Annotated in this window: 52 protein-coding genes and 1 pseudogene (1 of these 53 running past the window's edge); 38 read left to right on the top strand and 15 right to left on the bottom strand. The window is 40.9% G+C overall.

The window, feature by feature from the left end; translation table 11 throughout:
• Positions 1–390 carry the start of an enoyl-CoA hydratase/isomerase family protein gene (locus CZ809_RS18095; RefSeq protein WP_080158941.1) on the bottom strand. The gene continues 423 nt to the left of window position 1, outside the view, so only the first 390 of its 813 coding nucleotides appear in the window; it begins with the start codon at positions 388–390; its stop codon lies off the left edge, out of view.
• A gap of 177 nt (positions 391–567) precedes the next feature.
• Here CZ809_RS18095 and CZ809_RS18090 point away from each other — a divergent pair, with 177 nt between their 5' ends.
• Positions 568–1512, top strand: a complete 945-nt coding sequence (locus CZ809_RS18090; protein WP_080158940.1) for a LysR family transcriptional regulator — start codon at positions 568–570, stop codon at positions 1510–1512.
• Between the two features lie 360 nt (positions 1513–1872).
• Here CZ809_RS18090 and CZ809_RS21190 read toward each other — a convergent pair whose 3' ends face one another.
• The 7 genes from CZ809_RS21190 to CZ809_RS18060 all read right to left on the bottom strand — a co-directional run bounded on the left by CZ809_RS21190 (position 1873) and on the right by CZ809_RS18060 (position 8792).
• On the bottom strand, positions 1873–2031 hold the full coding sequence (locus CZ809_RS21190) for a hypothetical protein (RefSeq protein WP_158258934.1): 159 nt from the start codon (positions 2029–2031) through the stop codon (positions 1873–1875).
• Positions 2032–2219: 188 nt separating this feature from the next.
• Positions 2220–2651, bottom strand: a complete 432-nt coding sequence (locus tag CZ809_RS18085; RefSeq protein WP_080158939.1) for a hypothetical protein — start codon at positions 2649–2651, stop codon at positions 2220–2222.
• A gap of 227 nt (positions 2652–2878) precedes the next feature.
• A complete protein-coding gene (locus tag CZ809_RS18080; protein WP_080158938.1) occupies positions 2879–3637 on the bottom strand; it encodes a BRO-N domain-containing protein in 759 nt (252 codons plus the stop codon).
• A 276-nt stretch (positions 3638–3913) separates the two neighbouring features.
• The gene (locus tag CZ809_RS18075; protein WP_080158937.1) at positions 3914–4225 is read right to left on the bottom strand and encodes a hypothetical protein; all 312 of its coding nucleotides are present in this window, start codon (positions 4223–4225) and stop codon (positions 3914–3916) included.
• A 356-nt stretch (positions 4226–4581) separates the two neighbouring features.
• Positions 4582–6105, bottom strand: a complete 1524-nt coding sequence (gene ppx / locus CZ809_RS18070; RefSeq protein ID WP_080158936.1) for an exopolyphosphatase — start codon at positions 6103–6105, stop codon at positions 4582–4584.
• Positions 6092–8182, bottom strand: a complete 2091-nt coding sequence (gene ppk1, locus CZ809_RS18065) for a polyphosphate kinase 1 (RefSeq protein ID WP_080158935.1) — start codon at positions 8180–8182, stop codon at positions 6092–6094. Before ppk1 ends, ppx begins: the two co-directional genes overlap by 14 nt.
• Positions 8183–8285: 103 nt before the next feature.
• The gene (locus CZ809_RS18060) at positions 8286–8792 is read right to left on the bottom strand and encodes a glycine cleavage system transcriptional repressor (RefSeq protein ID WP_080158934.1); all 507 of its coding nucleotides are present in this window, start codon (positions 8790–8792) and stop codon (positions 8286–8288) included.
• A gap of 175 nt (positions 8793–8967) precedes the next feature.
• Here CZ809_RS18060 and CZ809_RS18055 point away from each other — a divergent pair, with 175 nt between their 5' ends.
• Genes CZ809_RS18055 through phoU form a run of 4 tightly spaced genes read left to right on the top strand, consistent with a single transcriptional unit; the run spans position 8968 to position 14433 of the window.
• Entirely contained in the window at positions 8968–11196 is a 2229-nt protein-coding gene (locus CZ809_RS18055; RefSeq protein ID WP_080158933.1) for an ABC transporter permease subunit, read from the top strand.
• A gap of 14 nt (positions 11197–11210) precedes the next feature.
• Entirely contained in the window at positions 11211–12848 is a 1638-nt protein-coding gene (gene pstA, locus CZ809_RS18050; RefSeq protein WP_080158932.1) for a phosphate ABC transporter permease PstA, read from the top strand.
• 29 nt (positions 12849–12877) lie between these two features.
• Positions 12878–13714 (top strand): phosphate ABC transporter ATP-binding protein PstB, encoded by an 837-nt coding sequence (pstB, locus tag CZ809_RS18045; protein WP_080158931.1) that lies wholly within the window; start codon positions 12878–12880, stop codon positions 13712–13714.
• A gap of 11 nt (positions 13715–13725) precedes the next feature.
• Entirely contained in the window at positions 13726–14433 is a 708-nt protein-coding gene (gene phoU, locus CZ809_RS18040; protein WP_045037146.1) for a phosphate signaling complex protein PhoU, read from the top strand.
• Positions 14434–14554: 121 nt separating this feature from the next.
• Here phoU and CZ809_RS18035 read toward each other — a convergent pair whose 3' ends face one another.
• Together CZ809_RS18035 and CZ809_RS18030 are read right to left on the bottom strand one after the other, a co-directional pair.
• Positions 14555–15295, bottom strand: a complete 741-nt coding sequence (locus CZ809_RS18035) for a copper homeostasis protein CutC (RefSeq protein WP_080158930.1) — start codon at positions 15293–15295, stop codon at positions 14555–14557.
• A gap of 237 nt (positions 15296–15532) precedes the next feature.
• On the bottom strand, positions 15533–16141 hold the full coding sequence (locus CZ809_RS18030) for a peroxiredoxin C (RefSeq protein ID WP_080158929.1): 609 nt from the start codon (positions 16139–16141) through the stop codon (positions 15533–15535).
• A 131-nt stretch (positions 16142–16272) separates the two neighbouring features.
• Between CZ809_RS18030 and CZ809_RS18025 the strand changes: the two genes are divergently transcribed.
• From CZ809_RS18025 to aceA, 3 genes are all read left to right on the top strand, one after another.
• Positions 16273–17175 carry a hydrogen peroxide-inducible genes activator gene (locus CZ809_RS18025; RefSeq protein WP_080158928.1) on the top strand — a complete coding sequence of 301 codons (903 nt, stop codon included), beginning with the start codon at positions 16273–16275 and terminating at the stop codon, positions 17173–17175.
• A gap of 691 nt (positions 17176–17866) precedes the next feature.
• A complete protein-coding gene (gene aceB, locus CZ809_RS18020; RefSeq protein WP_080158927.1) occupies positions 17867–19480 on the top strand; it encodes a malate synthase A in 1614 nt (537 codons plus the stop codon).
• Between the two features lie 37 nt (positions 19481–19517).
• Positions 19518–20825, top strand: a complete 1308-nt coding sequence (gene aceA, locus CZ809_RS18015; protein WP_080158926.1) for an isocitrate lyase — start codon at positions 19518–19520, stop codon at positions 20823–20825.
• A gap of 69 nt (positions 20826–20894) precedes the next feature.
• Here the strand turns inward: aceA and CZ809_RS18010 are convergent, their stop codons facing one another.
• On the bottom strand, positions 20895–21377 hold the full coding sequence (locus CZ809_RS18010) for a CBS domain-containing protein (protein WP_080158925.1): 483 nt from the start codon (positions 21375–21377) through the stop codon (positions 20895–20897).
• Between the two features lie 273 nt (positions 21378–21650).
• Between CZ809_RS18010 and queA the strand changes: the two genes are divergently transcribed.
• The 5 genes from queA to secF all read left to right on the top strand — a co-directional run bounded on the left by queA (position 21651) and on the right by secF (position 27342).
• Complete coding sequence (gene queA / locus CZ809_RS18005) at positions 21651–22703, top strand: tRNA preQ1(34) S-adenosylmethionine ribosyltransferase-isomerase QueA (RefSeq protein ID WP_080158924.1); 1053 nt, start codon at positions 21651–21653, stop codon at positions 22701–22703.
• 296 nt (positions 22704–22999) lie between these two features.
• Entirely contained in the window at positions 23000–24127 is a 1128-nt protein-coding gene (tgt, locus tag CZ809_RS18000; protein ID WP_080158923.1) for a tRNA guanosine(34) transglycosylase Tgt, read from the top strand.
• A 26-nt stretch (positions 24128–24153) separates the two neighbouring features.
• The gene (yajC, locus tag CZ809_RS17995; RefSeq protein ID WP_080158922.1) at positions 24154–24492 is read left to right on the top strand and encodes a preprotein translocase subunit YajC; all 339 of its coding nucleotides are present in this window, start codon (positions 24154–24156) and stop codon (positions 24490–24492) included.
• 36 nt (positions 24493–24528) lie between these two features.
• Positions 24529–26382 carry a protein translocase subunit SecD gene (secD, locus tag CZ809_RS17990; RefSeq protein ID WP_080158921.1) on the top strand — a complete coding sequence of 618 codons (1854 nt, stop codon included), beginning with the start codon at positions 24529–24531 and terminating at the stop codon, positions 26380–26382.
• Between the two features lie 12 nt (positions 26383–26394).
• Positions 26395–27342, top strand: a complete 948-nt coding sequence (gene secF / locus CZ809_RS17985; RefSeq protein WP_080158920.1) for a protein translocase subunit SecF — start codon at positions 26395–26397, stop codon at positions 27340–27342.
• 385 nt (positions 27343–27727) lie between these two features.
• Here secF and suhB read toward each other — a convergent pair whose 3' ends face one another.
• Positions 27728–28528, bottom strand: a complete 801-nt coding sequence (gene suhB / locus CZ809_RS17980) for an inositol-1-monophosphatase (RefSeq protein WP_080158919.1) — start codon at positions 28526–28528, stop codon at positions 27728–27730.
• 245 nt (positions 28529–28773) lie between these two features.
• Here suhB and trmJ point away from each other — a divergent pair, with 245 nt between their 5' ends.
• From trmJ to CZ809_RS17870, 22 genes are all read left to right on the top strand, one after another.
• A complete protein-coding gene (gene trmJ, locus CZ809_RS17975; protein WP_080158918.1) occupies positions 28774–29514 on the top strand; it encodes a tRNA (cytosine(32)/uridine(32)-2'-O)-methyltransferase TrmJ in 741 nt (246 codons plus the stop codon).
• 110 nt (positions 29515–29624) lie between these two features.
• Entirely contained in the window at positions 29625–30140 is a 516-nt protein-coding gene (gene iscR, locus CZ809_RS17970) for a Fe-S cluster assembly transcriptional regulator IscR (protein ID WP_045037132.1), read from the top strand.
• 31 nt (positions 30141–30171) lie between these two features.
• The gene (locus CZ809_RS17965) at positions 30172–31386 is read left to right on the top strand and encodes an IscS subfamily cysteine desulfurase (protein WP_080158917.1); all 1215 of its coding nucleotides are present in this window, start codon (positions 30172–30174) and stop codon (positions 31384–31386) included.
• 33 nt (positions 31387–31419) lie between these two features.
• A complete protein-coding gene (iscU, locus tag CZ809_RS17960; protein WP_045030777.1) occupies positions 31420–31806 on the top strand; it encodes a Fe-S cluster assembly scaffold IscU in 387 nt (128 codons plus the stop codon).
• 17 nt (positions 31807–31823) lie between these two features.
• The gene (gene iscA / locus CZ809_RS17955; RefSeq protein WP_080158916.1) at positions 31824–32147 is read left to right on the top strand and encodes an iron-sulfur cluster assembly protein IscA; all 324 of its coding nucleotides are present in this window, start codon (positions 31824–31826) and stop codon (positions 32145–32147) included.
• An 88-nt stretch (positions 32148–32235) separates the two neighbouring features.
• Entirely contained in the window at positions 32236–32751 is a 516-nt protein-coding gene (gene hscB, locus CZ809_RS17950; RefSeq protein ID WP_080158961.1) for a co-chaperone HscB, read from the top strand.
• A gap of 32 nt (positions 32752–32783) precedes the next feature.
• Entirely contained in the window at positions 32784–34637 is a 1854-nt protein-coding gene (gene hscA / locus CZ809_RS17945) for a Fe-S protein assembly chaperone HscA (protein WP_080158915.1), read from the top strand.
• A gap of 2 nt (positions 34638–34639) precedes the next feature.
• Entirely contained in the window at positions 34640–34978 is a 339-nt protein-coding gene (fdx, locus tag CZ809_RS17940) for an ISC system 2Fe-2S type ferredoxin (protein WP_080158914.1), read from the top strand.
• 210 nt (positions 34979–35188) lie between these two features.
• Positions 35189–35386 carry a Fe-S cluster assembly protein IscX gene (iscX, locus tag CZ809_RS17935; protein WP_080158913.1) on the top strand — a complete coding sequence of 66 codons (198 nt, stop codon included), beginning with the start codon at positions 35189–35191 and terminating at the stop codon, positions 35384–35386.
• A 145-nt stretch (positions 35387–35531) separates the two neighbouring features.
• The gene (pepB, locus tag CZ809_RS17930) at positions 35532–36815 is read left to right on the top strand and encodes an aminopeptidase PepB (protein WP_080158912.1); all 1284 of its coding nucleotides are present in this window, start codon (positions 35532–35534) and stop codon (positions 36813–36815) included.
• 130 nt (positions 36816–36945) lie between these two features.
• Complete coding sequence (gene pepB / locus CZ809_RS17925; RefSeq protein WP_080158911.1) at positions 36946–38223, top strand: aminopeptidase PepB; 1278 nt, start codon at positions 36946–36948, stop codon at positions 38221–38223.
• A 78-nt stretch (positions 38224–38301) separates the two neighbouring features.
• Complete coding sequence (gene ndk, locus CZ809_RS17920) at positions 38302–38733, top strand: nucleoside-diphosphate kinase (RefSeq protein ID WP_080158910.1); 432 nt, start codon at positions 38302–38304, stop codon at positions 38731–38733.
• 245 nt (positions 38734–38978) lie between these two features.
• Positions 38979–40100 (top strand): dual-specificity RNA methyltransferase RlmN, encoded by a 1122-nt coding sequence (gene rlmN / locus CZ809_RS17915; protein ID WP_080158909.1) that lies wholly within the window; start codon positions 38979–38981, stop codon positions 40098–40100.
• A 58-nt stretch (positions 40101–40158) separates the two neighbouring features.
• Positions 40159–40917, top strand: a complete 759-nt coding sequence (gene pilW, locus CZ809_RS17910) for a type IV pilus biogenesis/stability protein PilW (protein ID WP_080158908.1) — start codon at positions 40159–40161, stop codon at positions 40915–40917.
• A complete protein-coding gene (gene rodZ, locus CZ809_RS17905) occupies positions 40907–41881 on the top strand; it encodes a cytoskeleton protein RodZ (protein ID WP_080158907.1) in 975 nt (324 codons plus the stop codon). The genes pilW and rodZ overlap by 11 nt, the downstream gene beginning before the upstream one ends.
• A gap of 16 nt (positions 41882–41897) precedes the next feature.
• Entirely contained in the window at positions 41898–43010 is a 1113-nt protein-coding gene (gene ispG, locus CZ809_RS17900; protein WP_080158906.1) for a flavodoxin-dependent (E)-4-hydroxy-3-methylbut-2-enyl-diphosphate synthase, read from the top strand.
• A 104-nt stretch (positions 43011–43114) separates the two neighbouring features.
• Complete coding sequence (hisS, locus tag CZ809_RS17895) at positions 43115–44383, top strand: histidine--tRNA ligase (protein ID WP_080158905.1); 1269 nt, start codon at positions 43115–43117, stop codon at positions 44381–44383.
• Between the two features lie 13 nt (positions 44384–44396).
• Positions 44397–45008, top strand: coding sequence for a YfgM family protein (locus CZ809_RS17890; protein WP_080158904.1), 612 nt, complete (start codon positions 44397–44399; stop codon positions 45006–45008).
• 10 nt (positions 45009–45018) lie between these two features.
• Positions 45019–46182, top strand: a complete 1164-nt coding sequence (gene bamB, locus CZ809_RS17885) for an outer membrane protein assembly factor BamB (RefSeq protein ID WP_080158903.1) — start codon at positions 45019–45021, stop codon at positions 46180–46182.
• A 176-nt stretch (positions 46183–46358) separates the two neighbouring features.
• The gene (der, locus tag CZ809_RS17880) at positions 46359–47864 is read left to right on the top strand and encodes a ribosome biogenesis GTPase Der (RefSeq protein WP_080158902.1); all 1506 of its coding nucleotides are present in this window, start codon (positions 46359–46361) and stop codon (positions 47862–47864) included.
• 76 nt (positions 47865–47940) lie between these two features.
• The gene (locus tag CZ809_RS17875; protein ID WP_162841610.1) at positions 47941–48849 is read left to right on the top strand and encodes an alanyl-tRNA editing protein; all 909 of its coding nucleotides are present in this window, start codon (positions 47941–47943) and stop codon (positions 48847–48849) included.
• 532 nt (positions 48850–49381) lie between these two features.
• A complete protein-coding gene (locus CZ809_RS17870) occupies positions 49382–49612 on the top strand; it encodes a zinc ribbon domain-containing protein (RefSeq protein ID WP_080158901.1) in 231 nt (76 codons plus the stop codon).
• A gap of 68 nt (positions 49613–49680) precedes the next feature.
• On the opposite strand, the gene xseA is transcribed toward CZ809_RS17870, so the two are convergent.
• Entirely contained in the window at positions 49681–51033 is a 1353-nt protein-coding gene (xseA, locus tag CZ809_RS17865) for an exodeoxyribonuclease VII large subunit (RefSeq protein WP_080158900.1), read from the bottom strand.
• A 272-nt stretch (positions 51034–51305) separates the two neighbouring features.
• On the opposite strand from xseA, the gene guaB reads away from it, so the two are divergent.
• The 3 genes from guaB to CZ809_RS17850 all read left to right on the top strand — a co-directional run bounded on the left by guaB (position 51306) and on the right by CZ809_RS17850 (position 56446).
• Positions 51306–52769 (top strand): IMP dehydrogenase, encoded by a 1464-nt coding sequence (gene guaB / locus CZ809_RS17860; RefSeq protein WP_080158899.1) that lies wholly within the window; start codon positions 51306–51308, stop codon positions 52767–52769.
• Between the two features lie 113 nt (positions 52770–52882).
• Positions 52883–54466 carry a glutamine-hydrolyzing GMP synthase gene (gene guaA / locus CZ809_RS17855; protein ID WP_080158898.1) on the top strand — a complete coding sequence of 528 codons (1584 nt, stop codon included), beginning with the start codon at positions 52883–52885 and terminating at the stop codon, positions 54464–54466.
• A gap of 420 nt (positions 54467–54886) precedes the next feature.
• Entirely contained in the window at positions 54887–56446 is a 1560-nt protein-coding gene (locus tag CZ809_RS17850) for an AbgT family transporter (protein ID WP_080158897.1), read from the top strand.
• Between the two features lie 158 nt (positions 56447–56604).
• Here the strand turns inward: CZ809_RS17850 and fghA are convergent, their stop codons facing one another.
• Together fghA and CZ809_RS21045 are read right to left on the bottom strand one after the other, a co-directional pair.
• Positions 56605–57453, bottom strand: coding sequence for an S-formylglutathione hydrolase (fghA, locus tag CZ809_RS17845; protein ID WP_080158896.1), 849 nt, complete (start codon positions 57451–57453; stop codon positions 56605–56607).
• A 91-nt stretch (positions 57454–57544) separates the two neighbouring features.
• Positions 57545–57671: pseudogene (locus CZ809_RS21045) on the bottom strand (S-(hydroxymethyl)glutathione dehydrogenase); the annotation flags it as partial.

The following is a 57671-nucleotide window of genomic DNA, read 5'->3' as shown; positions in this document are numbered from 1 at the left end:
AATTTCTGGTTGAGCAAATGCTGCATTTTCAGTGGCATAAGCAAGATCACATGCCATTACAAATTCGTCACCGCCGCCACGAGCTACGCCATCAACCACGGCAACAGAGACTTGTTTCATCGCTTTGATGTTCATTATCATGTGATTGAACTCAATAGAAGCTGCTTGTCCACCTTGAGTACCGTTAATCACATTAAGATCAAGGTGTGCTAAAAAGAACGTTTCGTGCAGTGATTTAAATACAACCACTTTTGTATCTCGGTCGTCTTTTAAGGAAAGTACAAACGCATTAATTTCGTTAATTAGATCAATAGTTAATACATTCACTGGTGGATTGTTGATGGTTACTGTTGCGATACCACCTTGGCTAGTAATTGATAGTGTTTTCATAATAATTTCCTCTAAATAGCCTACTAGGCTCGCTAAATACGGTAACGTTAAATGACTTCCTTTTCGTCATTGAGTTAACTATAAGCAATCCATTAGATGAGAAAAACACCGTTATGAGCACAAGATTGATGCTAATATTGCACCAATGGCTTGTTTCTTTATTCTCATAAGGCTTATATGGATTTTTCTGAACGTTTATTATTATTGCTTGAAGTGACAGAACAGGGCTCTTTTACTAATGTGGCAGAGCAGAAAAATATAGATCGCTCTGTAATATCAAAACAGATAAGCCGTTTAGAAAAGGAGCTGGGAGTTCGATTACTTAATCGTACTACGCGTTCGTTATCGTTAACCGCCGCTGGTAGTGAAATGGTAAATCAAGCGCGGCAATTGCGAGAACTATTAGAAAATACTCATCGCTTAACTCAAAATTATCGTTCAGAACCCAAAGGAACATTGAAGATCACCAGTTCTATGATGTTTGGTCGTCAATATGTACAAGATGCGATTTCTATTTTTCAGCATCAATATCCTGATGTGAAGTGTGAACTTAGATTAGAAGATAGAATGGTTGATATAGTGCAAGAAGGTTTTGATATTGGGTTTCGAATTGGTAAGGCTAAAAACTCCAGCTTGATATCAAGAAAGATTGCTCGAAGTCGTTTATTAATTGTCGCTTCTGCTGATTTTATTAAACAACATGGAAAAATAGAGACAATTAAAAGATTAGAAACGTTACCCGCAACCATTTATTCGGCACCGGGATTATTAATTGATAAATTTAGCTATCTTGATGAAAATAAAAACGAACATCAATTTAAGCTTAATGCTATTTATAAAGTTAATGATGTAGAAATGATGGTCAAAAGTGTATTAGCAGGAAATACATTGGCGGTTGTTTCTGCGCAAATGCTTAATGATGAGATCATTGAAGGCAAACTAGTTCCTATCATGACTCATTTAAATATTGATGATTATGGAACAGTTTATGCGGTGTACCCTCATCGAGATGCGCCTATTAAAACGAAGCTCTTTATCGAGATTCTAAAGTCAGTTGTTGGCGAAGATGTGCCTATTTGGGAGCAGAATATTCCTGATTTTGATGTCTTGTATGGCCATTAGAGCTTATGTTTATTCGCGCGGGTTGTATCTATACATAAATAGGCCCCAACAAAAAAGCCTTAGTACCGATGGAGCCAGAATTTTCACGGTTTATTTTATTCAGTGATAGGCAGAATATTGTCCAAATTCGATTACCTGTCCGATTGTGAATGAAAATCTGGTTAAGTTGGAGCTGAAAGATTGAGGTTGGTGTTAAGGCTACTGAGGTAGCCTTAACATCAAATCTATTTATGTGTACTCAACATGATCGCTATTCATTTAGAACGAACAGAATAGCTGGTGTTTTAATGTTTTTTTCTAAGTGAAAACAGAGATAAACCCACGTTGTGATGTTACCTAATTCACAAATCACTACTTCAACTATTTCTTTGCTGTGTTGTTATGGCTTTGTTTTTGTAATGCTATTTGATCACTAATCAATTTAAATTCTTCAGCTAGATCGTCATAATTTTTTTTGATTTCTGGGTCTTGTAATGCTTTTTTTTTATACTGTTCAAAACTAACAAATTGACGTTTCAATATAAAACCCTCATTAACTAAATAGTACCTTTCATTCATTTTTAAATGTCATCATGGAAAATTATAATGGTGACATGGAGCTAAATGTCACCATTTTGTCTATTCTTAATCATCAAAAATACCGCCTCAATTTGGGCGATATTTAACATTTAATCTATTTATGCGTACCGAGAGAGTCCGCGTAACGTTCATTTAGGTAAAAATGAAATCAAACCAATAATGGCTCCTATTAAACCTGTAATTGATGTTATATAGAATCCAATAGTTTCGCGTTTTAACTTTTTTTCTTCCCGAATCGACTTACGCAATGGATAAACACCTTTAGATGTTAAAAAGGTTACAGAACCAAGATCATCAAAATCAAAAGTAGTATACATCCCAGCACTAGATACACTTGGGAGTGGTATTAAATACTTATTTGCTTCATGTTTGTAATAATCAGATGTTATCTTTTTAACTCCCATGTCAAAACTGTAAATATCATAACCAAGAAATGTAAGCTCAGCCATATCCTCTTGTTTAGTTATTGTTTTTTCAACGGATTTATATTCCAAATTCATAGCTTTAGAAATTTTATCTAATTTATACAATTCATACCTGAAACTTAGATAATTAAGCATTTAAACTCTCCATTAAAATATTAAAGCTGATTATGCATTTATTGTTCCGAAGAGAAAGTTAATGACATAAAACGGATAACTTAAAACCCGATATTTTAACATATGGCATCTAAAGCGATCCGATTCGCGGTAACGTCCAGATACAACAAAGGCCACCTAAGTGACCTTCTGAGGAAGAAATTCATGTAACGAGTGTTATGATAAATCTAATGTAGACTTTCGATTGATTATTGATCGCTATACCTTTTTACTTCCTCATACGCTTGTTCAATTACAAATAACGGATATTTATATTTGAAAATATCATCATCTGATGGTTTTTGGCTATCAGCACCTGATAGTAGTTTGATTTTTTGGCACCAAGCCCATAATAACTTAGGCTCACTAACGATGGCTTGTTTATTTTCTATAAAATTTGAAATTGAAACTAGGTCATCATCTTTAATATTATTTTCAATTGCAGAGACTCTATCATCAATTGTTATTACTCTTTGTTCTAACAACTCTCGTTTATCAATTTCGTCAGCTAAAAGAATGACATTTTGCTTTAACAAAGCCACCATTGTGCTCATTTCTGACGCACCTTCTTTGGGTGGTGGATATATTCCATACTTCCGAATTGAAGGTAAAACATCTTCAAACACCCAATCTTGAAACCTTTCAGATGCTTCGCTCTCATCAAATGTAAGTAACTTGTACAATCCTGCTTCTGTAATATAAAAATCAAAGGCAGCACCAAATTCATTCACCGACGATAGAGGGACAATTACTCTATGCTTGTCTTTTAATACTGAAGACAATTTACTTAAAAGACCTGAGAAACCTTCACGCTTCCCTGTGATTTTTGTGAAGTAATTATTATCTTTTGCTAAAACTTGTACAACATCGGGGAAACAAAATAAAACTTTCCCATTTCGATCAATTGTCCGAATTTCAACCTCTCCACCTGTGCTTGGATATAGCAATTGATGCTTCTTCTCTTTCATTATCTTCCCATGAAGTTTTAAAATCCTATTTGTCACTATGCTACCAGATACTTACATATAATAAATGCAAAATTAAGCTATTAAAGTTAATAACTATTATCCTGTTACGTTAAAAAGACTTGGTCTTATAATAACTAAATTGTTATATGTTTCTTTATCTAAAACGACTCTATTTAACAGCATGCATCTTATGTGATCCGATACGCGGTAACGTCCAGATACAACAAAGGCCGTCAATGACGACCTTTTTAAACTCAGACAATGTTATATCTAAAATTAAATAATTTTATCTGGATTGCATTTTTGACAAAATTTATGTTTTTTCCCTTCTAACTTGAGGTTGTCGATTAATGAATCTAGTTGATCACAACAAATTTTTTTATAGCTTCGTTGGGTAAAACCACCAAATGGTACATTTTTAGCTTTTGATGATATGCATAAACACTGTGCTCTATGAATAACATTATAAGTGAGCGAGTCATTACTTATCGTATTAAGTACAAACCCATCCTTATGCTGCTTAATCCAGTCTAAATAGTTAGATTCATTTTCTTGGTTTTTATCTTTATTAAATACACGCTTATTCATTCCAATTGTTGCTCCATAACTATTAGAGTGACCTTAAAATACCATTAGGCTCAACACCAAGTATGACTTTTCTACGAAAACAAGCCTATTTAACAGTATCTATCTAATTCGCACCACGCGGTTACTCTTCGTATTAAACTGAGCCGATAAGCCTCGTTTTAATACGTTGAAACTGTCAATACAAGTAAAAGTACAACATGATTATTTTGTTAACTATGTTATTAAATTTAAAAATAGAGCAGTCACTCATATTTTATTTCAAACTCACGAAAATTATTATTTAGCTAGCACATCCGGCCTTAATTTGTCGCCACTCGCCACTCGCCACTCGCCACTCGCCACTCGCCACTCGCCACTTAATTTTCCTCAATACTCAATTTCCAGCCTGCCTTATGCCAATATTGTTGCTCGGTTGCCAGATCGGCGGCGAGGAGAGTATTGGTTGCGAGCCAATCTTTTGGCAACATTAATTGCCAATGTTCGTTATTGGCGGTAACGGTTATTGGTGGCAGTGGAACCGAACTGCGTTGACCATTTAGGGTGACAGCTAATCGTAAGGCACGAATTAACGGGTATAGCTGTTTACGCTTATAGATTGTTAATGGTGGCAGTTCATCAAGTTTAAGTCGTTTTCGTTGGCAGCGGGCTAAGGTGGCGAGCAAAGTTTGTTGATCGACATTAAATCCAGGCATGGTGCTAAAACGTAATAAATACGCGGAGTGACGATGAAAACCGGGGTAACTAATACTGAGACCTACTTCATGCAATAATGCCCCCCATGCTAACAACGTGGTTAAGGTTGGTTGTTGATCTGTCAGTGGTAACGTTAGTTGGTTATAAAGAGCAAGGGCGGTATTTTTTACGCGCTCAGCTTGAGGTTTATCGATATTATATTGTTCAGCCATTGCGGTTGCGGTTCGACTGCGTATGTCACTATGACGGAAACGTTGTTCCATTTCATACAATACGCCTTCGCGTAAAGCCCCTGCGGAAAAGTGCATTTTATCGATATTAAAGGCTGAAAAAATAGCACTTACAATCGCTACGCCAGCAGCAAAAACAGGTTTTCGGTCGTCATTTAAGCCGCTTAATACTAATTGGTGTTGGTGCTTACAGGCGATGATTGTTGTAATAAGTTGGTGTAAGCGCGGTTGGGTTATTATTCCGTCATGATGGCCTTGCGCTATCAATACCTCTTGAATCGCTTTAATCGTACCGGATGCTCCGATGACTTTTTGCCAGCCAATATGTTGATATTGATTAATTATTGTTTCTAATTTTTGGTGAACAGCTAATTGTGCCTGGGCAAAATTAACGCTATCGAGCTTACCATTTGCAAAAAAGGTTTGATTATAGCTTACACAACCTATGTGCTTACTATGCACAATATCGGTTTCAAATCCTGATCCAATGATGAATTCAGTGCTGCCGCCACCAATATCAATCACTAATTTTTTACCATGATCGGGCTGAGTATGGGTCACGCCTAAATAAATTAACCGCGCTTCTTCTGCCCCTGCAATAATTTCAATTGGAAACGGCATTATCGCTTCAGCTCGACGAATGAAAATATCAGCGTTACGTGCTTGGCGCAGCGTATACGTCGCTGCAACTCGAACATTTTGTGGTGCAAACCCTTGTAGTCGTTCAGCAAACATTGCTAAACAGGCTAAACCTCGTTCAATGGCGGCTTGGCTGAGGTTATATTGATTATCAAGCCCTGATGCTAAATGTACCCGCTGTTTATAACGACTCACAATTTGTAAGCTGTGACCAACAACGCGCGCAATCACAAGATGAAAACTGTTAGAGCCAAGATCAAGTGCAGCAATGTGTCGTGGAGGAGCAAGGTGTTGTTGTGGTGGATTATAATTTAGCATGATATTTTTGCTCCTTACGTGCGCGTTGTTGATGTTGATCTTCACTGCGTTTTAAATAGTGATAAATAGCGGTTTGAGCGCGTATTTTTTGCTTCTTGCCACGACTGACATAACGGTTGCTCATTGATTGATCAAGGATACGTGCTTTGACATTATCAGCCAGTTGTAGATTAGTGATATCAATAATACGTTGCTTAAGTACAGGCGCCAGAACGGGACAACCGACCTCAATGCGGCGATCAATATTACGGTACATCCAATCAGCAGAAGAAATAAACACCTTAGGATCGTCATTATTAGTAAAGATATACACTCGTGAATGTTCGAGAAAACGATCAACAATACTGATAACGGTAATATTGTCACTGATGCCTTTTATGCCAGCGATCAAGCGACACATGCCTCGAATAATTAATCGAATTTTCACACCTTGTTGACTGGCGTAATAAAGTTTATCGACCAACCCCTTATCGATTAAATTATTCAGTTTAAGGGTGATGCCAGCAGGACGGTGTTGTTGAGCGTTATCAATCTCATTTGTTATTAATTGGTATAACCGTGTGCGTGTATCGGTTGGTGATATGAGCAAGTAATTAAAGTGAATTTTCTTGGTTGGATTTGCAATGTAATCAAATAATTGCCGAACTTCAGCGGTAATTTTTAAATGTACGGTAAACAATGAAAAATCGGTATAACACGTGGCGGTTTTTTCGTTAAAGTTACCCGTACCAATATGAGCATAATCTACGGATTGATGTTGTTCCTGCCGAGTAATGAGACACAGTTTTGAATGAATTTTGACGTCGGCAACCCCAAATAAGACCGTGATCCCTGCGGCGGTTAACTGTTGCGCCCAGTGAATATTGGCTTGTTCATCAAAACGGGCTTGTAGCTCAACCACTACCGTGACTTGTTTACCATTGTTCGCGGCATTAATGAGGCTATCGATAATAATAGATTGTTTGGCTACGCGATAAATACTGATGCGAATATGGCTAACGGTAGGATCGAATGCGGCTTGTTGTACAAAATCAGTGACATGCTCAAAGCTGTGATAAGGGTAATACAACAGAATATCTTGATGTTTTATGGCATCGAAAACAGTTTTAGCATGACGAAACGGGTAACTATTGATGGTGGGTAATGGCGCATAGCTAAGGTATTTATTACCAATAATCGGAAAAGCACTTAAATCGTTAAAATGCTGAGAACACTCTGCGGCCATCACTGTATCGTAGTCGGAGAGATTAAGATTGCGATAAAAAAAGTGCTGCATTGCTGCTGGCATTGTCGGTTGATAGGTAAACCGAAGTGGGGGTGCCGTTAAACGTTGGGTGAGCCCTTGTGCTAGTTGTTGTAATAAATTATCACCACTGTTTTGCTGCAATTGATAGTCAGCATCTCGTGTTATTTTTATCGTATAAACACTCAATTGAACCGTTGAGGGAAGATCATTAAAAATGTCTCGAATATGGTGACGAATGATATTTTCGATAACCATAAGATGATGAGTACTATTATGCGATGGTAGTTGTACAAAGTGTGGTAATTGAGCCGTTGGCATTTCAATAAGCGCATATTTGATATCATGATGATGCTTTACCATTACCGCTAGGTATGAGCCGTGAGGGTGTATATATTGATCGATTTCAAAGGTGTCTGTCAGGGGGGTGACTATGATATGTGGCAAAATATGCTGACGAAAATAAGCCAATAGCCATTGCTGATGTTCAGGCGTGAGTTGCTGTTCATTATTAAGATAAATACCACACTGCGCCATCTCACAAATCAATGCAGCATAGATTTTCTCAAACGCTTGTTGGGCTTGTTGTGTCTGGTGCTGGATTTGGTTTAGCAATGAATGTGCGGCGTTATCTTGATTATTTCCACGTAATAACTGACGTTTAACTTTAGCTACACGGACTTTGTAAAACTCATCAAGATTATTGGTATAGATACCAAGAAAGCGAACCCGTTCTAGTAGTGGCACTGATTTATCCGCCGCTTCTTGAAGGACTCGCTGATTAAAGGCGAGCCAACTGCATTCTTTTTCAAGATAAATCTGATTGATGGCCATTTGAGGTTAATATCCTTATTACTTTAGCGCCAACAATATCAAATGACATGGTAAAACATCATGATTCGCGTTACATTGCTTTAATGTACGCCATCTGATTGATTTAGCTAAGTGTTTCAATATCGATAGTTAAATCATCGGCGAGTTGTTCGAGTTGCTGTTGAATCATGGCCGCACTAATTTCATGCGGTGTTTGTAATTGAAATTCAGCAATAAAAATAGGATACCCCCAATTAGGGGCGCTTTGAGTCTCGGTTTTTAATTTGGCAATATTAACGCCAAGTTGAGTTAAATGGCGAGTGACTTGTTTGACGATACCACGACGATCATTGCCCGTTACCGTGAGTTGCTGGGCAACATAAGTGGTCACGGTTTGAGTATGATCTTCTACGATGTGAATGTGTAATGCTTCAATGTCGGCTAATGCTTGACGGAGTGAGAACAGATGTTCATCCGCAACGTCTATTTGTACTATTCCCGCAAACTGCCCGCCAAGTTGGCTAAGTGAACTACTTAACCAATTCGCATGGTTGAAGTAAATGGTATCAGAGAGTTGTTCTACAAGTCCGGGCTTATCTTTACCAATAATGGTCACAATCAGTTGTTTCATTACGTCAGTCCTTGTCGTTATAACATGATGGTGGTGATTATTTGATGGTGGTTTTTTAAGCATGGCTGTAAAACGAGGTTTAGCCAACTCAAATCATCGTTACCAGGGGCGTTGTCATAAATCTGTCATTAAATAGCAATACACTTTTGAGCGTATAAATAGGTTAGAGGTCATAATGGCAAACGCCAGCACATTACTAAGGAAAGAAAATCGTTTTCGTCGAGGTAAAGATAAATTAACTCGCGTTGGCGTTACAGCGGGTGGTATTTTTGTGCTGATCACCTTGATGCTGATTTTCTTTTATTTGTTGTATGTGATTGTGCCTATTTTCTCATCTGTTGCTGTTAATCCTAAACAGCACTTATCATTACCAGTAACCAGCAAAACAGCGTTGTTAGGGGTGGATGATAGTAATAACATTGCTTATCGCTTTAGTCGCGATGGCAAGGTTATTTTTGTTGATCTTCAGTCATCAACGCAACAAGCGCAGGTGCTAAAACAGCAGACTATTATCAATAATCCAACTGCATACGGTCTAAGTTTGCCTCGTGACGGTATGGTGGCTTATGGTACGGCACAAGGGCAGGTTAAGATTGTTAAACCTGAATTTTCGCTTACGTTTGCAGCGGCGAATAAGCACTTACAACCCAGCATTGAATATCCTTTTGGTCAAACGCCATTAGCGCTAGCTCCCGCAGGAGAGGCCATTACTCAATTAGCCATTTCTGGGCGTGATGATCGTACTATCGTAGTCGGAAAAACGGCGACCAACCACCTTTATGGATTGAGTTTATTGTTGCCTGAAAATGTGGTGCAGCGGGCAAATGGATGGCAACAGCAGCGGTTTGAGATCACTAATACTCCCGCTAAAATTGATGATTTTCAATTAACCCCAGATGGTAAAACATTGTATGTGCTGAGTGGGTCAAATTTATATTTATATAAGTTAACCGCTAACACGGCTTTTCTGCGTAAAATTGAAAATATTGCTACAGGTAACAGTAAGCCAGTATCGATTACCCTGTTGTCTGGCGCAAATTCATTATTGATCACCAATTCTGATAATACGATTTCGCAATGGTTTGAAGTGGTGAAGCAAGGGCAGCGTCAGTTAATCAGTGTTAGAACTTTTCATTTCTCTGCCAGTCCATTAGTTAAAATAGTGCCGGAATATTACCGTAAAGGCTTTTTTGCGATTCAGAAAGATGGCACGACATCGGCTTATTACACTGCTGAACGCAAAGTCATATACAAAGATAAAGTCTTCACGAAGGTTCCAACAGATATTGCCATTTCTCCCAAAGCGAATTTATTAGTAACACTCGATAATGGGCAATGGCAGAGCTACCAAGTTAAAAATGCGCATCCTGATATTGGGTTATCATCGTTATTACAAAAAGTATGGTATGAGGGCTATGCTGAGCCTGATTATGTATGGCAATCCACTTCTGCTAGTGATGAATTTGAACCGAAATTAAGCTTAGTGCCTATAGTGTTTGGTACGCTAAAAGCGGCGGTTTATTCGATGTTTTTTGCGATTCCATTAGCATTAGCTGGCGCGATTTATACCGCTTACTTTATGTCAAATAAAGTCAGAAGAGTGATCAAACCGACAGTTGAATTGATGGAAGCATTACCTACTGTTATTTTGGGATTTTTAGCAGGGGTATGGTTAGCGCCTATTGTTGAACAATATCTGGCGGGAATAGCACTAGGAATCGTATTTTTACCGTTAGCCATTATTGTGGTTGGGTGGAGTTGGTCAATGCTGCCTGGGCAATGGCGCTCACGTATTCCTAATGGTTTCCATATCGCTTTGTTAATTCCGGTTATTGTGGCGGTAACTTATGGTTGTTTTGGTTTAAGTCCGTGGATTGAAACGCAGTTTTTTAATGGTGATTTACAAGGCTATTTAAACAACCATTTAGGGATTGGTTATGATCAGCGTAATGCGCTTATTGTCGGCATTGCAATGGGATTTGCCGTCATTCCGACGATTTTTACTATTGCTGAAGATGCTATTTTCTCGGTGCCAGCGCATTTAACTAAAGGCTCTCTAGCTTTAGGGGCAACCCAATGGCAGACCTTAACCAAAGTGGTGTTACTCACTGCCAGCCCCGGTATTTTTTCTGCGATCATGATGGGACTTGGACGCGCAGTTGGTGAAACCATGATTGTATTAATGGCGACGGGCAACACCCCTGTTATGGATTGGAACTTACTGCAAGGGTTACGTACTTTAGCTGCAACCATCGCTATTGAAATGCCCGAATCAGAAGTGGGTAGCTCGCATTATCGAGTGTTATTCCTTGCCGCCTTTGTGCTGTTTGTATTTACCTTTGTCTTTAATACGATTGCTGAAGTTGTTCGTCAACGACTACGTGCAAAATACAGTTCGTTATAATAAGTGATACAGCAATGATTAAATGGTTTAAATCTGGTTCACCATGGATTTGGTTAACCGCGGGTGCCGTCAGCTTGAGCTTGGTTGCTGTACTTGGTTTATTGTTATTGATTGGCTATAAAGGCTTGAGCTATTTTTGGCCGGCCCCTGTGTATCAGTTTGATGTTAACCTCAATGGCAAACCGCAAGTCGTTATTGGTGAACTTTATCAACGTACTATGGTGCCGGTAGATCAACTTGCCGATGCTGGGGTCGACGTTAGTCAATTTACTGAAGACAGTGTGCCACGGTATTTAATTAAAACCGGGAATCGCGGTCAGGGTGCACTTGATTTCTTAACTGTATTAAGTACTCAAATCATTCATCAACAAATCGCCAATAATATTGCGGTGGTTGATCGTGAAAGTAATGGTAAGTTTTATGGTTATCCCGTCAGTGTGATTGAAGGCGGTGAACCTCAACCGTTATCTCAACTTTCGGTAGCGTTAGCACAAGCCAATAAAGTCCGTTCGGAATTACGCTCATTACAAAACAATGAAATTGCCAATATTAACTGGAATTTAGAACGGTTACGTATTGAAAAACGCCGTTTAGAATTACGCGGTAAACTCACGGTGGCGGATGGGCAGCGAATTGATCGTGAGCAAGCGAATTACAATACGATTTACAAAAATATTGAGAATCGATTATTTGCATTACAGGGGCAATTAGATCACGACGCGTTAGTGTTACGTGATCAAAGTGGCGCTAATGTCACTATTCCGATGATGCAAGTGCTGGATATGTGGCAACCCAATAATTTGTCATGGCTTGAAAAAGTACAGCATTGGGGCCATCAAGTTTATAAGTTTTTAGCCGAAGCACCACGAGAGGCCAATACTGAAGGTGGCGTTTTCCCTGCTATTTTTGGTACGGTGTTTATGGTGCTATTAATGAGTATCATGGTGACACCACTAGGCGTGCTTGCGGCGGTATATTTACATGAATATGCCAGTAATAATCGGTTTACTAATTTAATTCGCATTGCAGTGATCAATCTCGCGGGCGTACCTTCAATTGTGTATGGTGTGTTTGGATTAGGCTTCTTTGTGTATATGGTTGGCGGCACTATTGATGATGTGTTCTTCTCTGCGCAATTGCCGACTCCGACTTTTGGCACGCCGGGTATTTTATGGTCAGCATTAACACTTGCTATCATGACCTTACCAGTAGTGATTGTGTCAACTGAAGAAGGGTTAGCCCGTATTCCTAGCTCGGTACGTAATGGCTCATTGGCGCTAGGGGCAACACAGGCTGAAACCTTATGGCGCATTGTATTGCCAATGGCGAGCCCTGCAATCATGACTGGATTGATTCTTGCTGTTGCTCGAGCGGCAGGAGAAGTTGCACCATTAATGCTGGTGGGGGTGGTGAAAATGGCACCGACATTGCCGCTAGATATGCATTTCCCATATGTTCACTTAGATAGAAAATTCATGCACTTAGGTTATCATGTGTATGATGTTGCTTTTCAAAGCCCTAATGTTGAAGCTGCGCGCCCATTAGTGTACGCAACCTCGTTTCTATTAGTCACCGTTATTATCAGTTTAAACTTAACGGCTATTGCGATTCGTAATCACCTTCGGGAAAAATTCCGCGCTTTAGAGCAATAGCCCTAAGTATCAATAAGATGAGAACAACTATGTATAACGATCGTTCGCTCTTTACTGACCACCCGCCACTGGGGTTATTTGAGCCATTAGATTTATCGCTATTAGCCGAAGATAAAACGGCCTTATCCATTGAAGGTTTGAATTTGCACTATGGTCAAACGCAAGCATTGTTTGATATCAATATGCGAATTGCTAAAGGTCAGGTGACAGCATTTATCGGACCTTCAGGTTGTGGTAAATCAACTTTGTTAAGCTGTATTAATCGAATGAATGATCTGATTGATGGCTGTCATATTGATGGTAAAGTCATGCTTCATGGTCAGAATGTGTACGATAAAAATGTTGATGTTGCAGCGCTGCGGCGTCAAGTCGGAATGGTATTTCAACGGCCTAATCCTTTTCCTAAATCTATTTATGAAAATGTTGTTTACGGACTGCGATTGCAAGGGATCAACGATCGCCGCGTGCTTGATGATGCGGTTGAAAGCTCATTGCGCTCAGCGGCATTGTGGGATGAAGTAAAAGGGCGGTTGCATGAGAATGCATTTGGTTTGTCAGGCGGTCAGCAACAACGATTAGTTATTGCTAGAGCAATAGCCATCGAACCTGAAATTTTATTATTAGATGAGCCGACATCAGCCTTGGATCCGATATCAACCTTGACCATTGAAGAGTTGATTAATGAGCTTAAAGCCAAATATACCGTTATCATCGTCACTCATAATATGCAGCAAGCGGCGCGAGTTTCCGATCAAACTGCTTTTATGCATATGGGTGAGCTAGTGGAATATACCAGTACCAATGATATATTTACCACTCCCAAAGAAAAACGCACTGAGGATTACATTACCGGGCGTTATGGTTAAGGACCGACAGCATGTTAAATACAATTAGCCTTGGCCGTCATATTTCTGGTCAGTTTAACCATGAATTAGAAAGCATTCGCACCCATGTGTTAGCCATGGGCGGCTTGGTTGAACAGCAGTTAGCAGATAGCTTAAAAGCATTACATAAACAAAATGAAGAATTAGCCAAACGGGTGATTAGAGACGACCATAAAGTCAATGCGATGGAAGTGGCTATTGATGAAGCTTGCACGCGTATCATTGCTAAACGTCAGCCGACAGCCAGTGATTTACGGTTAGTGATTGCGATTATTAAAACCATTACTGATTTAGAGCGGATTGGTGATGTTGCTGAAAGTATTGCTAAAGTGGCGTCAGAAAATTTCACCAATAAGCAATATAACTTATTAGTTTCACTGGAATCGTTAGGTCAGCACGCGGTGCGAATGTTGCATGAAACCTTAGATGCATTTGCACGAATGGATGTAAAAGCGGCGATTGAAGTGTATCAAGAAGATGATCGTATTGATCGTGAATATGAAGCGATCATACGGCAATTAATGACTTATATGATGGAAGATCCTAATTCAATACCAAATGTGATGAAGGTAATGTGGGCTGCGCGTTCGATTGAGCGGGTAGGGGATCGCTGTCAAAATATTTGTGAATATATTATCTATTTTGTACAAGGTAAAGATATTCGCCACACAAATCCTGAAGATATTAAAAATATGCTTTAGCAACGAACATTGCTTATGTTGTAGCGACACTAAAATTAAGCGATATCGTAAAAATAAAAGGGACGTGATGATCTTAAATTAAGATGATACGTCCCGTTTTTGTTGGTGGTGGTAATGATTATCACAGCTTAAGTTGAGCCACCACTGCCGCTATATTTTCGACACCTGTGATTGGAATCGCGAAATCGTCAATGTCTGCGCTACCCATATGTGCTTGTTTCGCTACTGTAATCATATGACTTGGGCGGGTGGTTTTACCCGAAAGGTGGATCTCGTTGATGCCTGTTCGAGCAATAATGTCACGGACGTTATGACTATTGACGCCCGCACCTGCCATAATTTTTAAGCGATTACCGCAGTATTGATGCATTTGGTTAATCATACCAATACCGTCATAAGCATTGGCTTGTAAACCTGAAGTGAGAATGCGTTCACAGCCAGCCGCCATAATCGTATCAAGTGCTGCCATAGGCTCAACACATTGATCGATGGCGCGATGAAAGGTGATCCCCATTCCCTGAGCTTGTTTAACGAGACTCGTAAGAATAGTGTTATCCACTAAGCCCTGTGCGGTTAATACACCGACAACCACACCTTGTAATCCTGCTTGTTTAGCCGCAAAAATATCTGCCAGCATGACTTCAACATCTTCACTGCTGAATAAAAAATCACCTTGGCGCGGGCGAATCATCGCATAAACAGGAATGGTGGCATATTTAGCTGCGGCAGACATAAACCCAGCGCTAGGTGTGAGTCCACCCAATGCTAACGATGAGCACAGTTCGATACGGGTTGCGCCTGCTTGTTGCGCATTATGAAGCGATTCAAGATTATCGATACAAACTTCAAGTTGAATAGTCATTGATTATTAACAGTATGGTATTTAAGAGGGTATTCAGTGTAGAAGATTATTGCAGAGGGGGCGAATAGCGGTGATTGATTATGTGCGGTTGGTTGAAAATGAAATAACGTGGTAAACACGAGATAAAAAAAGGGCCCGGTATATTCCGGGCCTCATTCTATTTTTATTTGAGCTGACTTTGGCTCTATGTAGCACTAATGCGATTTATAACACCGTGAGCGTGGTGTTAGCAGGTAATTACTTACCTAGATCTGCAGTGTGCTCAGATAGGTAGTCCGCTACACCTTTTGGTGATGCGTCCATACCTGCTTTACCTTCTTCCCACTGAGCTGGACATACTTCGCCATGCTTCTGGTGGAAGTTCAACGCATCAACCATACGTAGCATTTCATCGATATTACGACCTAGTGGTAGATCGTTAATTACTTGGTGACGAACCATGCCGTCTTCATCGATAAGGAAAGAACCACGGAAAGCAACACCAGCTTCTGGATGCTCAACATCGTAAGCTTTACAGATTTCGTGCTTAATATCAGCAACTAGCGGGTATTTAACTTGACCGATACCGCCATCTTCAATAGCAGTGTTACGCCATGCGTTGTGTGAGAACTGTGAATCAATTGAAACACCAATAATTTCTACGCCTTTCGCTTGGAAATCTTCAAAGCGTTTATCAAAAGCAATAAGCTCTGATGGGCATACGAAAGTAAAGTCTAGTGGGTAAAAGAAAACTACTGCTTTTTTACCTTTAGTAAATTCTGCAAAGTTGAAAGTATCAACGATTTCGCCGTTACCTAGAACCGCTGCAGCAGTAAAATCTGGTGCTTGACGACCTACTAGTACCATTTTGGTGCTCCTTAAATATTGGGGGTTGCCAACCTTTTTAGGCGGGCTCCATACTTGGACGAGACAAACTATAGCTAAACTGTTAAATTGAAAAAAGCGGAATAAACAGATTAAAGTAATCGAAAAATACGATGAATAAATTTCCATCACTTAAACAGCTACATTATTTAGTTACTCTATCGGAAACATATCATTTTGGCGAAGCAGCTAAACGGTGTTTTGTGAGCCAGTCGACATTAAGTTCTGGTATTCAAAATCTTGAAGACTTACTCGATTGTCATCTTGTTGAGCGTGATACCAAAGCGAAAACCTTGGTTTTTACGTCTATGGGTGAGCAGGTAGTTGATAGAGCACGTGAATTATTGGCGTGCAGTCGCGACTTGGTAGAGCTTTCTCGTTGTTGTGGTGATGGTATGGAAGGCCCATTACGGGTTGGCTGTATTCCTACTATTGCCCCATTTTTGCTGTGTGGTTTAGTGCAACAGGTGAATGCGTTATACCCTAAATTGAATTTATTATTGCGGGAAGATACCACTACCAATTTATTAGCCGCGCTGCAACATGGCGAAATGGATGTGTTAATTTTAGCGTTACCCGTCGATATTAATGGAATGGCAAGTAAAGTGGTTGGGCGGGATGCGTTTAAGATGGTGATCAGTAAGCACCAAGCAGATTCTGTGACGATGCCATTGCATTATGCTGATTTACCCGATAAATCCGTGTTCTTATTAGAAAAAGAACATTGCTTAACTGAACATGCTGTATCTGCATGCCAATTGACGGCGAAAGAGAAAATTAATCCCTTTACGGCAACGAGTTTACATACTGTGGTACAAATGGTTGCCAATGGCTTGGGAACGACGTTTATTCCACAAATGGCAATAAATCATGGAATTTTAGAAAATCAAAATTTAGTGGTTATTGAACCGCCCGGTCAAGATGCTTACCGTGAAATTGGCTTAGTATGGCGACCAACATCAAGCCGTATAGCAACGTTTGATAAGTTAGGCGATATTGTTAAAAGTTTATTGTAAGCCTTCTTTATTATGATAACGACATAAAATGCCTGAAGTAATGATGAATAACGCGCACTATTATTTTTGGCGTTATTATCGTTGTTCAGGCTTTTTTATTGAGGTTGCATTCTACTATAGCTATTTGGGGCTGTTTTTAGTTGAAAATAGCAACTTTCTAATAATAACTAAAATATTATATTATCGAGTGAGTTATCTATAACTTACTGTTTTGTTGGTTAAATTTATTTCTCTCTACAAACTAAGCGAATATTTATTTTAGGTATTATGACTTTCGCTTATTTTATTTTTGGCTTTCATTGAAACTAATAATTATATTAATCATACGGTTATATTTAATATAAATTCAGCTATTTGTTTAAAACACTTTTTTAAATAATCGCTATTGCGCCATGCTTTGTAATTAAATTACGTAACTAGCTATAAAAAAGCATTGTTTACGCAAAAACCTAAATTCCGAGTTAATTGCTAAGATTTTTATGAATTAAGTATATTTCACAGGTATGCTTTATTTGTAACTCATTGAATATATTTATTTTTATTTTTTGCTTTAGGCTGGGTGAAATCAGTGTTATTTGCATTCTGACGCAGGTTACGGCAACGTAAATAAGTGCTTAGAATAATTCAACAGGGAGTCATTACTTTTGTTATTGATAAAAGTAGTGATTAAGTTACATGCTGGAGGTGCAATATGACAGACACAGCCATTCAAACCAATGCTCATTCTCAGTTATTACTGCAGCAACCTCTGACGGAACAGCAACAACAGATTTTAACTGCAGATGCATTATCCTTTATTGCACGGTTAGTTGAACGATTTGCTGAGCGAGTACCGTTATTGTTAGAGGCCCGTGAATTGCAGCAATTAGCGATTGATCGTGGTCAACTCCCCGATTTTTTACCTGAGACTCACGCTATTAGAGAATCAGAGTGGAAAATACAAAATATTCCCCATGATTTACAAGATCGTCGTGTCGAAATTACCGGCCCCGTTGATCGTAAAATGGTTATCAATGCATTAAATGCTAACGTAAAAGTATTTATGGCAGATTTTGAAGATTCTTTTTCGCCATCATGGAATGCGATTCTTGATGGGCATCAAAATTTGCGTGATGCAGTTAATGGCACCATCAGTTATACCCATCCTCAAACGGGCAAGCAGTATCAACTTAATGATGATCCGGCGGTATTGATTTGTCGCGTCCGTGGTCTGCATTTATTAGAAAAAAATATACTCTGGAATGGACTGCCAATCCCCGGTGCATTACTTGATTTTGCATTGTATTTTTATTTGAACCACCAAGCATTATTAGCCAAAGGCAGTGGCCCTTATTTCTATTTACCTAAACTGCAAAGTTTTAGGGAAGCGGCGTGGTGGAGTGATGTGTTTAGTTTCACTGAAGATGAATTTGGTTTAACACGCGGCACCATTAAAGCAACGGTATTGATTGAAACCTTACCCGCTGCGTTTGAGATGGATGAGATATTATTTAATCTTAAAGAGCATATCGTTGGTCTTAATTGTGGCCGTTGGGATTATATCTTTAGTTATATAAAAACCTTACGTAATTTCCCTGAGCGTATTTTGCCTGATCGCCAAGTGGTGACCATGGAAAAACCATTTCTTAACGCATATTCACGGTTATTAGTCCGTACTTGTCATCGTCGTGGTGCATTAGCGATGGGGGGGATGGCTGCCTTTATTCCAGCGAAAGATCCCAAGCAACAAGCATGGGTATTAAATAAAATTCAAACGGATAAAGCGCTGGAAGCGAATAATGGCCACGATGGTACTTGGGTTGCTCATCCAGGGCTTGCGGATACTGCGCGCGCTATTTTTGATGAAGTGCTCGATCAGCGTATCAATCAATTAAATGTCAGCCGTGAAGAGGACGCGCCAATTACTGCGGCTGAATTATTAGCCCCTTGTGATGGCGAACGAACCGAAGCGGGGATGCGGCATAATATTCGCGTGGCTGTGCAATACATTGAAGCGTGGATCTCAGGTAATGGTTGTGTGCCTATTTATGGCTTGATGGAAGATGCGGCAACGGCAGAAATTGCACGTGCCTCAATTTGGCAATGGATAAAACATGGAAAAACTTTATCCAATGGTCAAGTGGTGACTAAAGCCTTATTTGCGCAAATGTTGACTGAAGAAATGCAAGTCTTACAGCAAGAGTTAGGCCAAGAGCGCATTGAAGCGGGGCGTTTTGATGAAGCCACTTATTTAATGTCGCACTTAGCAACTAGTGATGAGTTAGACAACTTTTTAACCTTAAAAGGTTATGACTACTTAGTGTAATAACGGATTACCGCCAATTGACTAGAGGGATATTATTATGACATTAACTCGCCAACAACAAATTGCTGCCCTAGAACAAGATTGGGCTGAAAATCCACGCTGGAAACACGTTAAGCGTACTTACACCGCAGAAGAAGTCGTTAATCTTCGTGGTTCATTTATTCCTGAGCATACTATTGCTCAACGTGGTGCTGATAAATTATGGGAATTGGTTAATGGTAGTGCTAAAAAAGGCTATGTTAATTGTTTAGGTGCTTTAACGGGTGGGCAAGCAGTACAACAGGCAAAAGCCGGTATTGAGGCGATTTATTTATCAGGTTGGCAAGTGGCCGCTGATAATAATACCGCATCAGCAATGTACCCTGATCAGTCACTATATCCAGTAGATTCTGTGCCTGCGGTGGTGAAGCGGATCAATAATTCTTTTCGACGGGCGGATCAAATTCAATGGTCTAACGGTGGTTCACCTGCTGATGGTGTTGATTATTTCTTGCCGATTGTTGCCGATGCAGAGGCTGGATTTGGCGGCGTGCTAAATGCTTATGAATTAATGCGTAACATGATTGAAGCGGGGGCTGCTGGGGTTCACTTTGAAGACCAATTAGCGTCAGTGAAAAAATGTGGTCATATGGGCGGCAAGGTGTTAGTTCCCACTCAAGAAGCGGTACAAAAATTAGTGGCGGCACGTTTAGCGGCTGACGTTGCTGGAACGACAACCTTGGTTATTGCTCGTACTGATGCTAATGCGGCGGATCTGTTGACGTCAGATTGTGATTCATACGATAAAGATTTTATTATCGGTGATCGCTCTGCCGAAGGCTTTTATCGTGTTCGTGCGGGGATTGATCAGGCTATTTCACGTGGTCTTGCGTATGCACCTTATGCGGATTTAATTTGGTGTGAAACTGCCAAGCCATGTTTAGAAGAGGCGCGTAAATTTGCCGAAGCCATTCATGAGCAATATCCTGATCAGTTATTAGCCTACAACTGTTCACCGTCGTTTAATTGGGAAAAGAACCTTGATGCTGAAACCATCGCTAAATTCCAACAAGAATTAGCGAACATGGGTTATAAGTACCAGTTTATTACGCTCGCGGGTATTCATAATATGTGGTTCAACATGTTTGAATTAGCACATGCTTACGCGCAAGGCGAAGGTATGCGTCATTATGTTGAAAAAGTACAACGTCCGGAGTTTGAAGCAGCGAATAAAGGCTATACCTTTGTTGCCCATCAACAAGAAGTGGGTACGGGCTACTTTGATACTATGACTAATACCATTCAAGGCGGTAATTCGTCAGTGACGGCATTGACGGGTTCAACTGAAGAAGAACAGTTTAAATAAGTACTATTTATATCGGCATTAAACTATCGAGGGGAGCGTGACGCTCCCTTTTTTTATTGCTATTGAGTATTACAATTGATTCAGTAGATCGTCATCCTCAAGGTTGTCTTGTTCCTGTTCAACAGGATCCACTTCGTCTTGCATTTCTAATAATGTTACCGCAATCGCAACAAAATCACTGTTGGTAATAATCCCCACCAGTTGTTTATTCTCAAGCACAGGTAAGCAGCCAATTTGATGTTTTTGCATATACAGTGCGGCTTCTTTAAGTCCTGCGTGGCTATCAACACTGAAAATATTACGGTTCATGCAATGTTCAAGTAAAGCTTCTAATGGTGAGTGTGAATGACTAGTGATAATAGATTTTAAATTAGAGTCTTGAGCGGCAAGAACATCACGTTGCGAAATGAGTCCCAGTAAATGGTGATTATGATCAGTAATCGGTATATGGCGAATAGACTGGGTTTGCATCATCTCTTTGGCATCAAATAGGGTGTCATTACGTGATAATGTGTGCGGTTTTAGTGTCATCATATCGGCAACAGTAAACATAGAAACCTCCCGTCTGTTATCTACTAGCTAAGATATTATTTCGAAATCTACTCTTTTGAATGTAGCGAATTATGGAAGATTATCCCATGACAGTGGTCATAAATTTCAAATGTCACCAATGATTAAACTTTTTCTTTTATTGCTAAATCAAGGGAAATTAACAAGGACAGCGGCTATTTCGTTATGGAATCTGCGCTTTAATTGCTTCGGAGTTTCGCATCTTTGGTGGAGTTAAGTATAATGCTCGCTTGCTGTTATTTAAGGCGTATTACGATGCAAGTTTCTGATTTTGATTTTGAGTTACCAGATGAGCTAATTGCTCGCTACCCACAACCTGAACGTACCGCGAGTCGTTTGCTACATATGACAGGCAACACTGGTGAATTAACACATAAAGGTTTTAAAGATGTGTTAGATCTGGTCGAGGCTGGGGATTTATTAGTGTTTAATAATACCCGTGTTATTCCTGCGCGTATGTATGGTCATAAAGCGTCTGGTGGTAAAATTGAAGTGTTAGTTGAGCGCATGTTGGATGATAAATCCATTCTTGCCCATGTGCGCGCATCTAAACCACCAAAGCCTGGTAACGAGTTGTTATTAGGTGAAAATGGTGAGTTTTCTGCTGAAATGGTTGCTCGTCATGATGCGCTATTTGAAATTCGTTTTAACAGCGATAAAACTGTATTAGAGATTTTAGATGCGGTGGGGCATATGCCATTACCACCGTATATTGATCGTCCAGACGAAGATGCAGATAAAGAGCGTTACCAAACAGTTTATAACGCTAAGCCGGGTGCGGTTGCAGCGCCTACTGCGGGTTTACACTTTGACGATAAGCTGATGGCTGATCTAAAAGCGAAAGGTGTTAATTTTGCCTTTGTGACCTTACATGTTGGTGCTGGAACATTCCAACCAGTACGTGTTGATGATATTAACGATCACCACATGCACTCTGAATATGTTGAAGTGCCACAAGAAGTGGTTACTGCGGTTAATGAAACCCGCGCTAATGGTGGTCGTGTTATTGCCGTTGGTACAACATCGGTACGCTCACTAGAAAGTGCTGCACAAGATGCGATCAAAAATGGCACAGAGCTAAAACCTTTCTTTGGTGATACTGAAATCTTTATTTTCCCAGGGTATCAGTTCCAGCTAGTGGATGTATTAATTACTAATTTCCATTTGCCTGAATCAACATTGATTATGCTTGTGAGTGCATTTGCTAGTTATGAGTACACCATGAATGCTTATCATCAAGCAGTGGCTAATCAATATCGTTTCTTTAGTTATGGCGACTCGATGTTTATTACCCGTAAAAATGTGTGATATTGATTACGTTAACACTTATTAAAAATTAAGTATTTAGGCTGCTTTTTGTTACAATTGCAGCCTTTGTTGTCTCTGCTATATGATATAAATTTATTTCTATAGAATTTACAACATAATAAATACTTTTGGGCTCCACTTTGCCGTTATGCTTACTTACGATAACACCAATGTTGAGAGCGACAATGGCCGTTATAAACGACCATTATTTTTGTGGCTGATCAGGCAATAGCCTGTGGGGCTTAATCCCATAATGGGAATATTGTCAGATTGTTTCTCTGGCTTTTGGAGGTCTTGTGAAATTTGAATTAGATAAAACGCAAGGTCGCGCACGTCGCGGTCGCTTGCAGTTTGAACGTGGTACGGTTGAAACCCCTGCATTTATGCCTGTAGGTACTTACGGTACTGTTAAAGGTATGACACCTGAAGAAGTTGAAGAGACAGGTGCACAAATCATTCTAGGTAATACGTTCCACTTGTGGCTACGTCCTGGACAAGAAGTGATGAAGATGCACGGTGATTTACATGACTTTATGCAATGGAAAGGTCCAATCTTAACCGATTCAGGCGGTTTCCAAGTATTTAGTCTTGGTGCACTGCGTAAAATCACTGAAGAGGGTGTACATTTCCGTAACCCTGTAAACGGTGACAAAATTTTCATGGACGCAGAAAAGTCGATGGAAATTCAGTATGACTTAGGCTCTGATATCGTAATGATTTTCGACGAGTGTACGCCATACCCTGCAACCCACGATGAAGCTAAAAAGTCGATGGAAATGTCACTTCGTTGGGCTCAACGTAGTCGTAACCATTTCGATAAGCTAGAAAATCCAAATGCGCTATTTGGTATCGTACAAGGTGGCGTATATGAAGATTTGCGTGATGTTTCAGTTGAAGGCCTAACTAACATTGGTTTTGACGGCTATGCTGTAGGCGGTTTGGCTGTTGGTGAACCAAAAGAAGATATGCACCGTATTCTTGAGCATACTTGTCCAAAATTACCGCAAGACAAGCCACGTTACCTTATGGGTGTAGGCAAGCCTGAAGATCTTGTTGAAGGCGTACGTCGCGGTATCGACATGTTTGACTGTGTAATGCCAACGCGAAATGCACGAAATGCACACTTGTTTGTGACTGGCGGTGTGATCAAGATCCGTAATGCGAAACATAAAACAGATACAACACCACTAGATCCTGAGTGTGACTGTTACACTTGTCGTCATTACTCAAAAGCGTATCTATATCACCTAGACAAATGTAATGAAATTCTAGGTGCGCGCTTAAATACAATTCACAACCTACGCTACTACCAACGTTTGATGGCAAGTATTCGTAAGTCGATTGAAGAAGATCGTTTCGATGCATTTGTAGAAGAATTCTACGCGCGTCGTGACCGTGAAGTTCCACCATTACAAATTGTATAAATCATAATAAACCGAGGACGTTATAAATGAGCTTTTTTATCTCTCAAGCACATGCCGCAACTGAAGGTGCTGCTCAAGGTGGTTCACCGTACCAGCTATTCATTATGCTGGGTCTGTTTGCTGTCATTTTTTACTTCATGATTTACCGTCCACAAGCTAAGCGTGTTAAAGAACACAAAACGCTAATGAGCTCGATGAGTAAAGGCGACGAAGTAATGACAAACGGTGGTCTTTTAGGTCGCATTACTAAGTCTTCATCTGAAAGTGATTACATTGTTATTGCGCTAAACGACAACACTGAAGTTACTATCAAAAAAGACTTCATCACCGCCGTTTTGCCAAAAGGCACAATGAAGTCTTTATAAGACTATAAAAAACATTCGCTTTGAAGGATCATAGCAGTGCTTAACCGATACCCTCTGTGGAAGAACTTATTAGTGTTGTTCGCACTAATTATAGGTTTGCTTTATGCACTTCCCAACGTATACGGTGAAGATCCAGCGATTCAAATAACTGGGGCGCGTGGCGCCTCAGTTACTATGAACGCTCTGGATACTGTCACCGAAGATTTAAAAAAGAACAATATCCCCTATAAGTCAGTTGTATTTGAAAAAGGCTCTGTATTGGTCCGTTTTCAAGATACTGATACTCAAATTAGTGCCCGCGATATTCTTAATAGTGAGTTAGGCGACAACTATATTGTTGCTCTTAACCTCGCGCCATCAACCCCCTCTTGGTTAGAAGCTATTGGTGCTACACCGATGAAGCTTGGCTTAGACCTACGTGGTGGCGTTCATTTCCTTATGGAAGTGGACATGGATGCGGCGATGGAAAAGCTATTAGGTCAGCAAGAAGAAACATTCAGAACTGAACTACGCCAAGATAAAATTCGTTATCGTGCCATTGATAAAAGTAAAGAAACGGTTTCTGTACGTTTACGCGATGCCGCTCAACTTGAGCAGGCAAAAGCGGTATTAGAGCCTCTTCATCCCGATATGATCTTTACTGAAAGTGAAGCAAAAGGACGTTTTGTATTAATCGCTAGTTTCTCTGAAGCGCGTCTTCAAGAAATCCGTAATTATGCTGTTGATCAAAATATTACGATTTTACGTAACCGTGTTAATGAATTAGGCGTAGCTGAACCATTAGTACAGCGTCAAGGTGCTAACCGCATTGTGGTTGAGTTACCAGGCGTTCAAGATACTGCACGCGCAAAAGAAATCTTAGGCGCAACTGCAACACTTGAGTTCCGTGAGGTTGATAGTAGTGCCGATCTTGCGGCTGCTGCAGCAGGACGAGTTCCTGCGGGTAGTGAAGTGAAGATGACCCGTGATGGTCGTCCTGCGGTATTGAAAAAGCGCGTTATTTTAGCGGGTTCTCATATTACAGATGCGACATCAAGTGCTGATGAATATGGACGTCCTCAAGTGAATATTTCGCTTGATACCGAAGGCGGTAGCAAAATGACGGCGTTCTCACGTAATAATGTCGGCAAATTAATGGCGACCGTATTTACTGAGTACAAAGATAGCGGTAATCGTACTTCTGAAGGTAAAGTCATTCTTGAAAAGCACGAAGAAGTGATCAACCAAGCGACGATTCAAACGGCACTTGGACGTAACTTCCGTATTACAGGCATTGATTCACAGCCAGAAGCGCACAACCTCGCATTGTTATTACGTGCAGGTGCGTTGATTGCACCGATTTCAATTGTTGAAGAGCGCACCATTGGTCCATCTATGGGTCAACAGAATATTGATATGGGTATTCAGGCGTGTATCTGGGGTATGGTCGCTGTAATGCTATTTACCTTATTGTACTACCGTGGTTTTGGTTTGATTGCTAACCTCGCATTGATGATGAACTTGGTGTTAATTATTGGCGTAATGTCGATGATTCCAGGAGCAACCATGACCTTGCCTGGTATTGCCGGTATTGTATTAACCGTCGGTATGGCGGTTGATGCTAACGTGCTTATTTTTGAACGTATTCGTGAAGAATTACGTGATGGACGCAGCCCGCAACAAGCGATTCAACAAGGTTACGGTAATGCGTTTAGCACCATTGCCGATGCCAATATCACCACTCTAATGACAGCGATTATTTTATTTGCTGTTGGTACGGGGGCAATTAAAGGCTTTGCAGTGACACTATCGATCGGTATTTTAACCTCGATGTTTACGGCAATTATCGGTACTCGTGCTGTGGTTAACTTAATCTATGGCGGCAAACGCGTAGATAAGTTGTCAATTTAGGAGGGCGCATAAATGAAACAATTATTGAATACCGATAAAGTTACTGACTTTATGCGTTGGTCAAAATTAGCGTTTATTTTTTCGCTAATGATGATTACAGCTTCTATTGCGACAATATCAACCAAAGGTTTAAATTGGGGCTTAGACTTTACTGGCGGTACGCTAATTGAAGTTAGCTTTCAAAACCCGGCGGATTTACCGTTAATTCGTGATTCACTAGCAAAGTCAGGTTTTGGTGATGCGATTGTGCAGAACTTTGGTACTGCGCGTGATGTGATGGTGCGATTACAGCCTCGTGAAGGTATTAAAGGTGAGATTCTGGGGAACCAGATCATTGATGCTTTAAAAACCGGTACTGGTCAGCAAGTTGAAATGCGCCGTGTAGAATTTGTCGGCCCTAATGTGGGTGATGAATTAGCTGAAGCGGGTGGCTTGGCGATTCTTATCGCATTGCTGTGTATTCTGCTTTATGTCTCTGTGCGTTTTGAATGGCGTTTAGCTGCTGGTGCAGTATTGTCGTTAGCACACGATATTATTATTACGGTTGGTATTTTTTCGATACTACAAATCGAAGTTGATTTAACTATTGTGGCAGCATTGCTAACAGTAGTGGGTTACTCACTTAACGATACTATCGTGGTGTTTGACCGTATTCGAGAAAACTTCCGTAAGATGCGTAAGCAAACCGCTGAAGAAATTATGAACTGTTCACTTTCTCAAACATTAAGTCGAACATTAATTACGTCCAGTACTACTTTGTTTGTTGTTATTGCCTTGTTCTTAAAAGGCGGCGCAATGATTCAAGGTTTTGCCTTAGCCTTATTAATTGGTATCACGGTTGGTACTTATTCTTCAATCTATGTAGCATCTGCGTTAGCGCTTAAATTGGGTATTACCCGTGAGCACTTAATGCCGACGCCGATAGATAAAGAAGGTGAAGAACTGGATGCCATGCCTTAACGGTAACGCATAAATAGATGTTGTAATAACTATCTATCTAGACGGAGTCTTCGGGCTCCGTTTTTTTATGTGTCCAATAAGACGGACAGTAATGACAATATGATTTTATTGTCTATTTTTAATGGATTTTTAGTGTAAGGCTATGGATAAAATAAAAGCTTGAATAAACAGACTGAGTGGACAAAGTCAGCCGTAGTAACGTGTGAGCATTACAAGTATGAGTACAAGTATGAGAATGAGTAAAAACGGGACAATAAAGCCGAGGTGGGTGAGGTTAAATATAAGCCATAATAGAATTAAAAATAAAAATAAAAGTAATAGAAACAAAAACGCCCCGCTGGTGGATATCAGCGGGGCGTTTTTATTAACAGGTAGTAATCAGTGATTACTTAGTCAATGCTTCGCTACCGAGTTCACGGATTTTAGCTAGCATTGGTTTAACTACACGTGCGTTACCAGCAACAATGTTACCAGTCGTTAGGTAGTTAGTGTTACCTGTAAAGTCAGCACAGATAGCACCAGCTTCACGCGCGATTAGTTCACCAGCAGCAAGTTCCCAAGGCTTTTGGCCTAGTTTGAATACGCCATCAACACGGCCAGCAGCTAGGTAACAAAGATCCAATGCAGTACAACCTGATTGACGCATGTCATCACATTCTACAAATAAAGCATTTTGGATTTTTAGGTAGCTTTCAGCGTGTTGCTTAGCGGCAAAAGGAAGACCTGTTGCTAACACAGTACCCGTTAGATCACGAGGTTGTGATGCACGTAGACGTAGGCTGTTAAGTTGCGCGCCTGCACCACGAGTAGCTGTGAATAGTTCGTTACGAGCTGGGTCGTAAACGGCTGCAACTTCTGTACGGCCACGCATGCGTAGAGCGATAGAAACTGCATAGTGAGGGTAACCACGAACGAAGTTCTTGGTGCCATCCACTGGGTCAATAATCCACTGACACTCTTTGTCACGTCCTTCTTTCGTACCAGACTCAGCTGCAATGATGCAGTGATCAGGGTAAGATTTTAGGATTGTCTCGATGATGATAGCTTCTGCTTCATGATCGATATTGGTAACAACATCATTACCTTTATTAGCAACCTCAATAGATTGAGGTTTTTCTAGAGATTTAATGACATGGTCACCAGCCTTTCGCACGGCGCGAATGGCAATATTAAGCATCGGATGCATAGGATTTTCCCAACGGATGTTAAAGAACATAAAAAGCGGCGGCGAGTATAACAGAGCTATAAAAAAATGGAAGTGGTTATTTTTTCGACGTTAGCCGATGTGGAAAAAAATGAAAATGGCAGTATTTTATTTATTGATGGACCTAATAGGTATTAACGTTCATCAAATAGACATGTTTTCTTCATTTTTGTGATGGCTGTGCTACTATCTCTGAGCGTTAAATTAGACTGGAATATAGCGACATCATGTTAGATAAAATTCGCGTTGTCCTTATCGGCACGTCACATCCTGGAAATATCGGTTCAGCAGCTCGCGCAATGAAAGTAATGGGGTTAACTAACCTTGTTCTTGTTGATCCTGCGTGTGAGATTGATAGTCATACAATTGCTTTAGCGGCAGGTGCTGCAGATGTAGTTGAGAACGCTAAGATTGTAAAAACATTAGATGAAGCCGTTGCTGATTGCGGTTTAGTGGTTGGTTCAAGTGCGCGTTCTCGTACGTTAGAATGGCCACAATTAGACCCACGTGAAAATGGCATTAAAGTCATTGCAGAATCAGAGCAGCATCCGGTAGCTATTTTATTTGGTCGTGAGCGTATCGGCTTGACCAATGAAGAATTACAAAAATGTCATTGCCATGTTTATATTCCTGCTAACCCTGAATATAGCTCATTAAACCTAGCAATGGCTGTACAAACAATAACTTATGAAGTTCGCATGGCATATCTGGATGCGACTAAACATCAATCTACTCAAGTTATTGATGAATACCCGCGCGCTGAAGAATTAGAGCGTTTTTACCAGCATCTTGAAAAAGTAACCAGCCAAACGCGTTTTATTAATAAAAACCACCCTGGCATGGTAATGGTAAAATTACGCCGTATGTTTACTCGTGCTCGCCCTGAGCAACAAGAGTTGAACATTTTACGTGGTATTTTATCGTCAGTAGAAAAAACGATTGAAACCTTAGAGAAGAACAACAAGTAATCATGGTCGCAATTATAGCGAAAGACCTATTGTTTTAGTGGGTTAAATACTTGACTAAAATAGTCAGGTATGGGAGACTGCTTGTATACATTCAAGTAGGTAGCCATGTTATGAAGTTGACCTCAAAAGGAAGATATGCGGTGACTGCAATGTTAGATGTAGCATTGCACTCACATAATGGACCAGTACCGTTGGCTGATATTTCAGAACGTCAAGGGATCTCACTGTCCTACCTAGAACAACTATTTTCGCGTCTTCGTAAAGCGGGCTTGGTCACAAGTGTTCGTGGTCCTGGTGGTGGTTATCGCTTGGGTGAAGATGCAAGCAATATCGCTGTTGGTATGGTTATCGCTGCGGTTGATGAATCAGTTGATGCAACTAAATGCCAAGGGAAAGGCGGCTGCCAAGGTGGTGTGCGCTGTTTAACTCACACTCTATGGCATGATTTAAGTGATCGTATCAGCGGATTTTTGAATAACATCACTCTTGGTGAGTTGATGAAGGATAATGATGTACAAGTTATTGCTGATCGTCAGGATGTAATCCTACGGAGTAATAATCAGCCATCGTTTGCAAATAAAAAATCACACGACAGCGCCCCTATCGGTGTCGATGTCCGCTCCTAGAGACCAGACGTTCGTGTTTTCGGAGAAGAAAATGAAACTGCCAATATATTTTGATTACTCTGCAACTTGCCCGGTAGATCCTCGTGTTGCTGAGAAAATGGTTCAGTGTTTAACTATGGATGGTACGTTTGGTAATCCAGCGTCACGTTCACACCGTTATGGCTGGCAAGCGGAAGAAGCGGTTGATGCTGCTCGTGAGTATATTGCTGAGTTAGTTAATGCTGATCCACGTGAAATTGTATTTACATCAGGTGCTACAGAATCTGATAACCTTGCAATTAAAGGTGCTGCGCATTTCTATAACAAGAAAGGCAAGCACGTTATTACATGTAAAACTGAGCACAAAGCGGTTCTTGACCCATGTCGTCAATTAGAGCGTGAAGGCTATGAGGTAACCTACCTTGAGCCTGAGTCAAATGGTCTTATTGATTTGGCAAAACTACGCGACGCAATGCGTGAAGATACTGTGCTGGTTTCTATTATGCATGTGAATAATGAAATTGGTGTTATTCAAGATATTGCAGCAATTGGCGAAATCTGTCGTGAAAACAAAACTATTTTCCATGTTGATGCAGCACAATCAGCAGGTAAACTGCCGATTGATGTGCAAACGACGAAAGTTGATCTGATTTCATTCTCAGCGCACAAAATTTACGGTCCTAAAGGTATTGGTGCACTATACGTGCGTCGTAAGCCTCGTATTCGTCTTGAAGCGCAAATGCACGGTGGCGGCCATGAACGTGGTTTCCGTTCTGGTACTTTACCAACTCACCAAATTGTGGGTATGGGTGAAGCCTTCCGTATTGCAAAGCTTGAGATGGCACAAGATTACCAACACGCTGTTGAGATGCGTGAGCGTCTACTAAAAGGCCTTGAAGGCATCGAAGAGATGTCAATTAATGGTGATGTAGAACACCGTATTCCCAACAACCTAAACATTAGTTTTGCGTTTGTTGAAGGCGAGTCATTACTAATGGCATTGAAAGATCTTGCTGTATCATCAGGTTCTGCATGTACTTCTGCAAGCTTAGAGCCATCATATGTACTACGTGCATTAGGCCTTAATGATGAACTAGCACATAGTTCAATCCGTTTCTCTTTTGGTCGTTTTACTACCGCTGAAGAAATTGACTATGCTGTTGTTCAAATTAAACAAGCAGTAGATAAGCTACGTGCAATGTCACCTCTTTGGGATATGTTCAAAGATGGCATTGATTTAAATACAGTTGAGTGGGCACACCACTAATCTGCGGTTAGACATTATTCGAGGGAATTTATCATGGCATATAGTGAAAAAGTCATCGATCATTATGAAAATCCGCGTAACGTGGGTTCATTTGACAACGACGATAAAAGCATTGGTAGCGGTATGGTGGGTGCACCAGCCTGTGGCGATGTAATGAAACTTCAGATCAAAGTAACTGAAGATGGCATCATTGAAGATGCAAAATTTAAAACTTATGGTTGTGGTTCAGCTATCGCATCAAGCTCACTGATCACTGAATGGGTGAAAGGTAAGACGTTAGACGAAGCTGCATCAATCAAGAACTCTGCAATTGCAGAAGAGCTTGAGTTACCACCCGTTAAGGTTCACTGTTCAATTCTTGCAGAAGATGCAATTAAAGCAGCAGTTAGCGATTATAAAAAGAAACACGAACAAAAATAATTTCTGAGGTTTGAAGTATGGCCATTACTATCACTGAAGCGGCAGCTAGTCGCGTATCGACTTTTTTAGCTAACCGAGGCAAAGGCATTGGTTTACGCCTCGGCGTTCGCACTTCAGGGTGTTCGGGTATGGCGTATATCCTTGAGTTCGTCGATGAACTTGACGAAGGGGATCAGGTCTTTGAAGAGCAAGGTGTAAAAATTATCGTTGATGCAAAAAGCATGGTTTATCTTGATGGTACTGAGCTTGATTTCGCCAAAGAAGGCCTAAACGAAGGTTTTCAATTTAACAACCCTAACGTGTCAAGCGAATGTGGTTGTGGTGAAAGTTTCAACGTGTAATTGCTCATAGTGTTTTATTAAACCTGGCTGCTGGCCGCCATTATGGTGAGTGAGTTGTCAGGTTTATTTTTTATATATGGCTGCGATTATGAATCATTTCGAATTATTTGGATTACCGTTTCAATTTGATGTTGACGGTGGTTTACTGGCAACACAATTCCGCGAATTACAACGTCGATTCCATCCTGACAACTTTGCTACTGCATCTGAACGTGATCGATTACTATCGGTACAAAAAGCGGCTCAGATTAACGATGCTTTTCAAACGTTAAAGAATCCTGTCTCCCGTGCTGAATATATGCTTGCTGAACGCGATGAAGATATTCGTGGTGAGCAAAAGACGTTGCAAGATATGGATTTCTTGATGCAGCAAATGGAGCTACGTGAAGCGTTGGAAGTTATTTCTGATTCAACTGATCCTGAAGCTGCTTTGTTTGATTTTGAACAACAGGCAACAGCTATGTATAAGGCACAGTTGGATAAATTGACGTGTTTATTAAGCCAAGAGAATTGGTTTGAAGCTGCAGATGCAGTACGTAAGTTAAAGTTTATTGTTAAGTTGCGTGATGAAGTCGAACGTCTTGAAGAATCATTATTCGACTAATCAGCACTTGCGTTATTTAGACAGGAACGATAATGGCATTTTTACAGATTTCTGAACCCGGTCAAAGTGCAGCACCGCATCAACAAAAATTAGCGGTTGGTATTGATTTAGGGACGACAAACTCATTAGTCGCAGCCGTTCGTAGCGGCGTTGCTGAAACATTAAAAGATGCTGAAGGGCGTTCAATTTTACCCTCTGTTGTGCATTATACTGAAAAGCATGTCATTACGGGTGATGCCGCGCGCGCTTACGCACAACGAGATCCAGTTAATACTATCCTATCGGTAAAACGTCTGATGGGACGCTCATTGGCTGATATCGAGCAGCGTTATCCACAATTGCCTTATCAATTTACGGCATCAGAAAACGGTTTACCGCAGCTAGTGACTCGTCAAGGAACGATGAACCCAGTTCAGGTATCCGCTGAAATTTTAAAATCATTAAGTCAGCGTGCAGTCGAAAGTTTAGGTGGCGATCTTGAAGGGGTGGTGATCACTGTTCCTGCTTATTTTGATGATGCGCAGCGTGCCGGTACCAAAGATGCCGCTAAGTTAGCTAATCTCAATGTTTTGCGCTTACTTAATGAACCAACAGCAGCAGCGATTGCGTATGGCCTCGATTCTGGTCAAGAAGGCGTGATTGCAGTGTATGATCTTGGTGGTGGCACCTTTGATATTTCAATTTTGCGCTTATCAAAAGGCGTTTTTGAAGTGCTTGCAACGGGGGGGGATTCAGCATTAGGCGGTGATGATTTTGATCAACTGCTTGCTGACTGGGTTTTACTTCAAGCGCAATTAACCGAGACACTTACGCCACAACAACGTCGTGAGCTGCAAGATGCGGCTCAACAAGCGAAAGTAGCATTAAGTGATGCCGACAGCGTGACTATTAATGTTTTAGGTTGGCAGGGTGATATCACTCGTGAACAATTTGATGACTTAATTACGCCATTGGTAAAGAAAACCTTACTTGCCTGTCGTCGTGCAGTAAAAGATGCTGATATTACCATTGACGATGTGATTGAAACCGTCATGGTTGGTGGCTCAACTCGAGTGCCATTAGTACGTGAACGCGTAGGTGACTTTTTTGGTAAAACACCATTAACCTCGATTGACCCTGATCAAGTGGTTGCTATTGGTGCAGCTATTCAAGCTGATATTCTGGTGGGTAATAAACCCGATGCAGATATGCTGCTATTAGACGTGATTCCATTGTCATTAGGCATTGAAACCATGGGTGGCATGATCGAAAAAATTATTCCACGTAATACCACATTGCCCGTTGCTCGCGCTCAAGAATTCACCACCTTTAAAGATGGCCAAACAGCAATGTCGGTTCATATCGTTCAAGGTGAGCGTGAGATGGTGAGTGATTGTCGTTCATTAGCTCGATTTACTTTACGCGGTATTCCACCAATGGCGGCAGGTGCTGCACATATTCGTGTGACTTATCAGGTTGATGCTGATGGCTTATTGTCTGTAACGGCAATGGAAAAAAGCAGTGGTGTACAATCTTCTATTCAAGTGAAGCCATCTTACGGCTTATCGGATGATGAAATTGCTACCATGTTACGAGATTCAATGACATTTGCTCAAGATGATAAAGATGCACGTGCATTAGCGGAACAACAGGTAGAAGCCGATCGCGTTCTTGAAGGACTGATTGCTGCTCTGGCAACAGACGGCAACACGTTATTAAGTGCTCAAGAACGTGAAGAGTTAGAAACTGTAATGATGGAACTGGTTCAATTACGTCAGAGTGGCGACGCTCGTACAATTGAAGCTGGAATTAAGAAAACTGATAAGGCCAGCCAAGAGTTTGCGTCACGTCGAATGGATCAATCTATTCGTCAAGCGCTCGCTGGTCAGTCTATTGATGAGGTTTAGGCATGCCTAAGATTATAATTTTACCGAATGAAGAACATTGTCCAGAAGGCGCTATTTTAGAAGCGCAATCAGGCGAAACTATCCTAGATGTTGCATTGCGCAATGGTATCGAAATTGAGCATGCGTGTGAAAAATCTTGTGCATGTACGACCTGTCATGTTGTCGTTCGCGAAGGGTTTGATTCTCTAAAAGAGAGTGATGAACTTGAAGATGATATGCTTGATAAGGCGTGGGGACTTGAACCTGAATCTCGTTTAAGTTGTCAGGCTCGAGTAGCGGATGAAGATTTAGTGGTTGATATTCCACGTTATACCGTCAATCTTGCTTCTGAAGCCCAATAATTGATGATTAAGATAGGTCGCCATGATGGTGGCCTATTTTTTTAACTGTTGATTAGGGGGACGGCTATTTATACCAATCACAATACGTCTCTGAGCTAATGTTTTTTAAAGATGACCACGTAATTAATGGAATTGATATTGATTAAATGTGGTTAAATTAAGTATGGTAAAGTTAATAGATTGTTTTTATTCGATAAATAAGGGTTTATTATGAGTCTACAATGGATTGATTCACGTGATATTGCTATTGAGCTGATTGAATTATACCCAGAGATAGATCCGACCCAAGTACGGTTTACTGATTTAAGGGATTGGATCGTGGCACTGGATGAATTTGATGATGATGTTGACCATTGTAATGAGAAAATTTTAGAAGCCGTACAGATGTGCTGGATTGACGAACAATAATTGGAACCACGAAAAGCCTGTTTTATTGTTGCCTCGCAAGGGGGATGGGCATAGTCTTATTGGTTATAAAAATAGTATAACAATGACGCAGTAATCAGCTTTATTTAATTGCTTGGCTGTGTGGTATTTATCAAGGAGCTTATCAATGTCTACCATAATGTCTGTGAGTCTTTCTCATCAAGCGGCAGGGTCGCAATGGGGAACAAATGCATTAATTAGTTTTGGTGCAGAAGGCAGTGTGATTCATGTGTCGACCCATGATCTTTTGGGCGATATTCAACGTGCTGGTCGTCGGTTTGATGCGCAAGGCATTAAAGCGGTTAACTTAATCGGCATGGCATGGGGCTTAGACGCAATTTGGGCGTTTCTGCAGGGGTATCGTAATCCAAAGACTGATAATTCGGTGACTTGGGAGCCATTAAATAAAGCGGATGAAGCCGAATTACAGGCACGAATTAAAACGATTAACTGGGTGTGCGATATTATCAATCAACCCGCAGATGTGGTTGCGCCATCACAACTGGCAGCGCGTGCTGGTGAGTTTATTAAGTCATTAGCCCCTGAGCACGTTACTTACAAAATTGTTAAAGGTAACGACTTATTAGATGAAGGTTGGAATGGTATTCATGCTGTCGGTCGTGGTTCTGATCACCGTCCAGCGATGTTACGTTTAGATTACAATCCAACGGGTGATGCTGATGCACCTGTTTTTGCGTGTGTTGTTGGTAAAGGCATTACCTTTGACTCCGGTGGCTATAGCATTAAGCCATCAGCAGGTATGGCATCAATGAAAGCTGATATGGGTGGCGCAGCATTAGCAACAGGTGGTCTAGCATTAGCAATGGCACGTGGGCTTAATAAGCGAATTAAATTAGTTTTATGTTGTGCTGAAAACATGATTTCAGGCCGTGCATTAAAATTAGGCGATATCATTAAATATAAAAATGGTAAAACCGTTGAAGTGTTAAATACTGATGCCGAAGGACGATTAGTACTGGCTGATGGTTTGATGTATGCCAATAGTCAACACCCTGAGTTAATTATTGATTGCGCGACATTAACGGGCTCTGCCAAAATGGCGTTAGGTAATGACTACCATGCACTATTAAGTTTTGATCAGGCTCTATCTCGTCAAGCATTAGCAGCAGCAGAACAAGAAGGTGAAGGTATGTGGCCATTACCTTTAGCTGAAATTCACCGTAAAATGCTGCCGTCAAACTTTGCTGATCTGGCCAACATTTCCAGTGGGGATTTTATGCCTGGAGCCAGTACCGCAGCAGCATTTTTATCGTATTTTGTGAATGATTACCAGCAAGGCTGGATGCATATTGATGCCAGTGGTACTTACCGTAAGAGCGGTAATGATCAATGGGCAGCTGGCGCAACCGGTATGGGTGTTAAAACCTTAGCGCGTATTTTAGCGCAATAATAACAGTTAAAAAATAAAGCCTTCTTAATGATTTTGTTTCTAGTTGAAATCGTTTAAGAGGGCTTTTTTTATATTTAAATTACGCTAAATAAAAAATATAGACTATAAATAAAACAAGAGGTTATCAATAATGTTGACAGTAAATTTATCAAAAGAGCCCGCACGCGCTCCTTGGGGTATTAATGCCTTAATCAGTTACCAAACTGACAGTGTCACTGTGCATTATGGTGATGCATTTGGTTTGCGTCGTATTCAACAAGCGGGCCGACAAATTCAAACACAAGGGGTTGAAGCGGTAAGTTTGAGTGGTGACGGTTGGAATTATGAGCGTCAATGGGCTTTTTATTGTGGTTTTGCCGCTACCATGGATACGGTTGCCATTAAATGGGCATCGATTGATGAAGATGAGCTTGAATTGTTAAATGTACGTCGGCATAGCCATGATTGGGCGCGGAAAATCATTAATACAGGTCCTGATAGCATTTATCCACAAAAATTAGCCCAAGCAGCGGTGCAGTTTTTATCTGAGATAGGTGGCGATCATATCAGTGCCCAAATGATTATTGGTGATGAATTATTAGCTGATGGTTGGATTGGTATTCACAGCGTCGGCCGAGGTAGCCAACATCCACCAGTATTGCTGAGCGTTGATTATAATCCTAGTGCTGATCCTGATGCGCCTATCAGTGCGTGTTTAGTCGGGAAAGGGATCACCTTTGATTCAGGCGGTTACAGTTTAAAACCCAGTGCAGGCATGGTTAGTATGAAGTGCGATATGGGGGGCGCTGCAACAGTTACTGCTGCATTAGGGTATGCCATTGCACAAGGTTTAACGCAGCGGGTCAAACTTATTCTTTGTTGTGCTGAAAATATGGTGTCAGGCGATGCTTATAAACTTGGCGATGTGTTAACGTATAGCAATGGGGTATCGGTTGAAATTGTAAATACCGATGCTGAAGGGCGGCTGGTACTTGCTGATGGCTTATTAATGGCGTCTGCAACTAAAGCGCCGTTAATTATTGATGCTGCAACATTAACCGGTGCCGCAATGATGGCTGTTGGTAGTGATTACAATGCCATTTTTGGGTTTGATAAAGCATTATTAACCCGTGCTCAACAATTATCAGAGCTAGTGAATGAACCTGCATGGCCATTGCCTCTTGAAAAATGGCATCAAGGCTACTGTCCTTCTGCATTTGCAGATACCGCCAATAGCCGCGTTCAAAAAGGTGGCGGTATGGGGGGGGCATCAAATGCAGCTGGATTTTTATCACGCTTTGTTGATACAGATAATTGCAGTTGGATTCATTTTGATTTGGCTGCATGTTATCGTGATAGTGCCGATCCACGTTGGGCAGTCGGTGCGACGGGCTTAGGTATTGCAAATATTGCAGGATTGCTATTGTAAGTTAACAATAGTTATTCGTGGCGATGAAGTGCGACTAAGTAAATGGACGGCAACTAGACTCAAAAGGAAATTATAATAATGACAATAGAAAAAACGTTTTCAATCGTAAAGCCGGATGCTGTTAAACGAAATTTAATTGGCGCTATTTATCAACGTTTCGAAAATGCAGGCTTAAAAATTGTTGCTGCTAAAATGTTACAGCTAACTAAAACTCAAGCTCAAGGGTTTTATGCTGAACATGAAGGCAAACCTTTCTATGATGAATTAGTTGATTTTATGACTTCAGGCCCGGTGATGGTACAAGTGCTTGAAGGGGAAAATGCAATTGTTCGTTATCGAGAATTGATGGGTAAAACGAACCCACAAGAAGCAGCATGTGGCACTATTCGTGCTGATTTTGCACTTAGCTTACGTTACAACTCGGTTCATGGTTCAGATAGTCCACTATCAGCCGAACGTGAGATCAGCTACTTTTTTGCCGCTGATGAGTTATGTCCACGTAGTGAGTAATGATTAGTTGCTGAAAAAATAAGCAAAACCAAATACTAAAGGGAGGCTAAGGCTTCCCTTTATTATTTTAAGCATCAAGATTGTTATCACCGCAAAAATAACCATACATTGAACGGGTGGAAACCCGCGCCTAAAGGCTGTACAATTTCGCGCCTTAAACCCTGGTAACTACGATGAGGCTGCCATTTGCAGATCTCCGAGTTATAAAGGCGCAGCAATAGTCATTTTTAGTGAGGCACCAACCGATGACAACTGTCAAAATTAATCTGCTGGATTTCGATCGCAAAGGTCTGCGTAAATACTTTGCCGAAGAGCTAAATGAAAAGCCATTCCGAGCAGATCAGATAATGAAATGGATTTATCATTTCGGTTGTGATGACTTTGATCAAATGAACAATATCAACAAAAAGTTGCGTGAAAAATTGCAGCGTGTTGCTGAAATTCGTGCACCTGAAGTCTCTAATGCACAATACTCAAATGATGGCACCATCAAATGGGCAATGCGTGTTGGCGATCAAGACGTAGAAACGGTTTATATCCCTGATGAAGATCGTGCAACTTTGTGTGTTTCTTCTCAAGTAGGCTGTGCATTAGAATGTAAATTCTGTTCGACAGGCCAACAAGGTTTTAACCGTAATTTACGTGTTTCTGAAATTATTGGTCAAGTGTGGCGTGCAGCGAAAGAAATTGGCATTCAAAAAGAAACCGGTCGCCGTCCTATTACTAATATCGTAATGATGGGTATGGGTGAGCCACTGCTGAATATGAAAAACTTAATTCCAGCATTAGAAATTATGCTTGATGATTTAGGTTTTGGTTTATCTAAGCGTCGCGTTACTGTTTCAACGTCTGGTGTTGTATCGGGCCTAGAGCAAATGATCGGTACTATCGACGTTGCACTGGCTATTTCACTGCATGCGCCGACGGATGAATTACGTTCACAAATCATGCCGATTAATGATCGCTGGAATATTGAAGCCTTCCTAGACGCAGTTCGTCGTTATGTTGATTCAACCAATGCGAACCGTGGCCGTGTAACAATTGAATACGTGTTACTTGATCATGTTAATGATGATATGGAACATGCACGTCAATTAGGACGTTTATTAAAAGACACACCAGCTAAAATTAACCTGATTCCATTTAATCCATACCCTGGTTCACCGTATAAAAAACCTAGTAATTCACGTATAGATCGCTTTATGAAAACTCTAATGGAGTATGATTACACTGTAACTGTACGTAAAACACGTGGTGACGATATTGATGCCGCTTGTGGCCAGTTGGTTGGTGATGTTATCGACCGCACTAAACGTACTCAAGCGAAGCAATCAATGGGTGAGTCTATTGCAGTTAAAACCCTTTAAATTAGCTTAGCTATTATAACCACTTCGCGGTTTAACACGGATGTTAAGGTGAGTAAAAATGATACAATGGATGAAGTATCCATTATTTTCTTGTTTGCTGTTGGCCGGATGTGCCACTGTGACAGTAGAAGATAGCGCAGAACAATTTAATGCCATTGATGCTGCTGAAGCGCGAATGACATTAGGGTTAAACTATTTAAAAGTAGGTCAATGGCAACGTGCACGTGAAAATTTAGAACAAGCGTTAAATTATGCGCCTGACTATTATCGTGTGCAAAATGCCATGGCCTATTACTACCAAAAGGTTGGTGAGAAAGAATCGGCCGAAAAAATGTATAAAAAAGCATTAAGAGACTCACCTCGAAATGGTGATGTACTTAATAATTATGGGGCCTTTTTGTGTAGCGAAGGGCGTTATGATGAAGCGATTAATACATTTGTTAAAGCCATTAATCAACCTTACTATTACCTTATTTCAGCAAGTTATGAAAACGCAGGTTTATGTAGCCGTAAACAAGGCGATGACGAACAAGCGATAGATTATTTTGAAAAAGCACTTTCACATGATCCATATCGTCCAAAATCAATATTGCAACTGGCGCAGTTAGAATTAGAGGCTAATAATTATAAAGATGCTCGCGTACGGTTGTTTAAATTTAATAAGCGATACGGATATACAGCAAATAGTTTGTTGTTGCTCATTCAGTTAGAAAACCAAGATGGACGGTTAACTTTGGTCAATAAATACGCTAACTTATTAAAAGAACAATTTCCTAATTCTCAGCAATATCAGAATTATCTAGCCAATGAATACTGAAAATAACGATTCGCCACAACCAGAAAATGCGGCTCTTCGCCCTGGTGATATGCTTCGCCAAGCTCGTGAGCAACTGGGTTATTCGCAACTAGATATCGCTAATCGCTTACGATTACGCTTATCGGTGATTAATGATATTGAAAGTAACTGTTTTGACAGTGAAAAAATATCAACATTTACTCGAGGGTATGTGAGGTCGTATGCAAAGTATGTGGGGCTAGATGACGTTGCTGTTGTCGCTTTATTGGATGATTACGGTCACTCCAAACCTAAAGCACAAGAAATGCAAAGTTTCTCACGCCGCACTAACCGTGAAGCGCATGATAGCCGTATAATGGGACTAACGTGGATCCTTGCGGTTATTTTTGTTGGTGTGACCGCTGTGTGGTGGTGGCAAAATAGCCATTTAGATCGAGATACAACGCCAGTCGTTGATGTTGCTCATGTTGATAAGGTAACCCCTGCAACAGAGACAACCACTACGGCTGCGGTAGTTACATCTTCCGCTATTGATACATCGACCGCAACGGTAACTGATGGTACGCCATCAACGGCTTCTGCTGCTATTACCACACCGGTTAATCCAGATGCCGTATCAACGCCAGCAGTGATTACCGATGTTGCTACAATAGCGGCGAAGCCTGTTGCTGCAACCACAGCAACAGTCGCTGAAACAACAGAACCTGAAGTAGTAACTCCAGCGGTGACAACCGAGGTTGAAGCTGCACCTGCATTACAATTGGCGTTTGCTGCAGATTGTTGGGTTGATATTCGTGACGCTAATGGTAAACGTCTCGAAAGTGGTATTAAGACCGCAGGTCAAACACTTGATATTAATGGTAAGGCACCATTTCGCGTTCGACTTGGTGCACCGAGTGCCGTTAAAATAGAACTTAAAGGGCAACCTTTCGATCTTAGTCGTTATCCGGCAGGTCGACCTATAACGTTAACGTTGCCGCAGTAATAGAGAATGATAAGACATGCATAACGAATCACCCATTATACGTCGCCAATCAAGCCGAATTTATGTCGGCAATGTACCTATTGGCGATGGCGCTCCAATTGCCGTTCAATCAATGACTAACACTCTTACCACCGATGTTGATGCAACGGTGGCTCAAATTCGTGCATTGGAAAAAGTAGGGGCTGATATTGTACGTGTTTCTGTACCGACAATGGATGCTGCTGAAGCGTTTAAGTTGATTAAGCAACAAGTAAATGTTCCATTAGTTGCTGATATTCATTTTGATTACCGCATTGCATTAAAAGTCGCGGAATATGGCGTTGACTGTTTACGTATTAACCCCGGCAATATTGGTCGTGAAGATCGTATTCGCGCGGTGGTTGAATGTGCGCGTGATAAAAACATTCCGATTCGAATCGGGGTTAATGGCGGTTCGTTAGAAAAAGAAATTCAACAAAAATACGGTGAGCCAACCCCCGCTGCATTGGTTGAATCAGCGCTGCGTCATGTTGAAATTTTAGACCGTCTGAATTTTGATCAATTCAAAGTTAGTGTTAAAGCTTCAGATGTGTTTTTAGCGGTTGAGTCTTACCGCCAGTTGGCAAAACAAATTGTACAGCCATTGCATTTAGGTATCACAGAGGCGGGCGGTGCGCGCGCTGGATCAGTGAAATCTGCGGTTGGTCTAGGCATGTTACTTGCTGAAGGTATTGGTGATACGTTACGTATCTCATTGGCGGCAGATCCTGTTGAAGAGATCAAAGTGGGTTTTGATATTCTAAAATCATTACGCATTCGTTCGCGCGGTATTAATTTTATCGCGTGTCCAACCTGTTCTCGTCAAGAGTTTGATGTCATTGCGACGGTTAATGCATTAGAGCAACGTCTAGAAGACATTATTACACCGATGGATGTTTCTATTATTGGTTGTGTAGTGAATGGCCCAGGTGAAGCAGAAGCTTCTCACTTAGGTATTGCTGGTGGTAACCGTAAGAGTGCTTTCTATGAAGATGGTATTCGTCAAAAAGAGCGCTTTGATAACGACAACGTTATTGATCAGCTTGAGGCGAAAATCCGCGCAAAAGCCTCAATGTTAAACCTAAACAATCGTATTGATATTAAGCAATAAGATAAAATAGCAAAAACCATGCTGTTATTGTGACAGTGTGGTTCACTATTTCTGCAATAAATTATATATTCGATTTAAATCCCCATCGAAAACTGAGAATAATCGTGGCGAAACAAATTCAAGCAATTCGAGGCATGAACGATTGCCTTCCAACACAAACTCCACTTTGGCAAAAAGTCGAAGGCACAGTTAAACAAGTGATCAGTGCATATGGTTACAATGAAATTCGTATGCCAATTGTTGAGTCGACACATTTGTTTAAACGTGCGATCGGTGAAGTCACTGATGTTGTTGAAAAAGAAATGTACACTTTTGAAGATCGTAATGGCGATAGTTTAACATTACGCCCAGAAGGTACAGCCAGCTGTGTACGTGCAGGTGTTGAAAATGGTTTGCTTTACAATCAAGAACAGCGCTTATGGTACATGGGCCCAATGTTCCGTCATGAGCGTCCACAAAAAGGCCGTTACCGTCAATTCCACCAAGTTGGTGTAGAAGTATTTGGTATTGATGGTCCTGATGTTGATGCTGAACTTATCATGATGACAGCACGTTTATGGCGTGAACTTGGTATTAATGACCATGTTCGTCTAGAGTTAAACTCTATTGGTTCACTGCAAGCGCGTGCAGATTACCGTGTTGCACTGATTGCGTTCCTTGAACAGCATATGGACGTGTTAGACGAAGATGCTAAGCGTCGCATGTACACCAATCCATTGCGTGTTTTAGATACTAAGAACCCTGCGATTCAAGAAATTCTTGTTGATGCACCAATGCTTTCTGCGTACCTAGATCCAGAATCACAGCAACATTTTACTGGATTATGTGAACTATTAGACGCTGCTGGCATCAAATATCAAGTAAATGAACGCCTTGTACGTGGTTTAGATTATTATAACCGTACTGTATTTGAGTGGATCACTGATAGCTTAGGTGCACAAGGTACAGTATGTGGTGGTGGTCGTTATGACGGTCTAGTTGAACAACTAGGTGGTAAAGCAACCTCATCAGTTGGTTTTGCTATGGGACTTGAACGCCTAGTATTACTGATGGAAGCATTAGAGCAAGACGATGTTCGTCGTTCGGTTGATGTTTACATGGTAACGGCTGGAGAAGGTACTTTAGCAGCAGGTATGATGCTTGCAGAAAAATTACGTGATCAATTACCTCAGTTACGCATTATGTCTAACTTTGGTGGTGGTAATTTTAAAAAGCAATTTAAACGCGCTGATAACGTAGGTGCAGCAATTGCATTGGTTCTTGGTGAAAATGAAATGGCAGAAAACACCGTTGTGGTTAAAGATCTTCATGGCGGTGAACAAACAACCATGGCACAGGATGAGGTTGCCGCGAAGCTGGCAGCACTGATTTAAGAGAGGACAGGAAGTGAACGACTACGCCACAGAAGAACAACAGGTTGAAGCGATAAAATCGTGGTGGCAAGAGAACGGCAAAGCCGTTGTTCTAGGCGCCGTGATTGGTTTAGGTGGTCTATTAGGTTGGCGTTACTACCAGTCTGAAGTCCATGCTGCGAAACATTTAGCATCAGACTCCTATACTCAAGTAGTTACAGCTCTCGACAATAATAGTAAAACTGCTGTTACTGAAGCGCAAACGTTCATCGAAGCTAACAAAGACAGTCAATATGCTGTTCTTGCTGCATTACAATTAGCGAAAGTTCAAGTTGAAAATAATCATCTTGACGGTGCGATTGAACAACTTAATTGGGTGATCAGTAACACTAAAGATAACGCTATTTTACCGTTAGCAGTAACACGTCTTGCACGTATTTACGCAGAACAGCAGAAATTCACTGAAGCGTTAGCTGAACTGAAAAAAGTAACGATTCCAAGCTGGAATGAAAATATTGCAGAATTACGCGGTGATATCTTACTGCAAAAAGGCGATATTCAAGCAGCTCGTGACGCATATATAGAAGCTCAGCAAGATGGTTCATCACCAGCATTGCAAATGAAGCTTAATGACTTAGCTCAATAAGGCGAACATAATGCATAAGGTGTTAAAACGCGCTTTAGCCGTAGCAATTGCTGTGAGCGTATTATCTGGTTGTGCGAGCGAAGTTGATTCTATTCACATGGCACCATTGCCTAAAGTAGACAATACTTTTACGCCTAAAACAGATTGGAGTCGTAGTGTTGGTGACGGTGTTTCTGGTTACTATTCAAAGCTAACGCCCGCTGTTGGTCAAGGTAAAGTCTTTGTTGCTGATCGTGATGGTTTAGTTGAAGCTCTAGATTCTAGCAACGGCAAAGTGCTATGGAAAAATGATTTAGAGAAAGAGACTAGCGTTAAAATTTCTGGAGGCTTAGTTTTAGCAGAAGGAAAAATCTTTATCGGTACTGAAAATGCTGACGTAATAGCATTAGATGCTGCAACAGGTAAAGAAGTTTGGCGTGCTAAAGTCGCTGGTGAAGTGTTATCACAACCTTTAGTTGATAGTGGTATTGTTGTTGTTAACACCAGTAGTGGTGTGCTTGAAGCGCTTAATGCTGATACAGGTAAGAGCAAATGGCAAATCAATAATGAGATTCCAACGTTAACATTACGTGGTACAAGTTCTCCAGTTGCGATCTCTGGTGGTGTTTTCTGGGGGCTATCAAATGGCCGTTTAGAAGGTGCGATCTTAAATGATGGCCGTGTGCTATGGCAGCAAACCATTTCAACCCCTAAAGGTTCAACTGAAATTGATCGTTTAGTTGATGTGGATGCCGCTCCTGTAATTTCAGGCGATCGTTTATATGCTATCGGCTATAATGGATCATTAGTATCGATCGATCTTCGTAGTGGTCAAATTGCGTGGAAACGTAATTATTCATCAGCAACAAATTTTGTGGTTGATGGAAACGAGTTGTTCTTAGTAACAGCTAAAGATCATATCGTCGCAGTTGATGCCCGTAGTGGTACTGAGCTATGGCAAAACAAAGATCTTCAATACCGCCAACTAAGTGCACCTGCTGTTATTGATGGCTATTTAGTGACGGGTGATGCTGAAGGATATCTACATTGGTTAGATACTCAATCAGGTGAATTTGTTTCACAAGAATCTGTTGATGGTAGTGGTATTGCGGTTCCACCCGTTGCACTTGATGACAATGGCTTCATTGTTGTTACCCGTGATGGTGAAATCAACAAAATGCAAATATCGAAATAAGTCGGTATACTGTCGCTAGATTAATTTGTCGGCTCCAGCTGTCTTATGCAGTTGGAGCCGTTGTTGTTATATCCGTTGTGTATATTATTGTCGGATGAAGATAAGTAAATATGCTTATTTGAGGCAAGAATGAACGGTAAAATGTCAATTAAGACTATGAAAAGTAAGAGGTAGTTATGATTCCTGTTGTTGCCCTTGTCGGGCGCCCAAACGTGGGTAAATCGACGTTGTTCAATCGTCTTACCCGCACGAGGGATGCACTAGTTGCAGACTTTCCTGGTTTAACTAGGGATCGTAAATACGGTAGAGCTGAGCTAGAAGAGCACGAATTTATTGTTATTGATACCGGCGGTATTGATGGCACAGAGGAAGGTGTTGAAACCAAAATGGCTGAACAGTCATTAGCGGCAATCGAAGAAGCAGACGTTGTCCTGTTCCTTGTTGATGGTCGTGCGGGATTAACTTCTGCTGATGAAGCAATTGCAAAACACCTTCGCAGCCGTGAAAAGCCAACATTTTTAGTGGTTAACAAAGTTGACGGTATTGATCCTGATACTGCTTGTGCTGAGTTTTGGCGCTTGGGCGTTGATGCGATGTTCCAAATTGCAGCAACTCAAAACCGCGGTGTAACGGCATTGATGGAGCGTGCGTTAGCACCATTCTCTGATAAGTTAAATGCAGAGTTAGCGGCTGAAAATGGTGAAGATGGCGAACTAACGCTTGAAGACTTAACTTCAGTTGAAGACATCGAGAAAGCAAACCTTTCTGAAGAAGATGCTGAAGCTGCGTACAAACGTCTACAAGAACAACCAATTAAGATGGCTATCATTGGTCGTCCTAATGTGGGTAAATCAACGTTAACTAACCGTATTCTTGGTGAAGAACGTGTTGTTGTTTACGATATGCCGGGAACAACACGTGACTCTATTTACATTCCAATGGAACGTGATGGTCAAGAATACGTATTGATTGATACCGCAGGTGTTCGTCGTCGTAAGAATATGAGCATGGCTGTTGAGAAGTTTTCTGTTATTCAAACATTGAAAGCTATCGAAGATGCTAACGTTGTATTGTTAGTCATTGATGCGCGTGAAAATATTTCAGATCAGGATTTAAGCCTACTTGGTTTTGTTCTGAACTCAGGTCGTTCATTAGTGATTGCAGTTAATAAGTGGGATGGTTTAGATAACGACGTTAAAGAGCGTGTTAAATCTGAACTTGATCGTCGTCTTGGTTTTGTTGACTTTGCACGTATTCACTTTATTTCTGCACTACACGGTACTGGTGTTGGTCACTTATATGAATCAGTTATTGAAGCATATAAGTCAGCAACTAAGCGTATTAGTACATCACTGCTAACCCGTATTATGCAAATGGCGCAAGATGATCACCAGCCACCAATGATTCGTGGCCGTCGTGTGAAACTAAAATATGCCCATGCTGGTGGTTACAACCCACCGATTATTGTTATTCACGGTAACCAAGTAAATGACCTTCCTGGTTCTTACAAACGTTACTTGATGAACTACTACCGTAAGTCATTAGAAATGATGGGTACACCTATTCGAATTCAATTCCAGAATAGTGAAAACCCATTTGAAACAACAAAGCAGAAGTTGACTGTTTCTCAAGAACGTCAACGTAAGCGCTTAACGAGTGCTTTACACGATCGCAGAAAGTAATATTAGCGATTAAGTGTGTTGTCTCTAAATGTGAAAGCCCAACCATAGTGTTGGGCTTTTTTATAAGGAAAATATCATGGCAGCTGTTACACCAATGATTGCGACACCAATAATGATCAATCCAACCACCGTTTTTTTTACACAAAATAGATGGCAAATAACTACGACAGTTGTTTGTTCTATTGTTACTGAAAATAGCGGCACATGGATTGTTACTGAACAAACACCCTTTCATCCTGTGAGTCATATTTGGCCAGATCATCCCGCAGATCGTGGTGACTTAGTGTTTCAAACCGAGCAATACACGGTGATCGACTGTGTAGTAGGCGCGATAGAAATAGCGACTCAGCAACTGTACATTGCCGCTGATATTCCTGTTAAGCGTGATACTGATGGCTGGGTATTTGTTGTGGTGCACCATATAGCATCAGCAGTAACTCTGTGTGTTGGTGAAGAAGTAACACTGGTGGTTGATAAAGCATATCAACAGAGTTTGAGTCGTGGTCACAGTGGTGGTCATTTATCATCATTAGCATTAAATAAGGTATTACATACTGATTTTTGGCGGAAAGATCCGAGTCGGCGTGATGAACTTGGGTATTATGATTTTCATAGTTATGCACAAGAAAAGAGTATTGTCAGTGAAAATTGCAGCACCGATCATTATCGCTTAGGTAAGACCTTGCGTAAAAGAGGCCTAAATAGCGCAGAGATGGTGGCGAACTTAGCTGAAATAACATTGCGTATGAATCAGCAGCTTGCACAATGGCTGCAATTAGCGACGCCGATAGTAATGCGTCGCGAAGGTGATGCTTTAACCGATTCGCGTTATTGGCAATGTGATCTTGGCGATGAGGGGATAATTGAAATTCCCTGCGGTGGAACACATGCAACTTCTTTAGCAGAATATCACGCGCTAACGGTAAAGTTTGAGATTATCTCTGAGCAAGAAATTGTCATGATAACGACCGCCACCGTCGCGTAAATAAGATGGCATTATTATTTATAAATCGTCTGCGGACGATTTTTTTATATCTGTAATTGTCTATTTTTTATAATGTTAGTGGGATTTTTTATACTGGTGACTATTATTGAATAAGAATAAATCGGCATTATTGAAATGTATAGCATGGCAAATATGGTCAATATTTATTCTTTTTTAAGTATGATCTTAATTTATTAAATATTAGATCTATGGGGTTTAAAGCAGAAGCCTTAGAGTTTTATTCTGTTTGAAATCCATATGCAGAATATGTAACTTATGCTTTCGGGATGTGTATTGATAAATATTCTTTTAGTAGCTGATCGCTGATCAGATTTAATAAACACAATGATCACCCATAAGGGTGATGATCATCTCGGGGATCATGACGGTATATTCACCATTGATAAATCGAATCAAAGGATGAAATATAGTTAGGGGTGTGCCTAAGATTTAAAGAATGGTGTTTAAATTTAGTAGCATCTTAGTCAATAATTTTGCATGCTAGAATAAATTCATTTAGGAGTAAAAGAGAGTGATTAAAAATACTTGTCCACAATGTGAGAGTGAATTAAGTTGGAAAGATCAGGGATATTTTTGTGATTATTGCCAACAAAAAGTGACTAAAACTGCATTTTGTCCTGATTGTTCTGAACAATTAGAAAAATTACAAGCGTGTGGCTCTGCGAGTTATTTTTGTAATTATTGTAATGAGTTAAAATCAAAATCACGAGTAAAGGTCGTATTTAATAAAGCGGAAGATTAATCTTTTAACGCTATCATGCCGCAATAAAAGAGTGCTATTGCGGCATTGAAGAGTGATGGGGGCGAGAATTAATGACTATTAACGGTGGTATGGATTTTACCGTCTGTAACCGTCGTAATCAGTTGATCCCCTGCTTTAACCTGATCACAGCGACGAATAAGCTCCCCTTTATCATCACGTGTAATTGAATAACCACGGCTAAGCGTTGCCAGTGGACTGACCGTATCTAATTTTTCTGCTGCTAAGACTAATTTATGATTAGCATTTAATAATTGTCGATCCATTGCATCCAATAAACGTCGCTTAGTGTTAACGAGTGTTGTGGTGTGATGCTGCAGTTGTTGCTGCGGTGAATAAAGTGATAATTTATATTGGTTCTGAGTAATACGTTGTTGCTGTATTTGTATTTTTTTCAGCATTATCTGCTGAAGTCTACGACTGATCTCATCCAAATGCTGTTGTTGTTGGTTTAAACGTAGTTGTGGATGTTGGCGATCTAAACGATGTTTTAATTGATTTACATGCTGCTTTTTATCTGCAACATAAAACTGAATCGCATGGCGTAGTTGTTGTTGTTTCTGAGCAATTTTATCGGTTTGTGCAGAGCTATCACGACTGATTAATTCTGCCGCAGCTGAGGGGGTAGGTGCACGCATATCTGCGACAAAATCAGCAATAGTGACATCGACTTCATGACCAACGGCACTGACGATCGGAATCTGACTTGCTGCAATTGTTCGTGCAACAATTTCTTCATTAAATGCCCATAAATCTTCTAATGAACCACCCCCACGGCTAACAATTAAAATATCACATTCTTGGCGTGAATTTGCTCGCCCAATCGCTTGAGCTATTGATATGGCTGCGCCATCACCTTGCACCATAGTTGGATAAATAACCACAGCTAAGCTTGGATCTCGACGTTTTAATACGTGCAGAATATCGTGAAGAGCCGCACCTGTTTTAGAGGTAATAACACCGACACGTTGTGGTTGTTGTGGCAATGGTTTTTTTAATGATTGAGCAAATAAACCTTCAGCAGCAAGGCTCATTTTGAGTTGTTCAAATTGCTGTTGTAAACGGCCATCACCTTCAGGCTGCATACTTTCAATAATCAACTGATAGTCACCACGAGGCTCATAAATGGATAGGCGCGCTTTAACTAATACTTGATTACCATTGCCAGGCTTAAAGGTGACATGGCGATTATTACCTTTGAACATCGCACATTTAACTTGGGCACGAGAATCTTTAAGGGTGAAATACCAATGGCCAGAAACCGGCATTGAAAAATTCGACAATTCACCGACGAGCCATACTATCCCCATTTCATTTTCAAGGATTAGACGGACTTGCGCATTGAGACTAGAAACGGTGTAGATACGATCGTTGGATTGGCTTTGAGAAGCGAATAGAGTCACGAAGGAAGCACCTGCTAACGAATGAATGGCGGCAGGCGGTCAGAAAACTATCAAATAGAACGAAAAACGCCTAGGCAGATCAATGGACAGATCTTGGCCGTATTTCGTCGACCGCATCACCGGATAGTTAACCGAAATATACTACACAGCAAATGTTTTTTGTCAATTAAAAAATAAAAAATAAAACTAGCCAAACGATTGCTTCATACGTATAATCCGTTCGCAATATTTTAATCTTCTTTGTAAACCTTTAAATTGGTGTGAGATATTGCATGTTACGAATTAAAAAAGAAGCGTTGACGTTTGATGATGTATTATTAGTTCCTGCTCATTCTACAGTCCTACCTAACACTGCCGATCTGCGCACCCGTCTCACGAAAGAGATTGCTCTTAACATTCCTATGCTATCAGCATCTATGGACACAGTGACTGAAGGTCGCCTAGCTATTGCTCTCGCTCAAGAGGGTGGTATTGGTTTTATCCACAAGAATATGTCAATCGAACAACAAGCGGCTGAAGTTCGCATGGTGAAAAAGTTCGAAGCTGGCGTTGTTGCAGAGCCTGTTACCGTTAAACCAAATAACACTATTGCAGATGTTAAGCGTTTAACGGAAGAAAATGGTTTCGCAGGTTACCCTGTGGTTACAGATAACAACGAATTGATCGGTATTATTACTGGTCGTGACGTTCGTTTTGTTACCGACCTTTCAATTAAAGTTGAAGAAGTAATGACTTCAAAAGAGAAGCTAGCCTCTGCTAAAGAAGGTGCATCTCGTGAAGAAGTTGAAGCTATCATGCAAAAGTACCGTGTTGAAAAAGTACTGCTTGTTGATGATAACTTCCGCCTAAAAGGCATGATTACAGCGAAAGACTTCCAAAAAGCAGAACGTAAACCTAATGCATGTAAAGATGCGCGCGGTAGTTTACGTGTTGGTGCTGCTGTTGGTGCTGGTGCGGGTAATGAAGAACGTGTTGCTGCATTAGTTGAAGCTGGCGTTGACGTATTACTTATCGATTCATCTCACGGTCACTCAGAAGGCGTTTTACAACGTATTCGTGAAACACGTGCAGCTTTCCCGAACTTGCCTATTGTGGGTGGTAACGTTGCAACTGCTGAAGGTGCTCGCGCACTGATTGATGCAGGTGTAAGTGCGGTTAAAGTGGGCATCGGCCCTGGTTCAATCTGTACTACTCGTATCGTTACTGGTGTGGGTGTTCCACAAATTACTGCGATTTCAGAAGCTGCATCAGTGGCTGATCAATACGGTATTCCAGTTATTGCGGATGGCGGTATTCGTTACTCTGGTGATTTATGTAAAGCCATCGCTGCGGGTGCGTCATGTGTAATGGTTGGCTCAATGTTCGCGGGTACTGAAGAAGCACCAGGTGAAGTTGAACTGTACCAAGGCCGTTCATACAAATCATACCGTGGTATGGGTTCACTAGGCGCAATGTCAAAGGGCTCTTCTGACCGTTACTTCCAATCAGATAACGCAGCTGACAAACTTGTACCAGAAGGTATTGAAGGTCGTGTGGCTTACAAAGGTTTGATGAAGGAAATTGTGCATCAACAAATGGGTGGTTTACGTTCAAGCATGGGCTTAACTGGCTCTGCAACAATTGAAGATTTACGCACTAAAGCTGAATTTGTACGTATTTCAGGTGCCGGCATGAAAGAGTCACACGTACATGATGTGACGATTACAAAAGAAGCTCCTAACTACCGTATGGCTTAATTATTAAGCAGTCAGTCTTCATTGAACGAAAACGATTGCCTAAGTTGTGAAGTTAGATAAAATCGGGGCTAAATATAGCCCCCAATACATTCAATTTTTGAGATAGCTCTATAATGACCACTACCGCAAATATTCATGACCAACGTATTCTTATTTTGGATTTTGGTTCGCAATACACTCAGTTAATTGCCCGTCGTATCCGTGAAATCGGCGTTTACTGTGAACTTTGGAGCTGGGATGTTGATGAAGCTGATATCCGTGATTTCAATCCAAACGGTATTATTCTTTCTGGTGGTCCTGAAAGCGTAACTGAAGCGGGTTCTCCTCGCGCACCACAGTATGTATTTGAAGCGGGTGTTCCGGTGTTTGGTGTATGTTACGGCATGCAGACCATGGCAGAACAACTGGGTGGTAAAGTTGCCGGTTCTGATGAGCGTGAATTTGGTTATGCGCAAGTTAAAATTGTTGAGCAGACTGCTTTCTTAAAAGATATTCAAGATGCTGTTGCTGCTGATGGTACACCATTACTTGATGTATGGATGAGCCACGGTGACAAAGTTGTCGAAATTCCAGCGGATTTCATTAAAGTCGCTGAAACAGATACCTGTCCATTTGCTGCAATGGCAAATGAAGATAAGCGTTTCTACGGAGTGCAATTTCACCCTGAAGTAACGCATACCCGTCAAGGCATGAAGTTAATTGAAAACTTTGTAATGAATGTGTGTGGCTGTGAAAAGCTATGGACTTCAGCCAATATTATTGAAGATGCGATTGCACGAATCAAAGAACAAGTGGGTGACGATGAAGTTATCCTTGGTCTTTCTGGTGGTGTTGATTCATCAGTGGTTGCGATGCTTATTCACCGTGCAATTGGCGATAAGCTAACATGTGTATTTGTTGATAATGGTTTACTTCGTCTTAACGAAGGTCAGCAAGTCATGGACATGTTTGGTGATAAATTTGGCCTAAACATTATTCATGTTAAAGCAGAAGATCGTTTCTTAACGGCATTAGCAGGTGTTGATGAGCCAGAGGCAAAACGTAAGATCATCGGCCATGTGTTTGTTGATATCTTTGATGAAGAATCAAAGAAACTGAAAAATGCTAAGTGGTTAGCACAAGGTACTATTTACCCTGATGTTATCGAATCAGCAGCGTCTAAAACGGGTAAAGCACATGTGATTAAATCACACCATAATGTTGGCGGTTTGCCTGATGATATGGAAATGGGCTTAGTTGAACCATTACGTGAATTATTTAAAGATGAAGTACGTAAGATCGGTCTAGAACTTGGCTTACCTTATAACATGCTATATCGCCACCCATTCCCTGGACCGGGTTTAGGTGTACGTGTATTGGGCGAAGTGAAGAAAGAGTACTGTGACTTACTACGTCGTGCTGATGCAATCTTTATTGAAGAGCTACATAACGCTGATCTTTACAATAAAGTATCACAAGCATTTACTGTGTTCTTACCTGTACGCTCTGTAGGCGTGATGGGCGATGGCCGTAAGTATGATTGGGTTGTATCGCTACGTGCGGTAGAAACTATCGACTTTATGACCGCGCATTGGGCCCACTTACCTTACGATTTCTTAGGTAAAGTATCAAACCGTATCATCAATGAAGTTAATGGCATTTCACGTGTTGTTTACGATATTTCTGGTAAGCCACCAGCCACGATTGAGTGGGAATAATTACGGGCTTATTAGCACGAATTGAATAATAAAAAGCACCTACGGGTGCTTTTTTTATTGCTGTAATTTAAGGCGATTGAAGGGCAAAAGCTAACAGTGGTTGTTTATTTTTGTGTATCAGCAAAAGGAGAGTAGCCCTAATAAGGGGGTAGGTAAGGGGAAGATAAATCATAAATTCCCATAAATGTTGCAGATATGTTTTTTTATTGTTTTTAGTAAGTTTCGTATTAATGATTGGTTACAATATGTTGTGGTATATGAGTGTTATAAATAGGTCTATAACACTGTTTGTTGTGGTAATTTCATTACAATCGTTCAGCGAATATTCAGAATTTATTTGGGCGAAAAACACAATGAGATCGACTACATGTAAGTAGATCCAAACAGCAAACATAACCAGCATAAGGACATGGCATAACCATGAACGAAAAAACACTGAAGCAAGCACCACCTCCATCGACGAGTGCGATGGACAAGTTTTTAAATGGTATTGAGCGCGCAGGTAATAAAATTCCTGATCCCGCTTTACTGTTCTTTTGGGGTTTAGTCACCGTTTGGATTCTTTCGGCTGTTTTATCACAGTTTGATTTCGGTCTTGTGCACCCAGTTACTAAAGATGTGGTACAAGTGAATAACTTGCTAACGGGCGATGCCATGGCAAGCTTCTTGGCTAATATGGTGAAAAACTTCACCGGTTTTGCACCATTGGGTATTGTACTTGTTGCTATGTTAGGTGTTGGTGTTGCTGAAGCGTCTGGCTTTATCAATACAGGCCTGAAAAAGATGTTAAATGTCACCCCAGCTAAGCTACTTACGCCAATGCTGATTTTAGTGGCTATTGTATCGCATACTGCGGCTGATGCAGGTTATGTGTTGGTTATTCCTCTTGGTGGTATTATCTTCCACGCTGCGGGTCGTCACCCTCTAGCCGGTATTGCGGCTGCGTTTGCGGGTGTTTCTGGTGGTTTCTCTGCTAACTTTATTCCTTCTGGTATCGACCCATTATTAGCGGGCTTCACCCAAGAAGCAGCGCGCATCATGGACCCAACTTACATTGTTAACCCGTTAGCAAACCTAATGTTCACTGGTTTATCATCATTTGTTATTGTGGGTATTGGCTGGTATATCACTGATAAAGTGATTGAGCCTCGTTTACAAAAAACAGCAATTGATACTGATGCAGAAGAAGCACCAGATATGGGCTCTTTTACACCATTAGAAAGCAAAGCATTCTCATACGCTGGCTGGACAATGGTCGTTGGTATTGTGCTATTAGTTGCTGCTGTATGGCCTGAAACATCACCATTGCGTTCACCATCCGGTGAAGTGGCAGCCTTTAATGCGCCAGTAATGCAATCTATCGTACCGTTGATTTTTATTCTGTTTGTTATTCCGGGTATTATTTACGGTAAAGTTGCGGGCACATTTAAGCAAAGCGGTGATGTAATTAAAGCAATGTCGACCACAATGGCGGGCATGGCTGGCTTTATGGTGATGGTGTTCTTTATTGCTCAATTCTTAGTTGCGTTTACTCAGTCAAACTTAGGTACGCTATTAGCTCTTTCTGGTGCACAGTTATTGCAACAAATGAACCTTCCTGGACAAGTAACTATCATTGGTATGATTCTACTAACAGCAAGTGTTAACTTGTTAGTGGGTTCTGCGTCTGCTAAGTGGGCATTGATTGGTCCTATCATGGTACCAATGCTAATGGCGGTAGGTATTTCACCTGAGCTTACTCAAGCGGCTTACCGTGTTGGCGACTCTGTATCTAACATTATTTCGCCAATGATGGTGTTCTTCCCATTAGTGGTTGTTTACATGCAGCGTTATGTTAAGAGCTCAGGTATTGGTACATTAGCGTCAATGATGATGCCGTACTCAATTGCAATGCTAATTGGTTGGACTATTTTCTTGTTAGTATTCTGGACGCTAGGTATTCCTCTAGGTGTTCAAGCGCCTTACACTTACAGCATGTAATTAATAGACTGTAATAACGGTAATTAGCTTTAATATAGTTAGTATTAATACAGCGTTATCGTCAAACAATAAAAAGCCTCGAACAGTTAGACTGGCCGAGGCTTTTTTGTGTCTTATTAAACCCTGTCTGCAAAAAAGGAGTTTAATAAAGTTAGCGGTTATTTATTGAAGTTTTCAACGTGGAAACGCAGATGCTCATCAATAAATGACGCCATAAAGTAGTAGCTGTGGTCATAACCATCTTGCATACGAACTTCAACTGGGTAGCTATTGGTTTCTGCTGCCGCAATCAGGGTTTCAGTTCGAAGTTGACCGTCATTGTAGAAGTTATCGTGCGTACCTTGATCAACTAACATTGGTAATTTGATCTCAGCAATACGCATCAATTCACTTGCATCATATTGCTTCCAGTTTTGAGTATTTGTTCCCAAGTAACCGGTAAATGCTTTTTGGCCCCAAGCGCAATTCATTGGATTAACAATAGGGCTAAATGCAGATGCAGAGCTATAACGCTTCGGATTACGCAAGGCGATCATGAGTGCACCATGTCCACCCATTGAGTGACCACTGATTGCACGCTGCTCAGTGACAGGGAAGTGTGCTTCAATCAATGTTGGCAGTTCATTTACGATGTAATCATACATATGGTAATGACGATTCCACGGCGCTTCTGTGGCATTAACATAGAAACCAGCACCTAGACCAAAATCATAAGCACCTTGTGGATCGTCGGCAACGCCTTCGCCACGTGGGCTAGTATCAGGGGCTACAATCGCAACGCCTAATTCTGCCGCCATGCGTTGTGCACCTGCTTTTTGCATAAAGTTTTCATCAGTACATGTTAGACCTGATAACCAGTAAATAACCGGTACTTTTTGCCCTGCGGCACATTGCGGAGGCAGGTAAATAGCAAAACGCATATCACAATTAAGAACTTCTGAGCGGTGAGTATATTGCTTATGCCAGCCGCCAGCACTTTTGTTACAGCTAATATTTTCTAAAGGCATTGGATTTGGTCTCTTGTTAAAGCTGCGCAGAGTGTAGGGACTCTGCGCATTTTTTATGGCGTTATTATAGTAATGCTGAGGTATAAAAAGCTTACTTATCGAAGTGAATAACCGTACGGATACTCTTACCTTCATGTAGTAGGTCAAATGACTTGTTGATGTCGTCTAGGCCCATGTTAAATGAGATGAAATCATCAAGTTTGAATTCACCCGCCATG

This window comes from Photobacterium piscicola, from assembly GCF_900166965.1.
In the GTDB taxonomy this organism is placed as follows: Bacteria; Pseudomonadota; Gammaproteobacteria; order Enterobacterales; family Vibrionaceae; genus Photobacterium; species Photobacterium piscicola.
The sequence above is the reverse complement of the archived record's forward strand: the minus strand, read 5'-3'. Positions and strand labels throughout refer to the sequence as shown.

What these genes read in the sequence shown, in the direction of transcription:
- CZ809_RS18090 (WP_080158940.1), top strand. Translation starts at nt 568, where the DNA reads ATGGATTTTTCTGAACGTTTATTATTATTGCTTGAAGTGACAGAACAG.
- CZ809_RS18085 (WP_080158939.1), bottom strand. Translation starts at nt 2,651, where the DNA reads ATGCTTAATTATCTAAGTTTCAGGTATGAATTGTATAAATTAGATAAA.
- CZ809_RS18080 (WP_080158938.1), bottom strand. Translation starts at nt 3,637, where the DNA reads ATGAAAGAGAAGAAGCATCAATTGCTATATCCAAGCACAGGTGGAGAG.
- CZ809_RS18075 (WP_080158937.1), bottom strand. Translation starts at nt 4,225, where the DNA reads ATGAATAAGCGTGTATTTAATAAAGATAAAAACCAAGAAAATGAATCT.
- ppx (WP_080158936.1), bottom strand. Translation starts at nt 6,105, where the DNA reads ATGCTAAATTATAATCCACCACAACAACACCTTGCTCCTCCACGACAC.
- ppk1 (WP_080158935.1), bottom strand. Translation starts at nt 8,182, where the DNA reads ATGGCCATCAATCAGATTTATCTTGAAAAAGAATGCAGTTGGCTCGCC.
- CZ809_RS18060 (WP_080158934.1), bottom strand. Translation starts at nt 8,792, where the DNA reads ATGAAACAACTGATTGTGACCATTATTGGTAAAGATAAGCCCGGACTT.
- CZ809_RS18055 (WP_080158933.1), top strand. Translation starts at nt 8,968, where the DNA reads ATGGCAAACGCCAGCACATTACTAAGGAAAGAAAATCGTTTTCGTCGA.
- pstA (WP_080158932.1), top strand. Translation starts at nt 11,211, where the DNA reads ATGATTAAATGGTTTAAATCTGGTTCACCATGGATTTGGTTAACCGCG.
- pstB (WP_080158931.1), top strand. Translation starts at nt 12,878, where the DNA reads ATGTATAACGATCGTTCGCTCTTTACTGACCACCCGCCACTGGGGTTA.
- phoU (WP_045037146.1), top strand. Translation starts at nt 13,726, where the DNA reads ATGTTAAATACAATTAGCCTTGGCCGTCATATTTCTGGTCAGTTTAAC.
- CZ809_RS18035 (WP_080158930.1), bottom strand. Translation starts at nt 15,295, where the DNA reads ATGACTATTCAACTTGAAGTTTGTATCGATAATCTTGAATCGCTTCAT.
- CZ809_RS18030 (WP_080158929.1), bottom strand. Translation starts at nt 16,141, where the DNA reads ATGGTACTAGTAGGTCGTCAAGCACCAGATTTTACTGCTGCAGCGGTT.
- CZ809_RS18025 (WP_080158928.1), top strand. Translation starts at nt 16,273, where the DNA reads ATGAATAAATTTCCATCACTTAAACAGCTACATTATTTAGTTACTCTA.
- aceB (WP_080158927.1), top strand. Translation starts at nt 17,867, where the DNA reads ATGACAGACACAGCCATTCAAACCAATGCTCATTCTCAGTTATTACTG.
- aceA (WP_080158926.1), top strand. Translation starts at nt 19,518, where the DNA reads ATGACATTAACTCGCCAACAACAAATTGCTGCCCTAGAACAAGATTGG.
- CZ809_RS18010 (WP_080158925.1), bottom strand. Translation starts at nt 21,377, where the DNA reads ATGTTTACTGTTGCCGATATGATGACACTAAAACCGCACACATTATCA.
- queA (WP_080158924.1), top strand. Translation starts at nt 21,651, where the DNA reads ATGCAAGTTTCTGATTTTGATTTTGAGTTACCAGATGAGCTAATTGCT.
- yajC (WP_080158922.1), top strand. Translation starts at nt 24,154, where the DNA reads ATGAGCTTTTTTATCTCTCAAGCACATGCCGCAACTGAAGGTGCTGCT.
- secF (WP_080158920.1), top strand. Translation starts at nt 26,395, where the DNA reads ATGAAACAATTATTGAATACCGATAAAGTTACTGACTTTATGCGTTGG.
- suhB (WP_080158919.1), bottom strand. Translation starts at nt 28,528, where the DNA reads ATGCATCCGATGCTTAATATTGCCATTCGCGCCGTGCGAAAGGCTGGT.
- trmJ (WP_080158918.1), top strand. Translation starts at nt 28,774, where the DNA reads ATGTTAGATAAAATTCGCGTTGTCCTTATCGGCACGTCACATCCTGGA.
- iscR (WP_045037132.1), top strand. Translation starts at nt 29,625, where the DNA reads ATGAAGTTGACCTCAAAAGGAAGATATGCGGTGACTGCAATGTTAGAT.
- CZ809_RS17965 (WP_080158917.1), top strand. Translation starts at nt 30,172, where the DNA reads ATGAAACTGCCAATATATTTTGATTACTCTGCAACTTGCCCGGTAGAT.
- iscU (WP_045030777.1), top strand. Translation starts at nt 31,420, where the DNA reads ATGGCATATAGTGAAAAAGTCATCGATCATTATGAAAATCCGCGTAAC.
- iscA (WP_080158916.1), top strand. Translation starts at nt 31,824, where the DNA reads ATGGCCATTACTATCACTGAAGCGGCAGCTAGTCGCGTATCGACTTTT.
- hscB (WP_080158961.1), top strand. Translation starts at nt 32,236, where the DNA reads ATGAATCATTTCGAATTATTTGGATTACCGTTTCAATTTGATGTTGAC.
- hscA (WP_080158915.1), top strand. Translation starts at nt 32,784, where the DNA reads ATGGCATTTTTACAGATTTCTGAACCCGGTCAAAGTGCAGCACCGCAT.
- fdx (WP_080158914.1), top strand. Translation starts at nt 34,640, where the DNA reads ATGCCTAAGATTATAATTTTACCGAATGAAGAACATTGTCCAGAAGGC.
- iscX (WP_080158913.1), top strand. Translation starts at nt 35,189, where the DNA reads ATGAGTCTACAATGGATTGATTCACGTGATATTGCTATTGAGCTGATT.
- pepB (WP_080158912.1), top strand. Translation starts at nt 35,532, where the DNA reads ATGTCTACCATAATGTCTGTGAGTCTTTCTCATCAAGCGGCAGGGTCG.
- pepB (WP_080158911.1), top strand. Translation starts at nt 36,946, where the DNA reads ATGTTGACAGTAAATTTATCAAAAGAGCCCGCACGCGCTCCTTGGGGT.
- ndk (WP_080158910.1), top strand. Translation starts at nt 38,302, where the DNA reads ATGACAATAGAAAAAACGTTTTCAATCGTAAAGCCGGATGCTGTTAAA.
- rlmN (WP_080158909.1), top strand. Translation starts at nt 38,979, where the DNA reads ATGACAACTGTCAAAATTAATCTGCTGGATTTCGATCGCAAAGGTCTG.
- pilW (WP_080158908.1), top strand. Translation starts at nt 40,159, where the DNA reads ATGATACAATGGATGAAGTATCCATTATTTTCTTGTTTGCTGTTGGCC.
- rodZ (WP_080158907.1), top strand. Translation starts at nt 40,907, where the DNA reads ATGAATACTGAAAATAACGATTCGCCACAACCAGAAAATGCGGCTCTT.
- ispG (WP_080158906.1), top strand. Translation starts at nt 41,898, where the DNA reads ATGCATAACGAATCACCCATTATACGTCGCCAATCAAGCCGAATTTAT.
- bamB (WP_080158903.1), top strand. Translation starts at nt 45,019, where the DNA reads ATGCATAAGGTGTTAAAACGCGCTTTAGCCGTAGCAATTGCTGTGAGC.
- der (WP_080158902.1), top strand. Translation starts at nt 46,359, where the DNA reads ATGATTCCTGTTGTTGCCCTTGTCGGGCGCCCAAACGTGGGTAAATCG.
- CZ809_RS17875 (WP_162841610.1), top strand. Translation starts at nt 47,941, where the DNA reads ATGGCAGCTGTTACACCAATGATTGCGACACCAATAATGATCAATCCA.
- guaB (WP_080158899.1), top strand. Translation starts at nt 51,306, where the DNA reads ATGTTACGAATTAAAAAAGAAGCGTTGACGTTTGATGATGTATTATTA.
- guaA (WP_080158898.1), top strand. Translation starts at nt 52,883, where the DNA reads ATGACCACTACCGCAAATATTCATGACCAACGTATTCTTATTTTGGAT.
- CZ809_RS17850 (WP_080158897.1), top strand. Translation starts at nt 54,887, where the DNA reads ATGAACGAAAAAACACTGAAGCAAGCACCACCTCCATCGACGAGTGCG.
- fghA (WP_080158896.1), bottom strand. Translation starts at nt 57,453, where the DNA reads ATGCCTTTAGAAAATATTAGCTGTAACAAAAGTGCTGGCGGCTGGCAT.